Origin of the sequence: Nocardioides sp. Root240 (assembly GCF_001428825.1) — a bacterium.
Taxonomy (GTDB): Bacteria; Actinomycetota; Actinomycetes; order Propionibacteriales; family Nocardioidaceae; genus Nocardioides.
The window spans coordinates 383,488-439,654 of the sequence record NZ_LMIT01000002.1 but is presented as its reverse complement, the minus strand read 5'-3'; the positions used below and the strand labels follow the sequence as shown (position 1 = coordinate 439,654).

General features: G+C 71.1%; 59 protein-coding genes and 1 pseudogene (2 of these 60 running past the window's edge). 4 read left to right on the top strand and 56 right to left on the bottom strand.

Annotation, left to right across the window (positions count from 1 at the left end):
• The 10 genes and pseudogenes from ASE20_RS05120 to efp form a co-directional block, all read right to left on the bottom strand.
• Positions 1-400: the 5' end (the start) of a dihydroorotase gene (locus tag ASE20_RS05120; protein WP_056893437.1), read on the bottom strand. Its footprint begins 884 nt before the window's first position; 400 of the gene's 1,284 nt are visible here — the first part of the coding sequence; the start codon lies at positions 398-400; its stop codon lies beyond the left edge, outside the window.
• The gene (locus ASE20_RS05115) at positions 397-1,347 is read right to left on the bottom strand and encodes an aspartate carbamoyltransferase catalytic subunit (protein WP_056893436.1); all 951 of its coding nucleotides are present in this window, start codon (positions 1,345-1,347) and stop codon (positions 397-399) included. The genes ASE20_RS05120 and ASE20_RS05115 overlap by 4 nt, the downstream gene beginning before the upstream one ends.
• A complete protein-coding gene (gene pyrR / locus ASE20_RS05110) occupies positions 1,344-1,895 on the bottom strand; it encodes a bifunctional pyr operon transcriptional regulator/uracil phosphoribosyltransferase PyrR (RefSeq protein ID WP_056893435.1) in 552 nt (183 codons plus the stop codon). Before pyrR ends, ASE20_RS05115 begins: the two co-directional genes overlap by 4 nt.
• Positions 1,896-2,095: 200 nt before the next feature.
• Positions 2,096-2,194: pseudogene (locus ASE20_RS25990) on the bottom strand (CsbD family protein); the annotation flags it as partial.
• A 135-nt stretch (positions 2,195-2,329) separates the two neighbouring features.
• A complete protein-coding gene (locus ASE20_RS05100; RefSeq protein ID WP_157538664.1) occupies positions 2,330-2,635 on the bottom strand; it encodes a hypothetical protein in 306 nt (101 codons plus the stop codon).
• 35 nt (positions 2,636-2,670) lie between these two features.
• On the bottom strand, positions 2,671-3,216 hold the full coding sequence (locus ASE20_RS05095; protein ID WP_056893432.1) for a phosphoribosyltransferase family protein: 546 nt from the start codon (positions 3,214-3,216) through the stop codon (positions 2,671-2,673).
• A gap of 246 nt (positions 3,217-3,462) precedes the next feature.
• Positions 3,463-4,395 carry a MinD/ParA family protein gene (locus tag ASE20_RS05090; RefSeq protein ID WP_225869217.1) on the bottom strand — a complete coding sequence of 311 codons (933 nt, stop codon included), beginning with the start codon at positions 4,393-4,395 and terminating at the stop codon, positions 3,463-3,465.
• 190 nt (positions 4,396-4,585) lie between these two features.
• Positions 4,586-5,974 (bottom strand): dihydrolipoyl dehydrogenase family protein, encoded by a 1,389-nt coding sequence (locus ASE20_RS05085; RefSeq protein WP_056893431.1) that lies wholly within the window; start codon positions 5,972-5,974, stop codon positions 4,586-4,588.
• Positions 5,975-6,091: 117 nt separating this feature from the next.
• Positions 6,092-6,499: a transcription antitermination factor NusB gene (nusB, locus tag ASE20_RS05080; protein WP_056893430.1), complete on the bottom strand. Its 408-nt coding sequence runs from the start codon at positions 6,497-6,499 to the stop codon at positions 6,092-6,094.
• On the bottom strand, positions 6,499-7,065 hold the full coding sequence (efp, locus tag ASE20_RS05075) for an elongation factor P (protein WP_056893429.1): 567 nt from the start codon (positions 7,063-7,065) through the stop codon (positions 6,499-6,501). The genes nusB and efp overlap by 1 nt, the downstream gene beginning before the upstream one ends.
• Before the next feature lie 185 nt (positions 7,066-7,250).
• On the opposite strand from efp, the gene ASE20_RS05070 reads away from it, so the two are divergent.
• From ASE20_RS05070 to ASE20_RS24975, 3 genes are all read left to right on the top strand, one after another.
• On the top strand, positions 7,251-7,790 hold the full coding sequence (locus ASE20_RS05070; protein ID WP_056893428.1) for a hypothetical protein: 540 nt from the start codon (positions 7,251-7,253) through the stop codon (positions 7,788-7,790).
• A gap of 67 nt (positions 7,791-7,857) precedes the next feature.
• Positions 7,858-8,541: a hypothetical protein gene (locus tag ASE20_RS24980; protein ID WP_056893427.1), complete on the top strand. Its 684-nt coding sequence runs from the start codon at positions 7,858-7,860 to the stop codon at positions 8,539-8,541.
• Positions 8,456-9,124 carry an RNA polymerase sigma factor gene (locus ASE20_RS24975; RefSeq protein WP_082612168.1) on the top strand — a complete coding sequence of 223 codons (669 nt, stop codon included), beginning with the start codon at positions 8,456-8,458 and terminating at the stop codon, positions 9,122-9,124. Before ASE20_RS24980 ends, ASE20_RS24975 begins: the two co-directional genes overlap by 86 nt.
• Here ASE20_RS24975 and ASE20_RS05055 read toward each other — a convergent pair.
• The 20 genes from ASE20_RS05055 to ASE20_RS04960 all read right to left on the bottom strand — a co-directional run bounded on the left by ASE20_RS05055 (position 9,108) and on the right by ASE20_RS04960 (position 31,237).
• Complete coding sequence (locus ASE20_RS05055) at positions 9,108-9,545, bottom strand: type II 3-dehydroquinate dehydratase (RefSeq protein WP_056893425.1); 438 nt, start codon at positions 9,543-9,545, stop codon at positions 9,108-9,110. The genes ASE20_RS24975 and ASE20_RS05055 overlap by 17 nt on opposite strands.
• A gap of 2 nt (positions 9,546-9,547) precedes the next feature.
• The gene (gene aroB, locus ASE20_RS05050) at positions 9,548-10,642 is read right to left on the bottom strand and encodes a 3-dehydroquinate synthase (protein WP_056893424.1); all 1,095 of its coding nucleotides are present in this window, start codon (positions 10,640-10,642) and stop codon (positions 9,548-9,550) included.
• Positions 10,639-11,151 carry a shikimate kinase gene (locus tag ASE20_RS05045; protein WP_225869216.1) on the bottom strand — a complete coding sequence of 171 codons (513 nt, stop codon included), beginning with the start codon at positions 11,149-11,151 and terminating at the stop codon, positions 10,639-10,641. Before ASE20_RS05045 ends, aroB begins: the two co-directional genes overlap by 4 nt.
• Positions 11,148-12,326 (bottom strand): chorismate synthase, encoded by a 1,179-nt coding sequence (gene aroC, locus ASE20_RS05040; protein ID WP_056893423.1) that lies wholly within the window; start codon positions 12,324-12,326, stop codon positions 11,148-11,150. Before aroC ends, ASE20_RS05045 begins: the two co-directional genes overlap by 4 nt.
• A gap of 24 nt (positions 12,327-12,350) precedes the next feature.
• Positions 12,351-13,076, bottom strand: a complete 726-nt coding sequence (locus ASE20_RS05035) for a prepilin peptidase (RefSeq protein ID WP_056893422.1) — start codon at positions 13,074-13,076, stop codon at positions 12,351-12,353.
• 10 nt (positions 13,077-13,086) lie between these two features.
• Positions 13,087-13,908: a shikimate dehydrogenase gene (locus ASE20_RS05030; protein ID WP_056893421.1), complete on the bottom strand. Its 822-nt coding sequence runs from the start codon at positions 13,906-13,908 to the stop codon at positions 13,087-13,089.
• Entirely contained in the window at positions 13,895-15,430 is a 1,536-nt protein-coding gene (gene mltG, locus ASE20_RS05025; RefSeq protein WP_056893420.1) for an endolytic transglycosylase MltG, read from the bottom strand. The genes ASE20_RS05030 and mltG overlap by 14 nt, the downstream gene beginning before the upstream one ends.
• Before the next feature lie 18 nt (positions 15,431-15,448).
• Positions 15,449-15,910 carry a Holliday junction resolvase RuvX gene (gene ruvX, locus ASE20_RS05020; RefSeq protein WP_056893419.1) on the bottom strand — a complete coding sequence of 154 codons (462 nt, stop codon included), beginning with the start codon at positions 15,908-15,910 and terminating at the stop codon, positions 15,449-15,451.
• Positions 15,907-18,603: an alanine--tRNA ligase gene (gene alaS / locus ASE20_RS05015; protein ID WP_225869215.1), complete on the bottom strand. Its 2,697-nt coding sequence runs from the start codon at positions 18,601-18,603 to the stop codon at positions 15,907-15,909. Before alaS ends, ruvX begins: the two co-directional genes overlap by 4 nt.
• Positions 18,600-18,908 (bottom strand): DUF6167 family protein, encoded by a 309-nt coding sequence (locus tag ASE20_RS05010; RefSeq protein WP_082612165.1) that lies wholly within the window; start codon positions 18,906-18,908, stop codon positions 18,600-18,602. The genes alaS and ASE20_RS05010 overlap by 4 nt, the downstream gene beginning before the upstream one ends.
• Positions 18,905-19,447, bottom strand: a complete 543-nt coding sequence (locus ASE20_RS05005; RefSeq protein ID WP_157538661.1) for a hypothetical protein — start codon at positions 19,445-19,447, stop codon at positions 18,905-18,907. Before ASE20_RS05005 ends, ASE20_RS05010 begins: the two co-directional genes overlap by 4 nt.
• Positions 19,448-19,458: 11 nt before the next feature.
• Positions 19,459-20,820 carry a replication-associated recombination protein A gene (locus ASE20_RS05000; protein WP_082612218.1) on the bottom strand — a complete coding sequence of 454 codons (1,362 nt, stop codon included), beginning with the start codon at positions 20,818-20,820 and terminating at the stop codon, positions 19,459-19,461.
• Positions 20,821-20,854: 34 nt separating this feature from the next.
• Positions 20,855-22,042 (bottom strand): ABC transporter ATP-binding protein, encoded by a 1,188-nt coding sequence (locus ASE20_RS04995; protein ID WP_157538675.1) that lies wholly within the window; start codon positions 22,040-22,042, stop codon positions 20,855-20,857.
• Between the two features lie 26 nt (positions 22,043-22,068).
• Positions 22,069-23,199, bottom strand: coding sequence for an ABC transporter ATP-binding protein (locus tag ASE20_RS04990; protein WP_056893416.1), 1,131 nt, complete (start codon positions 23,197-23,199; stop codon positions 22,069-22,071).
• 17 nt (positions 23,200-23,216) lie between these two features.
• Positions 23,217-24,233, bottom strand: coding sequence for an ABC transporter permease (locus ASE20_RS04985; protein WP_056893415.1), 1,017 nt, complete (start codon positions 24,231-24,233; stop codon positions 23,217-23,219).
• A 142-nt stretch (positions 24,234-24,375) separates the two neighbouring features.
• On the bottom strand, positions 24,376-26,106 hold the full coding sequence (locus tag ASE20_RS04980; protein ID WP_056893414.1) for an ABC transporter substrate-binding protein: 1,731 nt from the start codon (positions 26,104-26,106) through the stop codon (positions 24,376-24,378).
• 94 nt (positions 26,107-26,200) lie between these two features.
• The gene (locus ASE20_RS04975; RefSeq protein ID WP_225869227.1) at positions 26,201-27,124 is read right to left on the bottom strand and encodes an ABC transporter permease; all 924 of its coding nucleotides are present in this window, start codon (positions 27,122-27,124) and stop codon (positions 26,201-26,203) included.
• 251 nt (positions 27,125-27,375) lie between these two features.
• Complete coding sequence (aspS, locus tag ASE20_RS04970; protein WP_056893413.1) at positions 27,376-29,142, bottom strand: aspartate--tRNA ligase; 1,767 nt, start codon at positions 29,140-29,142, stop codon at positions 27,376-27,378.
• Positions 29,139-30,491: a histidine--tRNA ligase gene (gene hisS / locus ASE20_RS04965; RefSeq protein ID WP_056893412.1), complete on the bottom strand. Its 1,353-nt coding sequence runs from the start codon at positions 30,489-30,491 to the stop codon at positions 29,139-29,141. Before hisS ends, aspS begins: the two co-directional genes overlap by 4 nt.
• 26 nt (positions 30,492-30,517) lie before the next feature.
• Complete coding sequence (locus tag ASE20_RS04960; RefSeq protein ID WP_056893411.1) at positions 30,518-31,237, bottom strand: MBL fold metallo-hydrolase; 720 nt, start codon at positions 31,235-31,237, stop codon at positions 30,518-30,520.
• A gap of 46 nt (positions 31,238-31,283) precedes the next feature.
• On the opposite strand from ASE20_RS04960, the gene ASE20_RS04955 reads away from it, so the two are divergent.
• Positions 31,284-32,522 carry a DUF349 domain-containing protein gene (locus ASE20_RS04955; protein ID WP_056893410.1) on the top strand — a complete coding sequence of 413 codons (1,239 nt, stop codon included), beginning with the start codon at positions 31,284-31,286 and terminating at the stop codon, positions 32,520-32,522.
• A gap of 94 nt (positions 32,523-32,616) precedes the next feature.
• Here the strand turns inward: ASE20_RS04955 and ASE20_RS04950 are convergent, their stop codons facing one another.
• From ASE20_RS04950 to ASE20_RS04825, 26 genes are all read right to left on the bottom strand, one after another.
• A complete protein-coding gene (locus ASE20_RS04950; protein WP_056917997.1) occupies positions 32,617-33,606 on the bottom strand; it encodes a hypothetical protein in 990 nt (329 codons plus the stop codon).
• Positions 33,607-33,772: 166 nt separating this feature from the next.
• The gene (locus ASE20_RS04945) at positions 33,773-36,094 is read right to left on the bottom strand and encodes a RelA/SpoT family protein (RefSeq protein WP_082612164.1); all 2,322 of its coding nucleotides are present in this window, start codon (positions 36,092-36,094) and stop codon (positions 33,773-33,775) included.
• A gap of 41 nt (positions 36,095-36,135) precedes the next feature.
• On the bottom strand, positions 36,136-36,693 hold the full coding sequence (locus ASE20_RS04940) for an adenine phosphoribosyltransferase (RefSeq protein ID WP_056893856.1): 558 nt from the start codon (positions 36,691-36,693) through the stop codon (positions 36,136-36,138).
• A 5-nt stretch (positions 36,694-36,698) separates the two neighbouring features.
• Positions 36,699-37,949 (bottom strand): protein translocase subunit SecF, encoded by a 1,251-nt coding sequence (gene secF / locus ASE20_RS04935; protein WP_056893408.1) that lies wholly within the window; start codon positions 37,947-37,949, stop codon positions 36,699-36,701.
• Positions 37,949-39,778 carry a protein translocase subunit SecD gene (gene secD / locus ASE20_RS04930; protein WP_056893407.1) on the bottom strand — a complete coding sequence of 610 codons (1,830 nt, stop codon included), beginning with the start codon at positions 39,776-39,778 and terminating at the stop codon, positions 37,949-37,951. The genes secF and secD overlap by 1 nt, the downstream gene beginning before the upstream one ends.
• A 2-nt stretch (positions 39,779-39,780) precedes the next feature.
• The gene (gene yajC / locus ASE20_RS04925; protein ID WP_225869214.1) at positions 39,781-40,110 is read right to left on the bottom strand and encodes a preprotein translocase subunit YajC; all 330 of its coding nucleotides are present in this window, start codon (positions 40,108-40,110) and stop codon (positions 39,781-39,783) included.
• Between the two features lie 131 nt (positions 40,111-40,241).
• Positions 40,242-41,321, bottom strand: coding sequence for a Holliday junction branch migration DNA helicase RuvB (ruvB, locus tag ASE20_RS04920; RefSeq protein ID WP_056893405.1), 1,080 nt, complete (start codon positions 41,319-41,321; stop codon positions 40,242-40,244).
• Between the two features lie 6 nt (positions 41,322-41,327).
• Positions 41,328-41,927 (bottom strand): Holliday junction branch migration protein RuvA, encoded by a 600-nt coding sequence (gene ruvA / locus ASE20_RS04915; RefSeq protein WP_056893404.1) that lies wholly within the window; start codon positions 41,925-41,927, stop codon positions 41,328-41,330.
• A complete protein-coding gene (gene ruvC, locus ASE20_RS04910; protein ID WP_056893403.1) occupies positions 41,924-42,469 on the bottom strand; it encodes a crossover junction endodeoxyribonuclease RuvC in 546 nt (181 codons plus the stop codon). The genes ruvA and ruvC overlap by 4 nt, the downstream gene beginning before the upstream one ends.
• 126 nt (positions 42,470-42,595) lie before the next feature.
• Positions 42,596-43,120, bottom strand: coding sequence for a hypothetical protein (locus ASE20_RS04905; RefSeq protein WP_056893402.1), 525 nt, complete (start codon positions 43,118-43,120; stop codon positions 42,596-42,598).
• A gap of 88 nt (positions 43,121-43,208) precedes the next feature.
• A complete protein-coding gene (locus ASE20_RS04900) occupies positions 43,209-43,976 on the bottom strand; it encodes a YebC/PmpR family DNA-binding transcriptional regulator (protein ID WP_056893401.1) in 768 nt (255 codons plus the stop codon).
• A 56-nt stretch (positions 43,977-44,032) separates the two neighbouring features.
• The gene (pdxT, locus tag ASE20_RS04895) at positions 44,033-44,608 is read right to left on the bottom strand and encodes a pyridoxal 5'-phosphate synthase glutaminase subunit PdxT (protein ID WP_056893400.1); all 576 of its coding nucleotides are present in this window, start codon (positions 44,606-44,608) and stop codon (positions 44,033-44,035) included.
• A gap of 11 nt (positions 44,609-44,619) precedes the next feature.
• Entirely contained in the window at positions 44,620-45,588 is a 969-nt protein-coding gene (locus ASE20_RS04890) for a S26 family signal peptidase (RefSeq protein ID WP_056893399.1), read from the bottom strand.
• Positions 45,585-46,979 (bottom strand): hypothetical protein, encoded by a 1,395-nt coding sequence (locus tag ASE20_RS04885; RefSeq protein ID WP_056893398.1) that lies wholly within the window; start codon positions 46,977-46,979, stop codon positions 45,585-45,587. The genes ASE20_RS04890 and ASE20_RS04885 overlap by 4 nt, the downstream gene beginning before the upstream one ends.
• Complete coding sequence (locus ASE20_RS04880; RefSeq protein WP_056893397.1) at positions 46,976-47,653, bottom strand: hypothetical protein; 678 nt, start codon at positions 47,651-47,653, stop codon at positions 46,976-46,978. The genes ASE20_RS04885 and ASE20_RS04880 overlap by 4 nt, the downstream gene beginning before the upstream one ends.
• A gap of 1 nt (position 47,654) precedes the next feature.
• Positions 47,655-48,290, bottom strand: coding sequence for a hypothetical protein (locus tag ASE20_RS04875; protein ID WP_056893396.1), 636 nt, complete (start codon positions 48,288-48,290; stop codon positions 47,655-47,657).
• A gap of 43 nt (positions 48,291-48,333) precedes the next feature.
• Positions 48,334-49,668, bottom strand: coding sequence for a signal peptidase I (locus ASE20_RS04870; protein WP_056893395.1), 1,335 nt, complete (start codon positions 49,666-49,668; stop codon positions 48,334-48,336).
• Positions 49,665-50,270, bottom strand: coding sequence for a SipW-dependent-type signal peptide-containing protein (locus ASE20_RS24620; protein WP_056893394.1), 606 nt, complete (start codon positions 50,268-50,270; stop codon positions 49,665-49,667). Before ASE20_RS24620 ends, ASE20_RS04870 begins: the two co-directional genes overlap by 4 nt.
• The gene (locus ASE20_RS04860) at positions 50,257-50,934 is read right to left on the bottom strand and encodes an LPXTG cell wall anchor domain-containing protein (RefSeq protein ID WP_056893393.1); all 678 of its coding nucleotides are present in this window, start codon (positions 50,932-50,934) and stop codon (positions 50,257-50,259) included. The genes ASE20_RS24620 and ASE20_RS04860 overlap by 14 nt, the downstream gene beginning before the upstream one ends.
• Positions 50,931-51,695, bottom strand: a complete 765-nt coding sequence (locus ASE20_RS04855) for a signal peptidase I (RefSeq protein WP_082612160.1) — start codon at positions 51,693-51,695, stop codon at positions 50,931-50,933. The genes ASE20_RS04860 and ASE20_RS04855 overlap by 4 nt, the downstream gene beginning before the upstream one ends.
• 25 nt (positions 51,696-51,720) lie before the next feature.
• The gene (locus tag ASE20_RS04850) at positions 51,721-52,254 is read right to left on the bottom strand and encodes an alternate-type signal peptide domain-containing protein (RefSeq protein WP_056893392.1); all 534 of its coding nucleotides are present in this window, start codon (positions 52,252-52,254) and stop codon (positions 51,721-51,723) included.
• Positions 52,255-52,488: 234 nt separating this feature from the next.
• Complete coding sequence (gene pdxS / locus ASE20_RS04845; RefSeq protein WP_056893391.1) at positions 52,489-53,394, bottom strand: pyridoxal 5'-phosphate synthase lyase subunit PdxS; 906 nt, start codon at positions 53,392-53,394, stop codon at positions 52,489-52,491.
• 31 nt (positions 53,395-53,425) lie between these two features.
• The gene (pgsA, locus tag ASE20_RS04840; RefSeq protein ID WP_056893390.1) at positions 53,426-54,085 is read right to left on the bottom strand and encodes a phosphatidylinositol phosphate synthase; all 660 of its coding nucleotides are present in this window, start codon (positions 54,083-54,085) and stop codon (positions 53,426-53,428) included.
• A gap of 14 nt (positions 54,086-54,099) precedes the next feature.
• Complete coding sequence (locus ASE20_RS04835) at positions 54,100-54,627, bottom strand: HIT family protein (RefSeq protein WP_412778605.1); 528 nt, start codon at positions 54,625-54,627, stop codon at positions 54,100-54,102.
• A gap of 8 nt (positions 54,628-54,635) precedes the next feature.
• On the bottom strand, positions 54,636-55,364 hold the full coding sequence (locus ASE20_RS04830; RefSeq protein ID WP_056893388.1) for a TetR/AcrR family transcriptional regulator: 729 nt from the start codon (positions 55,362-55,364) through the stop codon (positions 54,636-54,638).
• A 12-nt stretch (positions 55,365-55,376) separates the two neighbouring features.
• Positions 55,377-56,167, bottom strand: the 3' portion of a protein-coding gene (locus tag ASE20_RS04825; protein WP_056893387.1) for a hypothetical protein. It continues 196 nt past the right edge of the window; only the last 791 of its 987 coding nucleotides appear in the window; its start codon lies beyond the right edge, outside the window; the stop codon is at positions 55,377-55,379.

Sequence of the window (56,167 nt, the reverse complement as noted above, 5' to 3'; positions counted from 1 at the left end):
GGCCGAGCTCCGCGAGCTCCGCGCCCGCGAGGCCCTTGGTGACGGCACCGACCGGCTGGACGTCGACCAGGCCGGCCTGACGGCCCAGGTCGAGGACCCGCTCCGCCGCCTCGGCCGTGTCGGTGACGGGGTTGGTGTTGGCCATGGCCAGGACGGCGGTGTAGCCGCCGACCGCCGCGGCGCGGGAGCCGGTGAGGACGGTCTCCGCGTCCTCACGGCCCGGCTCGCGCAGGTGGGTGTGCAGGTCGACGAGGCCCGGCAGCAGGCGCAGGCCGTCGGCGTCGATCGTGTCGTCAGCCTTCGTGGTGACGGTGCCGACCTCGGCGATGGTGCCGTCGGCGACGAGGACGTCGGCCGTCGTACCGTCGGGCAGGGTGGCGCCCTTGATCAGGGTGGTCATGCAGACTCCCCTCCCATCGACTCAGGCTCGCCGGCGAGCAGGTGGTAGAGCACGGACATCCGGACGGCCACGCCGCTCGAGACCTGGTCGAGGACCAGGCTGTCGGCGGCGTCGGCGGCGTCCGGGGAGATCTCGAGCCCGCGGTTCATCGGACCGGGGTGCAGGATCGGCGTACCCGGCTTCAGCAGGTCCAGCCGGTTGCGGGTGAGGCCGTAGCCGACGGTGTACTCCCGCGCCGTCGGGAAGAAGCCGCCGCTCATCCGCTCGCGCTGGACGCGCAGCATCATCACCGCGTCGACATCGGGCAGGACCGCGTCGAGGTCGTAGGACGTCGCGAAGCCCGCCGCCTTCGACCAGTCCCCCACACCTGACGGCATCAGCGTCGGCGGCGCCACGACCGTGACGCTCGCGCCGAGCTTGACCAGGCTCTTGACGTTGCTGCGGAACACCCGGCTGTGGGTGACGTCGCCGACGATCGCGACGTGCTTGCCCTCGAGCGTGCCGAGCTTGCGGGTCAGGGCGTAGCCGTCGAGCAGCGCCTGCGTGGGGTGCTCGTGGGTGCCGTCGCCGGCGTTGATGACCGGAACGTCGACCCAGCGGCTGATCTGCTCGGCCGCGCCGCTCGCCGAGTGGCGCACGACCAGGCCGTCGATGCCCATCGCGGTCACGGTGAGCGCGGTGTCGCGCAGGGACTCGCCCTTGCTCGCGCTGCTGCCCTTGGCCGAGAGGTTGATGACGTCGGCGGAGAGCCACTTGCCGGCGATCTCGAAGCTCGACCGGGTGCGGGTGGAGTCCTCGAAGAAGAGGTTGATGACCGTCCGACCGCGCAGGGCCGGCAGCTTCTTCACCTCACGCTTCTGGACGTCGTGCATCTCCGCCGCGGTGGCGAAGATGCGGTGGATGTCGGCGACCTCCAGGTCGTCGATGCTCAGCAGGTGCCGGTTCACCGGATCGTCACCTCGTCCTCCCCGTCGATCTCGCTCAGGCGCAGGCTGACGCGCTCGCTGCGCGCGGTGGGCAGGTTCTTGCCGACGTGGTCGGCACGGATGGGCAGCTCGCGGTGCCCGCGGTCCACCAGCACCGCCAGCCGTACGACGGCCGGCCGGCCCAGGTCCGACAGCGCGTCGAGCGCGGCCCGGATGGTGCGGCCGGAGTAGAGCACGTCGTCGACCAGCACGACGGTCTTGCCGTCGATGCCCCCGGCGGGAAGCTCGGTGCGGTGCGGGGCGCGCGTGGGGTGCGAGCGCAGGTCGTCGCGGTACATCGTCACGTCGAGCGACCCGGTCGGCGGCGTCGTACCCTCGACCTTCGCGATGTTGTCGGCCAGCCGGCGCGCCAGCGGGACACCGCGCGTGTGGAGGCCGAGAAGCAGGAGATCCTCGGCGCCCTTGTTGCGCTCGAGGATCTCGTGGGAAATGCGGACAAGAGCCCGGCTGATGTCGCCGGCGTCGAGGACGACGCGCCCTTCGGCGGGGCTCTGCGCGTGGGTAGGCATCAGCGTGCCTGACCTCCTTCTCCGCCTCACGGGACGGCTCCTTAAAGGATGTCTGATCGGGCTCCACCCTACCGGGCGACCAGCCCTCCGGCCGAACCGGGTCCGGTGTGCCGCGGACCACGGCGCGGGCAGTCGCGCCGGACAGGACGAAGGGGCCCCGTGTCCCCGGAGCCCCTTCGCGTCGTACGGCGATCAGACGATCACTTGAAGGCGTCCTTCACCTTCTCGGCCGCCTGCTTGAGGTTGCCCTTGAGCTGGTCGCCCTTGCCCTCCGCCTCGAGGTCCTCGTTGTCCGTGGCCTTGCCGAGTGCTTCCTTGGCCTGGCCCGTCTTCTCCTCGGCGGCGTTGCTGATCTTGTCGTCGAGACCCATGTCGGGACTCCCTTCAGTTTCGCGCGGCGGACCTCGGCTGGCCCGCTCGGCCGTACACCTGCACTACCCCGCCTCCTCCGTCCGATCCGGGCGAGTCCTGTCCGGGAGGGCCAACCTGTTCCTCAGCCACGACACCGTGCCGGCCGCCAGCCCGCGCGCCTTCGGCCGCCACCCCACCGGGGCGACCAGGAGCGGGCAGGCGTCCGGCAGCATCCACTTCACCTCGTGGTAGACCCGCGAGACGGTCTCGTACGTCTCGACCAGGAGGAGCCCGGGCCCTGCCTCGCGCACCTCGCGCCACGGCCCGGGCTCCCCGAGGACGTGCCGCGCTGCCGACGGATCACCGAGCCACACGAGGCAGACGTTCATGGAGGTCTGGTGCCCGCGCGGCACGACTCCACCCGTCAGAGGTCGCGGAGGTGCAGGAGGCCACGCAACCCCAGGGGGCGTCGGTACGACGGCGTCTCGAGCCCGTCGACGATCACGGACGCGCCGAGCCAGGTAGCGCCCGTGTCGTCGACGAGTGCCTTCGCAGTGAGCGCTTGCCCACCCGTTGCGATCCAGTCGTCCACGAACAGGACCCGGTCACCAGAGCGGACCAGCGCCCTGCGAAAGCCCATCACGAGCTGGCGGTCGCGGTAGTCCGGGGGCGTCGTGCGGGTCCGCCACGCGTCGCTGTCCGCCGCGGTCCCCGGCTCCTTCCGGAGCTCGACGAGCCCGACCCCGAGGTGGGCAGCGACGAGTGAGCCCAGCAGCGTGCCACGCGACTGGGGCGCCAGCACGACCGTCGCCTCCGCTGCCGACGGCACGACACCTGCGAGCGCGGGGCCGAGGAGGCTCAGCACGACCGGATCGCGCCACCAGCCCGTCAGGTCGGCACGCCCACCGTCGTCGTACTTGTCGCCGATCCAGCGAAAGCGCGCGCGGAGGTGGTGCTGGACGGCGGACACCAGCCGCAGCCCGGGCAACCCGGCTCGTCAGCTCCATCGGATAACCGCGTGTCCCGTGCCCCGGTTCGTCGTACCGTCGGCCGGTGGGCAAGCGGACTGATCTCTCCGGCGAGGACTTCAGACACCAGAGGCTCGACGACACGCTCGGACCGCAGTGACCCAACCGTCAGGCGCGCGCGCCCGCCAGCGCCCCCATCACCCGCGCGAGCCGGACCCGCAGCCCGAGGACCGCCCGCCGTACGCCGGTCACAACGCCGCCGCCATCCCCGCGCAGGCGCGCAACCACGAGCGTCGCGTGGCGGCGGACAGCTCGGCGTACGGGACGACCGAGCCGGAGACGAGGGCGGGGTCGTAGGGGACGCGGTAGACGCCGCGGGTGCGCTGCTCGTAGACCTGCACGAGGTCGCGGGCGAGGGCCTCGTCGACCTTGGGGCTGGGGTCGGAGAGGACGGTGACGGTCTTGTACTTCAGGTTGTCGTAGCCGGCATCCTGGAGCGCATCGAGCATCCAGAGACCGCTGTAGCCGGTGTCCTCGCGGACCGTGCTGGTGACGACCAGGAGGTCCGCGGCCTCGGCGGCGGCGAGCCAGTTCTCGGCCCGCAGGTTGTTGCCGGTGTCGACCAGGATCAGCCGGTAGAAGCGCTCGAGGAGCGAGTGGACCTCGGCGAAGTCCTTCGCGTGGATCACGCCGGTCACGTCGGGCCGCTCGTCGGAGGCGAGGACGTCGAAGTGCGCGTCGCCCTGGGAGCGGACGAAGGCGCCGAGGTCGCCGATCCGGGACTGGTCGGCGTGACGGAAGCGCTCGACGTCCTCGAGCAGCTCGCGGGTGGTGTTGCGGTGCTGGCTGCGGGCACCGCGGATGCCGAGGGTGCCCCGGGTCTCGTTGTTGTCCCAACCGATCACGCCGCCGCCGCGGACGGTGCCGAAGGTGTAGCCCGCCGCGAGCACGCCGGTCGTCTTGGCGGCGCCGCCCTTCGGGTTCACGAAGGCGATGGTGCGGGGGCCGTCGAACTCCTTCTGCACCTGCGCCCGGTCGGCCTCCCAGGCCCGCTCCTTGGCGCTCATCGCGGGCTTGACCAGGCCACCGGACCAGCGTCGTACGCGGCCCTGCCAGCCCCACGTCGCCGGCCCGGGCTCGCGCTCGGCGTGGCGCCGGTCCAGGAAGTCCGTGGCGGTCATGAAACGACGCGGCTCGACCGGGGCCTGGTACGGCGGCGGAGGCGCCGCCGGCGGAGGTCCCGGGGGCGCCGGGCGAAGGAGCGTGTGCTCCCCCGCTGGCGGGATCGGGTCGGTCAGGGGGTCGGGCGAGGGGTGACTCACGGGTACCTCCGAGATAGGTAGTGGCCGCGGCCAAAACTACCCCGATCTGTCAGGACACCTCGGTCACTGCTCCCAGGGCGGTCTCGACGGCGCGGTGGAAGGTCGGGTACGCGAAGTGCATGCCGCGCAGGGTCGCCAGCGGGACCTCGGCGTGCACGGCGGTCACCAGCATGCCGATGATCTCGCCGCCCGACGGTCCGACGGCGGTGGCGCCGACGAGCACGTCGCGGTCGAGGTCGACGACGACCTTGATCACGCCCTCGTTGCCGACCTTGTGCAACCAGCCGCGGCTCGACTCCTGGAGCTTCGTGGTGCCGACGCCGACACGGAGCCCGGCGTCGCGCGCCTGCTTCTCGGTCATGCCGACCGAGCCGACCTCGGGGTCGGTGAAGGTCGCGCGGGAGACGGCGCGGTAGTCGGCCCACGGACCGGCCTCGCCGGTGAGGTCCCGGATCGCGACATCGGCCTGGTACATCGACATGTGCGTGAAGGCGCCCTTGCCGGTGATGTCACCGATCGCCCAGAGACCGTCGACGCCCGCCACGCGCATCCGCTCGTCGACCTCGATCGTGCGCGCCGACGGGTCGGCGCCCACGGTGTCGAGCCCGATGCCCGCCAGGTTCGTACGACGCCCCGCCGCCACCAGCAGCGTCTGGGCGCCGAGGGAGGTCCCGTCGGCGAGACCGATGCTGAAGGCACCCTCGTGGGACACGGCGGTGACGCCGACGCCGGCCCGGACGGTGATGCCCTCGGCCTCGAGCGCGGCCGCGACGACCGCGCTCGCCTCCGGCTCCTCCGGGCCGAGGATCCGCTCCCCGGCCTCGACGACGGTGACCTCCACGCCGAAGCGCGAGAAGGCCTGGGCGAGCTCGCAACCGATCGCCCCGCCGCCGAGCACCACGAGGCTCGAGGGGAGCTCCCGCAGACGCACGGCGTCGCGGTTGGTCCAGTACGGCGTGCCGGCGAGCCCGTCGATGGGCGGCACCGCGGGCTCGGTGCCGGTGTTGAGGACGACGCCGCGACGGGCCGTCAGCTCGACGGGTCCGTCGGCGGTCTCGACGACCACGCGGCCGGGTCCGTCGAGGCGGCCCTCGCCGCGCACGAACCGGGCGCCGGCCTTCTCCAGCCGCTCGACGGCGACGGCGTCGTCCCAGTCGTCGGTGGCCTCGTCGCGGATCCGGTCGGCGACGGCGGTCCAGTCGGGCGAGACGTCGGCCGAGCCGGCAAGCGCACCGACGCGACGGGCCTCGGCCAGCGCGTCGGCGGCCCGGATCATCATCTTCGACGGGATGCACCCGAAGTAGGGGCACTCACCGCCGACCAGGCGCCGGTCGACCCCGACCACGCTCAGTCCGGCGCGGGCCAGGGAGGCGGCGACGTGCTCACCGCCCGGTCCGAGTCCGATGACGACGACGTCGACCTCTGCAGGCTGCGGCATGACGGCCAGACTGGCACATGCACCAAGCCCCCACCAGCGTCCGCAGGTCCACCGCTTGGGCAGGAACCGCATCCCGGGAGCCGGAATTGTTGCGGTTTGGTCCCAAACCGCAACAACTCAGACCAGCGTCGACTTGCTCCGTTGGATCGCGCCGAGCACGCCGTTGACGAACGCCGGCGACTCATCGGTGGAGAGCTCCTGGACGAGCGCCATCGCCTCGGTCACCGCGACCGTGTCGGGGACGTCGTCGACCCAGAGCATCTCCCAGACGCCGATCCGCAGGACGTTGCGGTCGACGGCGGGCATGCGGGCCAGGCTCCAGCCGGTGGAGAACTCGGAGAGGACCTCGTCGATCCGCTCGCGCCGCTCCGTCACGCCCTCGACGAGGGTGCGCGTGTAGGGGTTGCTCGGCGGCTCACCCTCGGCGATGACGCGGGCGAGGGCCTCGACGCCCGTCTCACCGCGCATGTCGGCGGCGTAGAGGACGTCGAGGGCGCGCTTGCGGGCCTTGGTCCGGGCTCCCATCAGCCCTTCACACGGCTCAGGTAGGAACCACCGTCGCGGGTGTCGACCTTGATCTTCTCGCCCTGCTCGATGAAGAGCGGGACCTGGATCTCGGCACCGGTCTCGAGGGTGGCGGGCTTGGTACGGCCGGTGGCGGAGTCGCCGACGACGCCCGGCTCGGTGTAGGAGACGAGCAGCTCGACCGAGGCCGGCATCTCGATGAAGAGCACGCGGCCCTCGTTGGTGGCGATGACGACGTCCTGGTTCTCCAGGAGGAAGCCGGCGGCCGAGCCGACGATCTCCGGGGCGACCTCGATCTGGTCGTAGTCCTGGACGTCCATGAAGACGAAGTTGGTGCCGTCGTTGTAGAGGTACTGGAACGAGCGGCGGTCGACCGTGGCGGTCTCGACCTTGGTGCCGGCGTTGAAGGTCTTGTCGACGTTCTTGCCCGACTCGACGTGCTTGAGCTTGGTGCGGACGAAGGCCGGGCCCTTGCCGGGCTTCACGTGCTGGAACTCGACCACCTGCCAGAGCTGGTTCTCCAGCTTGAGGACCATGCCGTTCTTGAGGTCGTTCGTCGTAGCCATGCGTCAGCCTTCTTCGATGCAGATGTCAATGGGTGGGGCCACGGCCGTCACGGCGTGGCACAGCCCCCGATCCTATCGACGCTCGTCAACGGCGGAGAAATCTTCGTCACCCGCGTAACACCTGTCGCGCCCGGCGGCATGAACCCGGTGTACGGCGACAACGGGTCGCCACGAGGGAGGACACCATGCGCAAGCTCACCCCGTACCGCACCGCGGCCGCCGCCTTCGCCATCGTGCTCGCCACGCTCGGAGGCGCGTACGCCGTGGGCGCGGCGAACGACTCCGACGACCACGGGCCGAGCGTGGTCGACGACTCCACGAGCGACACCCCGGAGGCCGACGAGACCGACGAGACCGAGGCCCCGGAGGCCGAGGAGACCGACGAGACGGACGCGCCCGAGACCGACGACCCCGAGACCGACGACCCCGAGACGGACGCCCCGGAGACCGACGACGCCGACGACCAGGGCCAGGCCGAGAACGAGGGCCCCGACGACCAGGGCGACCACCGCGGCCGTGACCACGCCGAGGACGACGCCGACGACCAGGGCGAGGACGACGGAGAGCACCACGGCGGTGAGTCCGAGGCTCCCGAGGTCGACGACGACTCCGGTCACGACGGCTCGGGCCACGACGGCTCGGACGACCCGACGGACGACCCGACGGACGAGCCGACCGACGACTCGGGCCACGACGGCTCAGGTCACGGCGGATCCGACGACTGACCCCCGACGCCCGGGACCCGCGACAATGGGTCCCGGGCGATCACTCCCCCTGACGAGAACGATGAGCATGGACCGCACCCCTGACCTCAGCCTGCCGATCCCGGAGACGCCGGCCGACCCGGCTTTCGTCGCGCAGCTGGCCCTGGAGGCGCGCGCCTCCGTCCCCGGGTCCGGTACGGCGCCGGCTGTCGCCCCGCGGGGCTGGATGGCCGCCGTCGCCGCGGCCGCCGCGGTCGCGGTGGTCGCGGGTGGCGCCGTGGCGCTGACCGGGCTGGGCCGCGACGACGAGCCGGAGCCGCTCCCCTCGACGTCGATCACCCCGAGCGACGACGCGTCCAGCACCGACGCCACGACGCCCCGTGACGACCCCGACGGCTCCCGCGGCCCGGAGGACACCTCCAGCGCGCCCGTCGCCGACGATCCGGCCCCGGGTTCGGTGGGCCGCACCGACGACGCCGGCGAGGCCCAGGGCTCGACCGGCGATGACCACGGCGGCCGCGCGGGCGACGAGGCCACCGACGACAGCGGTCACCACGGCTCCGACGACAGCACGGACAGCGGCTCGGGCAGTGACTCGGGCAGTGACTCGGACGGCGGCGGGGGCAGGGACCAGGCGAGCGACACCCCGGACACCCCGGAGACGACCGACGACAGCGGGCACCACGGTGGGGACAGCGGCCGCGACAGCGGCAGTGGCGGCACCAGCGGCAGCACGGACGGCACCGACGCGGCCGCCCCGGCGGGGGCCTGAGACGGCGCCGCGGGTGGAGGACGAGCTCATTGCGCGGGCTCGGGACGGGGACCCTGACGCCTGGCGCGAACTGTACGAGAGCCTGACCGGCCGCTTGTTGGTCTGGCTCCGTGCGCGTCCCTCGGGTGACGTGCTGGCGGCTCCGGACGACCTGGTCGCCGAGACGTGGCTGGTGGCCGCGCGCTCGATCGCGGACTTCGAGGGCGACCGCGACGCCTTCGCGGGCTGGTTGTTCGGCATCGCCCGCAACAACGCCCGCGCCGCCCGCCGTCGTACGTCGCGCCGCGCGACCTCCCCGGTCGAGCCGGCCGACCTGGGGAACGTGGTGCCCTTGCGACGCCACCTCGCCGCGCCCGGGACTGCCGAGCACGTGACCGGGGCGGACTGGGCCCGACGGGTGCTGGCCGAGCTCCCCGAGCGCGAGCGGGAGGTGCTGACCTGCACCGAGGTCGCGGGCCTGAGCAACCAGCAGACCGCCGTGGCGCTGGGCATCAGCGCGACCGCCGTCCGGGTGGCACGCCACCGCGGGCTGACCCGGCTGCGCCGCACGCTGCCGGCGCCCGGGCTCACTGCGCCGCGATGAACTCCAGGGCCTGGCGGTAGCCGTCGATGCCCTCGCCCTCGATCACCTTCGCCGCGTGCGGGGTGACCACCGAGGTGTGCCGGAACTCCTCGGGCCGCTTCGACGGCGCACTGATGTGCACCTCGACCAGGGGCGCGGTGAGCTGCGCGCAGGCGTCGTAGAGGGCGTAGGAGTAATGCGTCCACGCGCCGGCGTTGAGCACCACGGGCCACGACAGGTCGGCCGCGTCGTTGAGCCAGTCGAGCATCTCGCCCTCGTGGTTGGTCTGCTGGAAACGCACGTCGAGGCCGTAGTCCGTGCCCCAGCCGCTGAGCAGCTCGGCGAGGTCGGAGTGCGTGGTGTGACCGTAGATCTCCGGCTGCCGCCGGCCCAGCCGCCTCAGGTTCGGTCCGTTGAGGACGTAGACCTCCTGCTTGCCCATGGTCAGGATCCTTGCAGAGCGGCGTAGGCCGCCCGCAGGTCGTCCTCGGAGGGTCCGGCGAGCACGACCGGCTTCGCCAGGTCCTCCAGCACGACGAACCGGAGCTGGTTGCCCCGCGACTTCTTGTCCACCCGCATCGTGGCGAGCAGGGTGTCGAAGTCGGCGCCGCTCCACGACGTCGGCAGGCCGACCCGCTCGAGCACCGCCCGGTGCCGGGCGACCAGCTCGGGCGCGAGGCCGCCGGCGCGGGCGGCGAGCTCGGCGACGTACACGCAGCCGATCGCGACGGCCTCGCCGTGCCGGATGGAGTAGTCGGTGGCCTTCTCGATGGCGTGGGCGAGCGTGTGCCCGTAGTTCAGCGCCTCGCGGCCGGGGTGGCCGTCGACGCCGCCGCGCTCCTTGAGGTCACCGGCGACGACCGCGGCCTTGACCGCGACCGAGCGCTCGACCAACTCCCGCAGCACGGGTGAGTCCGCCGTCAGCGCCTCCGGCTCGGTGGACTCGACCAGCTCGAGGATCCGCGGGTCGGCGATGAAGCCGCACTTGACGACCTCACCGAGGCCCGCGACGAGCTCCGCGCGGGGCAGTGTCGCGAGCAGGGCCAGGTCGCACAGCACGCCGGCGGGCTCGTGGAAGGAGCCGACGAGGTTCTTGCCGGCGGGCGTGTTGATGCCGGTCTTGCCGCCCACGGCCGCATCGACCATCGCCAGCAGCGTGGTCGGCACGTGGACGACGGCGACGCCGCGCAGCCAGGTCGCGGCAACGAAGCCGCCGAGGTCCGTGGTCGCGCCGCCGCCGAGGGTGACCACCGCGTCGGAGCGGGTGAAGCCGTCCTCGCCGAGCGCCTCCCAGCACGCGGCGGCGACCTCCCAGTTCTTCGCCTCCTCGCCGTCGGGCACCTGGAGCACGACGACGTCGAGGCCGTCGAGCAGGTCCGCGAACGGGTCGAGCAGGTCCTCCAGCGACTCGGGGCAGATGATCGCGACCCGCTGGACCCCGGCGGGCAGCAGCCCGCGCAGGCGGTCCAGGACGCCGTGGCCCACCACGACGTCGTACGGCGACGCGGTGGCCACGCGGAGGACGGACGGGGTGCTCACGGGGACTCCTCCAGGGCGGTGACGATGTCGTCGGCGACGGCACGCGGGCTGCGCTCGTCGGTCTCGACGACGAGCTGGGCGAGGCCCTCGTAGATCGGCGTGCGCTCGTCGAGCAGCAGCTTCACACGGGAGCGGATGTTGCCGAGCAGCAGCGGTCGCCCGACGCCGAGGCCGACCCGCTTGACCGCCTCGGCGAGGCCGACGCGCAGGAAGACGACCCGGTGCGCGGCCAGCAGCTCGCGGGTCTGCGGGTCGAGCACCGCGCCACCACCGAGCGAGAGCACTCCGTCGTGGCCGGCGAGGTGCTCGGCGACGACCGCGCGCTCCAGCGCACGGAAGGCCGGCTCGCCGTCCTCGACGAACATGTCCTGGACGCTCTTGCCGGCCCTCTGCTCGATGACCGCGTCGGTGTCGGCGAAGGGGACCCCGAGCGCCTCGGCCACCAGCCGCCCGACGGTCGTCTTGCCGGCACCCATGGTGCCGATCAGCACCGCGCGGGGAGCGGTCACCGGTAGCGGAGGTTGTCGAGGTAGGTCTGCACGTTGCGACGGGTCTCGCCGACCGAGTCGCCGCCGAACTTCTCCAGCACGGCGTCGGCCAGGACCAGCGCGACCATCGCCTCGGCGACGATGCCGGCCGCGGGGACGGCACACACGTCGGAGCGCTGGTGGTGGGCGACGGCCTCCTCGCCGGTGGCGAGGTCGACGGTGCGCAGCGCCCGCGGGACGGTCGCGATCGGCTTCATGGCCGCCCGCACGCGCAGCACCTCACCGGTCGTCATGCCGCCCTCGGTGCCGCCGGAGCGACCCGAGACACGGCGCAAGCCCTCGTCGGTGGGGACGATCTCGTCGTGGGCCAGCGAGCCGGGCGTCGCGGCGAGCTCGAAGCCGTCACCGACCTCGACGCCCTTGATCGCCTGGATGCCCATCAGCGCGCCGGCGAGGCGCGCGTCGAGGCGACGGTCCCAGTGCACGTGCGAGCCGAGGCCCGGCGGGAGGCCGTGGACGACGACCTCGACGACCCCGCCGAGGGTGTCGCCGTCCTTGTGGGCCTGGTCGATGCGCTCGATCATCTGCTTCGAACCGTCCGGGTCGAGGCAGCGGACCGGGTCCTCGTCGAGGCGGGTCACGTCGTCGGGCAACGGGACGTCGCGGGACGGCGTACGGACGCCGCCGATCTCCAGCACGTGGCTGACGATCCGGGCGCCGGTCGCCTGCTCGAGGAAGTTGCTCGCCACCCGGCCGAGCGCGACCCGGGCCGCGGTCTCCCGGGCGGAGGCGCGCTCCAGGATCGGGCGGGCGTCCTCGAAGTCGTACTTCTGCATGCCGGCCAGGTCGGCGTGACCGGGACGCGGACGGGTGAGCGGGGCGTTGCGGGCCTGCTTCTCCAGCAGCTCGGGCTCGACCGGGTCGGCCGCCATCACGGTCTCCCACTTGGGCCACTCCGTGTTGCCGACCTGGATCGCGACCGGGCCGCCCTGGGTGCGACCGTGCCGGACGCCGCCGGTGACGGTGACCTCGTCGGCCTCGAACTTCATCCGTGCTCCGCGGCCGTAGCCGAGACGGCGACGGGCGAGCGAGTCGGAGATGTCATCGGTCGTGACCTCGACGTGAGCCGGCAGGCCCTCGAGGATCGCGACCAGGGAGGGGCCGTGGGACTCCCCCGCAGTCAGCCAGCGCAACATGGGCACGATTGTCCCACGGGCAACTCAGGTGCTCAGGACCTGTCCCACGACGACGGCGACGAGCGCTCCCAGCACCAGGAACGGACCGTACGGCACCCGGTGCTGCAGCGGCCCGCGCGCATCGGTGGCCTTGATCGCCCGGCCGCGCACCAGCATCGGCAGGTACGCCACCACCGACAGCAGCGACGCGGCCAGCACCGAGACCAGCAGGGCGCCCAGCCCGAGCGGGCCGAGGGCGAGGCCGAGCAGTGCACCGAGCCGGACGTCGCCGCCTGCCATGCCGCGCGGCATCAGCAGGCGCATCAGTCCGTAGTAGCCGCCGAGGGCGAGGAACCCGATGACGCCGGCGAGGACCCAGCCCGGCTCGCGCTCCACGACGGCGACGGCCGCCAACAGCCCGGCGACGGCGGCCCACGACGGCCGGATCAGCCGCGAGGGCAGGTACCAGGTGACGAAGTCGATGACGGTCAGCGCGCAGAGCACGGGGATCAGGGGCAGCAGCCAGAGCAGGCTCCAGCCCCACCCGGTCACCAGTCCGACGAGCGCGCCGGCGACGGCACACGCCGCGGCGGAGCGCCATGCCAGCCCGGGGCGGGCGGCGAGCTCGGCGAAGGGCACGTGGTCCGGGAAGTCGTCCGGGTTCTCGGTCGGGTCGTGCTCGGGTTCGGGGCACCACGCGACCAGCCGCGGCACGGCGAAGCCGCCGACCAGCCCGACGGCGGCGCCGACGAGGGCGGGGAGCACGTCCATGGCCATGACGCTAGCGACTCGCGAGCGCCTGCTCGCCCGCCGCGCGCATGCTGTCGAGTGGCCCGTTGTGACCAGTGAACATCGCGAACTGGAGGACGGCCTGGTGGACCAGCAGGTCGAGCCCGGAGACCAGCGCCTGCCCGCGCTCGACGGCGGCGGCCGCCAGCGGGGAGGGCCAGGGGTCGTAGACCACCTCGAAGACGACCGCGGCACCGCAGGTGGCGGCGACCAGCGCGTCGTCCTGCGCGGCGACCGGGATCGTCGAGACCACGATCTCGCCCACGATCCCGGCGCCGTCGAGCGGCAGGACGTCGATCGCCAGCCGCGGATCGGCTGCCAGCGCGGCCGCCGTCTCCTCCGCGCGCGACGGGTCCCGGGCCAGCAGGCGGATCGTGCGCACGCCGAGGTCGGCGAGTGCCAGTCCGGTCGACGCGGCGGTGGCACCGGCACCCACGATGGTCGCGACGCTGGCGGGGCCGTCGTAGCGCTCCCGGATCGCGGCGACCGCGCCCGGAAGGTCGGTGTTGTCGGCAGCCCAGCCGTCGGCGGTGCGGACCAGGGTGTTCGCTCCCCCGGCCAGCGTGGCCCGCGCGGTGACCGTGGTCGCGAGGGCGAGCGCCTCGCGCTTCAGCGGTGCGGTGACCGACAGCCCGCCCCACTCCGGGCCCAGTGCGGCGACGTGGGCCGCGAGCCCGCCGGCCGGCACCTGCACGGCGTCGTAGCGCGCGTCGATGCCGAGGGCGTCGTACCCGGCCCGGTGGAGGACGGGCGACAGCGAGTGCGCGATCGGGTCGCCCACCACGCCGAAGCGCGGGGCGTCAGCACTCGTCATGGGTCCTGCAGTACTCCCTCAGCCGGTCGACCGCCACGTTGTGCTCGGCGAGGGTCGTCGAGAACACGGTCGTGCTGTTCTCGTAGTCGGGCACGAAGTAGAGCCACGGACCGTTCGCCGGGTGCAGGGCCGCCTCGATGGTCTCCTGGCCGGGCGACCCGATCGGCCCCGGCGGCAGGCCCTCGTGCTGGTAGGTGTTGTAGAGCGAGTCGCTGGCGCGCTCCTCAGCGGTCGTCCAGACGTCGCCCTTGCGCTTGCTGACGTAGGACACCGTCGAGTCGAGCTGCAGGCGCATGCCGTCGTCGAGGCGGTTGTAGATCACCCGGGCGACCTTCGGGTAGTCCGGCCCGCGGTTCGCCTCGTACTCGAGGATGCTCGCGACCGTGATCACCTCGTGCGGGGTGAGGCCGAGCTTGCGCGCGGCCGCCGCGATGCCGAGGTCCTTCTCGGCCGCGGCGGTCTTCGCGACCATCTGGCTGAGCAGGCTCTTCGGGGTGGTGCTCTTGGTGATCTCGTACGTCGCGGGGTACAGGTAGCCCTCGGGGTTGCCACCCGCCTCCGCGGGGAGCCCGATGCTGGCCGGGTTCGCGAGCAGCCGGGTCAGCTGCCTCTTCGTGAAGTCGGTCTTGTCGACGATCGTCGCGACGATGTCGCGCACCCGCGCACCCTCCGGCACGGTCACCGTGTCGCCGGCGCCGGCGTTGGCCGGGTTCGCGAGGTAGGCCACGGCGTCGGAGGCCTTCATCTTGAGCATCATCGTGTACGTCGCGGCCTGGATCCCCTGCGCCGCCGGGTTGCTGCCCGCGGCGTCCACGAAGGCGTCGGCCGAGGCGACGACGTCGAGCTCCTCGAGCTCGTCACCCATCGACGAGATGCTCTGGCCGGGATCGATGACGACGGTCACCTTGCCCGAGCCGGGGCCCGGGTAGTCGTCGGCGCCGGCGAAGAGGTCCTTGACGTCCGAGACCGCCCCGCGGGCGAACCAGCCCACGATCGCGGCGAACAGCAGGATGACCAGCAGGATCGGGAGACAGCCGGAGCGGCGGCGCGGTCGTCGTACCGGGTCGGCGGAGAGGGGCAGCGGGGCGTCCTCGTGCACCTCCTCGTGCACGGGCTCCGGCTCCTGTGCGGGCGCCGGCTCCTCCTTCGCCAGGGCGGGCCGCGGAGTCACCGGGGACGCCGGCGTCCAGGCCGGGACCTCGTCGTCGCGGGTCAGGTCGACCGAGTAGGCCAGCGAGGCGAGCGCCCACTCGGCGGTGGCGACGTCGCCGCCGCGCTGCTGGACGAGCTCGTCGGCGGCCGTCTCGAGGGCTGCCTGGGACTCAGCACCGCCCTGCAACAGCTCGATCATGCGCTCGAAGGCACCGAGGTGGACCGCGTCCACGAGTGCCTGGCGCTGCTCGGTCGTCGCCACCTCGGCGGGGACCTGCTCGAGGGCGGCGACGAGCTCGTGGCCGTCAGCGAGGACGCGTTCACCGTGCTCGGTGACGAGGTCGCGCAGGGCGACGTGGACCGAAGGCATGGGCGGCATGCTAACGAGTCAGTCCTCAGCGGTGGGGACGACCAGCTCACCGGGCGCCGTTCCGGTCGCCCGCTCGGAGTCGAGTGCCTGCTGCAGGATCACGACCGCGGCGACCTGGTCGACGACGGCACGCTGCTTGGCGCCCTTGCGCTGGTCGCGCAGCATCGCGGTCGCGGTAACCGTGGTCAGCCGCTCGTCGACGAGCCGTACGGGGACGGGCGCGACCCGGCGCGCGAGCCGATCCGCGAACGCGCGGGTCTTCACGGCGGCCGGCCCCTCGGAGCCGGACAGCGAGCGGGGCAGGCCGACGACGATCTCGACGGCCTCCTCGGCCGTCGCGAGCTGGTGGATCCGGCGCAGGTCGCCCTTGCCCCGTCGTACCGTCTCGACGGGGGTGGCCAGGACCCCGGACGGGTCGCACCGGGCGACGCCGATCCGGGCGTCCCCCGGGTCGACGCCGAGCCGGACGCCCCTTCTCAAGCCTGCGCCACCGCCGCGGTCACGGCGGCGAGCGCCTCGTCGATGCGGGAGACGTCGGTGCCGCCGCCCTGTGCCAGGTCGGCCTTGCCGCCGCCCTTGCCGTCGAGGAAGGGCGCCGCGGCGCGGACCAGCTCGCCGGCAGCGAGGCCGCGGGCCTGGGCCGCGTCGTTGAGCGCGGCGACGACGGCCGCCTTGCCGTCGGCCGCGCCGATCAGCACCACGGCCGCCGGGGCGTCGCCGGCCAGGCGGGCCCGGACGTCGGTCGCGAGCGTGCGCACGTCGCCCCCGCTGGCGCCGTCGAGGCGCTGGGCGACCAGGCGCACGCCGTTGACGTCAGTCGCGCCCGCGGCGAGCGCCGCACCGCCGGAGAGCAGCTGCGCGAGACGGATCTTCTCGATCTCCTTCTCGGTCTGCTTGAGCCGCTCGACCAGGTCTCCGACCCGGCCGACGAGGTCGCCGGGCTGGGTCTTGAGCAGGGTCGAGAGCTGGCCGACGACGTCGCGCTCACGGGCGAGGTACGAGAAGCCCTCGACGCCGGTGAGCGCCTCGATCCGGCGGTTGCCGGACCCGACGCTGGCCTCGCCGGTGACGACGATGGTGCCGATCTGGCTGGAGTGGTCGACGTGCGTGCCACCGCAGAGCTCGCGCGACCAGGGGCCGCCGATCTCGACGACGCGGACCTTGGTGTCGTCGTAGGTCTCGCCGAAGAGCGCGAGCGCGCCCCAGTCCTTGGCCTCGCCCAGCGTCATGTACTGCCAGCCGACGGGCAGGTCGGCGCGCAGCGCGTTGTTGGCGACCTGCTCGATGTCGTGGACCTGCTCCGGGCTGAGCGCGTTGAGCCAGCCGAAGTCCAGACGCAGGTAGCCGGGCCGGTTGTAGGAGCCGGACTGCAGCGCCGTGGGGCCGAGCACCTCGCGGAGTGCGGCGTGGATGACGTGCGTGCCGGAGTGGGCCTGGCGCGCGCCGATGCGCCACTGCGGGTCGACCTTGGCGTGCAGCAGCGCCGCGTCGGCCGGCAGCTCGCCGTCGACGACGCGAACCTGGTGGACGACGAGGCCGCGCACCGGGCGCTGGACGTCGAGCACCTCGAGCGAGCCGCCCTCGTACTCGATGACGCCGGCGTCGGCCACCTGGCCACCGGACTCGGCGTAGAAGGGCGTGCGGTCGAGCACCAGCTCACCGATCTCGCCGTTGGCGAGCACGTTCACGGCCTTGCCCTCGCGCAGCAGTGCCAGCGGGCGGGACTCGGTCTCGAGCGTCTCGTAGGCCAGCCACTCCGTGGGGCCGTTGGCGTCGAGGATGCCGCGGTAGACACCGGTGTCGGCGTGCTGGCCCTTCTTCGCCCGTGCGTCGGCCTTGGCCCGCTCGCGCTGCTCGGTCATCAGCTGGCGGAAGCCCGGCTCGTCGACGGTCAGGCCGGCCTCGGCCGCCATCTCGAGGGTGAGGTCGATCGGGAAGCCGTAGGTGTCGTGGAGGGCGAAGGCCTTCTCACCGGCGATCGTGCTCGCGCCGGCGTCCTTCACCTCGCCCGCGGCAAGGTCGAAGATCTGGGTCCCGGCCTGGAGCGTCTTGCGGAACGCCTCCTCCTCGGCGTACGCGACCTGGGCGATGCGGTCCCAGCCGGTGACCAGGTCGGGGTAGCTCTCCCCCATCCGGTCGCGCGAGACGGGCAGCAGCTCGGGCAGGGACGGGTCCTGGTAGCCGAGCAGGCGCATGTTGCGCACCGCGCGACGCAGCAGGCGGCGCAGGACGTAGCCGCGGCCCTCGTTGCCAGGGGTCACGCCGTCGCCGATCAGCATCAGCGAGCTGCGGACGTGGTCGGCGACGACGCGGAAGCGCACGTCGTCGACATGGCCATCGGAGCCGGCGGCGCCGTACTTCTTGCCGGACAGCTCCTGCGCGCGCTCGATCACCGGGAAGACGGTGTCGATCTCGTACATGTTCTGCTTGCCCTGGAGCAGGTAGGCGACCCGCTCGAGGCCCATGCCGGTGTCGATGTTCTTGCTCGGCAGCGGGCCGGCGATGTCGAAGTCGTCCTTCGCCCGGACGGCGGAGAGCTCCTCCTGCATGAAGACGAGGTTCCAGATCTCCAGGAACCGGTCCTCGTCGGCCTCGGGGCCGCCGTCGGGGCCGTACTCGGCGCCACGGTCGATGTAGATCTCGCTGCAGGGACCACCGGGACCGGGCACGCCCATGTTCCAGTAGTTGTCCTTGAGGCCGCGCGGCTGGATGCGCTCGTCGGGAAGGCCCGCGATCCGCTTCCACGCGTCGCGCGCCTCCTCGTCCTCCGGCAGGACGGTGACCCAGACCTTCTCGGGGTCGAAGCCGAGGCCACCCGAGGCCTGGTCGCCGGTGATCAGCTCCCAGGCGTACTGGACCGCGCCCTCCTTGAAGTAGTCACCGAAGGAGAAGTTGCCGTTCATCTGGAAGAACGTGCCGTGGCGGGTGGTCTTGCCGACCTCCTCGATGTCGAGGGTCCGCACGCACTTCTGCACGCTGGTCGCCCGCGAGAACGGGGGCGTCTCCTGGCCGAGGAAGTACGGCTTGAAGGGCACCATGCCGGCGTTGACGAAGAGCAGGTTGGGGTCGTCCAGCAGCAGGGATGCCGAGGGCACGACCGTGTGCCCGCGCCCCTCGAAGTGGGCGAGGAACCGGTTGCGGATCTCCGCGCTGCTCAGGTACCGGTCCGTCATCTGTCCTCTTCCTTGTCCTTCAGGGCGGCCATCGGGGCCGTCGTGGCCGTACGGGTGTCGAGCTCCGGGCGGCGGTCCGCCCGGGCTCCAGACTCCAGAGCGCGGTAGCGCTCCCGCAAATGGGTTTCGGCGTCGGCCTGGCCCTGGGCGACCTCGTCGCGGAACATCCGCGCGCCGAGGACCGCGGCACCTATCCGGTCGCGCATGCCGTCGGGCGTGAACGCCTCGGCGACACGACGGACCTTCACCACGCCGTAGACGCCGGCCGCGACGCCGGCGCTGAACACCACGCCGGTCCTGATCACGACGACACCTCGATGCCCGCCCGCTGGCGCGACTCCCAGTCGCGGCGAGCGGCCTTGAGCATCAGCTTGCGCTCCTTGCGCGAGCGCTTGACCTCACGCTTCATCTCGAAGCGGATCCGGTTGCGGATCTCGGGCGACAGCGCGCGCCGCAGGCCGGCCGCCAGCGCGGCGCCCTTGATGACGCTCTCGCGCAGCAGGATGTCGGCGAACTGCGGGGCCGGCACGATCCGCGCCGGGACCTGGGGGCCACGGTCCTTGCCGAGGTCGGTGATGAGGTACTCCCGGTCGTCGACGACCGCGACCGGCACCCGGTCGCGGGTCTCGACGGCCGTCACCTGGGTGCGCAGCCGCACCTCGAGGCCCGCCAGCTGCTCGCGCAGGACGTCGGCATCGCTGGCGGCGGCGGCGAGCAGCTCCTCGGTGTGGCGTCGCGACGCCCGCAGGGAGCGCTCGAGCCAGACGGTGCCGACGGCCAGGGCCGCCACGGCGAGGAGGGTCAGCACAGCCAGCGCGTTGGGTACGACGACGAGGCTGGTCACGACGGACAAGCCTACTTGCCGCGGATGATCCGGCGAACCCGCTCCCACCGCTGCTTGACGCCGGCCTCCGCGCCGAGCTCGGTCGGGCGGTAGTAGGCACGGTCGAGGACCACGTCCGGGGCGTACTGCTGCTCCGCGACGCCGAACGGGGCGTCGTGGCTGTAGACGTAGCCGACGCCGTGGCCCAGCGTCTTCGCGCCGGAGTAGTGGGCATCACGCAGGTGCGGTGGGACGTTGCCGATCTTGCCGGCCCGGACGTCGGCGATCGCCTCGAAGATCGCGGTGGTGACGGCGTTCGACTTCGGGGCCACGGCGAGCGCGATCGTGGCGTGGGCCAGGGTGAGCTGGGCCTCGGGCATGCCGATCAGCTGGACGGTCTGGGCCGCGGCGACCGCGGTGGTCAGTGCGGTGGGGTCGGCGAGACCGACGTCCTCGCTGGCCAGGATCATCAGCCGTCGCGCGATGAACCGGGGGTCCTCCCCCGCCTCGATCATCCGAGCGAGGTAGTGCAGGGCGGCGTCGGCGTCGGAGCCGCGGACCGACTTGATGAAGGCGCTCACCACGTCGTAGTGCTGGTCGCCGTCGCGGTCGTAGCGCACCGCCGCCTGGTCGGCCGCCGTCTCGGCGGTCGCGACGTCGATGGTCGTGCTGCCCTTCGAGCGGGCGGCTCCTGCCGCCGCCTCGAGGTAGGTCAGCGAGCGGCGGGCGTCACCGCCGGCGAGGCGCACGATGTGGGCGCGCGCCTCCTCCTCCAGCTCCAGCTCACCGGCGAGGCCGCGCTCGTCGGTGACCGCACTGTCGAGCACCGCCGCGATGTCGTCGTCGGTGAGCGGCTGCAGGCGCAGCAGCAGGCTGCGTGAGAGCAGCGGCGAGATGACACTGAACGAGGGGTTCTCGGTGGTCGCGGCGACCAGCGTGACCCAGCGGTTCTCCACGCCCGGCAGGAGGGCGTCCTGCTGGGCCTTGCTGAACCGGTGGACCTCGTCGACGAAGAGGACGGTCTCCTCCCCCGTCGCGATCAGGTCGCGCCGGGCCGCGTCGATCGCCGCCCGCACCTCCTTGACGCCCGCCGAGACCGCCGAGACCTCGACGAACCGGCGCCCTGTCTGCTGACTGATGATCGAGGCGATCGTCGTCTTGCCGGTGCCCGGCGGTCCCCACAGAAGCAGGGACAGCGACTGGTCGCCCTCGACCAGCTGGCGCAGGGGGGATCCGGGGGCGCGCAGGTGGCCCTGCCCGACCAGCTCGTCCAGGTCGCGCGGGCGCATCCGGACGGCCAGCGGCGCCGCCACGTGGGCGGCGTCCGCCAGTGAGCCGCCCGACGTCGCCCCGCGGCTCGACGGGGTGTCGAACAGCTGGGGCTCGTCATCCACGACCACGAGCCTAGTCAGGTGCGACGACAGGCGATCAGGCGCGGCCGATCGACTTCGCGTCGAGGTCGAACCACGTGTCGGCGTACCCGGGCTGCTCGACCAGGTCGTTGCTCGGGCTGGCGCCCGGGTCCGGCCGGCCCTCGCCGTCGACACCGAGCAGGCCGGTGGTCAGCGGCTCGCGGGGCGCCTCACCCAGACGGCCCGGGAAGTGACAGGCCACCTTGTGCCGACGACCGATCTGCATCAGCGGCGGCTCGTGCTTCGCGCAGATCTCCTGCGCGATAGGGCACCGCGTGCGGAACCGGCAGCCCGACGGCGGGTCGATCGGGCTCGGCACGTCGCCCTGCAGCCGGATCCGCTCGATGCGCTTGCCCGAGGCCGCCTGGCGCACGTCGGGGACGGCCGACAGCAGCGCCTGCGTGTAGGGGTGGTGGGCGTTGCCGTAGATCGAGTCGCGGTCGCCGATCTCGACGATCTTGCCGAGGTACATCACCGCGACTTCGGGGCAGAAGTGCCGGACGATCGCGAGGTCGTGGGCGATGAACAGGAAGGCCACGCCGAACTCGCGCTGGATGTCCTGGAGCAGGTTGATGACCTGCGCCTGGATCGACACGTCGAGCGCGGAGACCGGCTCGTCGGCCACGAGGACCTTCGGCTGCAGGGTCAGCGCGCGGGCGATGCCGATGCGCTGGCGCTGGCCGCCGGAGAACTCGTGCGGGTAGCGGTTGTAGTGCTCCGGGTTGAGGCCCACGATCTCCAGGAGCTCCTGCACACGCGGCAGCACCTTGTCCTTCGGGACGACCTTGTGGATCTCGAGCGGGGCGCCGACGATCGAGCCGACCGTCTGCCGCGGGTTCAGCGAGGTGTAGGGGTCCTGGAAGATCATCTGGATCTCCCGGCGCAGCGGCTTGAGCTCGCGCGGCTTGGCCTGGGCGATGTCGCGGCCCTCGAACCGGATCGAGCCGCCCGTGGGCTTGTAGAGGCGCGTGATCAACCGACCGGTGGTCGACTTGCCGCAGCCCGACTCACCGACGAGGCCGAGCGACCCGCCCTCGGGGAGCTGGAAGGACACGCCGTCGACGGCCTGCACGTGGCCGACCGTACGACGGACCAGCCCGGACGACTTGACCGGGAAGTACATCCGCAGCCGGTCGACCTCGAGGATCGGCTTCGCCGTCGGGTCGGCTGCGGTGGCACCGTGCCCCTGGGGCACCTCGGGCATGGGGATCTCCGCCATCGTCTCGTTGGTCATCGCTGCTCCTCCGGCGCCTCGCCGACGAGGGGGCCCGCGGGCTCCTCCGCCAGGTCCGGTGCGATCTCCGGCAGCACCTCGGTCTGGTAGATCGAGTCGGAGTCGGCCAGGTGGCACCGCTTCGTGTGGTGGGCGCCGCGCTGGCCGGGCACCAGGTCCGGCATCGTCGTGCGGCACAGGTCGCCGGGGACCTTGTCGCGGTGGAGACAGCGCGGGTGGAAGGCACAGCCCGTCGGCGGGTTGAGCAGGCTCGGCGGGCTCCCCGGGATCGGGATCAGCCGGGCGTCGGTGTCGCCGGTCACGTCAGGCACGCTCGAGAGCAGACCCCAGGTGTAGGGCATCTCGGGGTGCGTGAGGAGCTCGCGGCACGGCCCGTGCTCCACCGCGCGGCCGGCGTACATCACCAGGACGTCGTCGGCCATCTCCGCCACGACGCCGAGGTCGTGGGTGATGATGATGATCGCCGAGTTGAACTCGCGCTGCAGGTCCTGGAGCAGGTCGAGGATCTGCGCCTGGACCGTCACGTCGAGGGCGGTGGTCGGCTCGTCGGCGATCAGCAGGCCCGGGTTGTTGATCAGGCCCATCGCGATCATCGCGCGCTGCCGCATGCCGCCCGAGAACTGGTGCGGGTAGTCGGAGAAGCGGCGGTCCGGGTTCGGGATGCCGACCCGGTCGAGCATCTCGATGGCGCGCTTCTTGGCATCGCCCTTCGAGACGTCGTTGTGGACCTGGTAGGCCTCCATGATCTGGTTGCCGACCGTGAAGTAGGGGTGCATCGCGGACAGCGGGTCCTGGAAGATCATCGCCACGTCCTGGCCGCGCTTGCGGCGCATCTGGTCGGGCGTGAGCTCCAGCAGGTCGGTGCCGTCGAGGACGATCTGGCCGGAGATCTTGGCGCCGGTCCCCCAGTGCAGACCCATGATGGCCATGCTGGAGACCGACTTGCCGGATCCCGACTCACCGACGATGCCGAGCGTCTGGCCGCGCTGCAGGTCGAAGGACAGGCCGTCGACCGACTTGACGAGGCCGTCGCTGGTCGGGAAGTGCACCATCAGGTCGCGGACCGACAAGAAGGTCTCCGCGGCGGTCCCGGCGGACGTCGCGGCAGGGGTGACTGAGGTCGTCATGGTGGTCGTTGTCCCTCTCAGCCCAGGCGGACGCGCGGGTCGATGACGGCGTAGAGCACGTCGACGATGATGTTCATGAGGATCACGAAGGACGCAGCCAGCACGACCAGCCCGATGATCGTCGGCAGGTCGTAGTTCTGGTTGGCGTCAACGGCGAGCTTGCCGAGGCCGTTGAAGTTGAAGACGTACTCGGTGATGATCGCGCCGCCGAGCAGGCCCGCGAAGTCGAGGCCGGCCATCGTCACCAGCGGCGTGAGCGCGGCGCGCAGCGTGTGCTTGCGCAGCACGCGACCACGGGACAGGCCCTTGGAGTGCGCGGTGCGGATGTAGTCCTCGCTCATCGCCTCGAGCACGAAGGCCCGGGTCATCCGGACGTAGGCGGCCATGAACACGACCGCGAGCGTGACGCTCGGCAGGATCAGGTTGTAGAGCCAGGCTCCCACGCCGCCGTCGGCGATCGAGGTGTACTCGGGGATGTCCCAGAGCCCCCACTTGATGGACACGAACTTCAGCAGCAACAAGCCGATGAAGAAGGTCGGGAAGGCGTAGAACACCAGCGAGATGCCGACCAGGCCTCTGTCGAGGAAGCTGCCCTTGGTCAGCGCGGCGATGCAACCGAGGGCGATGCCCACGGTGAGCCAGATGATCAGCGCGACCACGGCGAGCGACACCGTGATCGGGAAGGCCTTGGAGATCTCCTCGTTGACGGTCCTGGAGTTGACCTGCGAGTAGCCGAAGCACGGGGCGTCGCAGCTGGCGACGAGCTGCGGGGCGGCCTCACGGAGCTCGGGATCGTTCGGGTACTCACGTCCCTTCGCGATGCCGACCATGAAGTCCTTCCACTGCACCAGCGTGGGGTCGTCGTAGCCCAGCGCCTTGCGGGTCTGCTCCTTGATCGCCGGTGAGCAGTTCTTGCCGCAGGCGAAGGCCGCGACGTCGACCGGCGAGGCGAAGAAGAGCCCGAAGACGACCAGGCTCATCACGATGAGCATGATCACGCCGGCGAACACGCGGCGGACGAGGAAGGCGAACACCCAGCATCACTCCGATCGGGTGTGGACGAGGTACGGCAGGTTCCCTGCCGAGGTGGACGTGCGTGGCCCGGGTCCGGGCCGGAGTTGGCCGGGTCGTCGTACGACGACCCGGCCAACCCAGGTGGTGCTCAGGCTGCTGAGGTCAGCAGCCGCCGTTCCGAAGGCCGATCAGGCCCAGGTCCGGGAAGGAGTTGGAACCGGGGGTGGTGTGGAAGTCCACGTTCTTCCCCGTGACCCAGTTGAACTTCGCGATCTCGAGCGGCATGTAGACCATGTCGTCGGCGAGGATCTGGTCCGCCTCCTGGAGGAGCGTGATCTGGGTGTCCAGATCGGTCGCGTTCTGGGCCTCCGTGATCTTGTCGTTGAACGCCTTGCCCTCGTACTTGCCGTAGTCCTGGCCGAGCGAGCCGCCCTGGATGTTGGCGCGGGAGTCGAACAGCGGCGGGAGGACGGTCATCGGCGACGGCCAGTCAGCACCCCAGCCGGCCCAGCCCACGTCGTAGTTGTGGTCGGGCTTCTGGATGTTGCTGTAGTAGACGTCACCCTCGGGCGACAGGGTCACCGTGAAGCCGGCCTTGTCCCAGGTGTCCTTGAGCGCGGCAGCCTGCTTGTCGGCGGTCTCCGACTGCGGGTAGCGGATCTCGATCTTGTACGGCGTCTTGATGCCGGCCTCGTCGAGGATCTTCTTCGCAGCGTCGGGGTCACCGGCGAGCGGGATGTCCTTGTAGGTCGGGACCTCCTTGTAGCCGGCAACGGCCGGGTTCACCACGGAGTAGGCCGGGGTGTAGGCGCGCTCGCCACCACCAGCAGCGATCCAGCCCTCACGGTTGGTCGCCATGGCGAGGGCCTGACGGACCTCGAGCGGGAGCTTCTTGGTGTTGAACCAGAGGTAGTCGGCGTACGGCGAGTCGGGGTTCTGGTAGCGGTCCTGGACGTTCGGGATCTCGCTGAACTTCGACGGAGGCAGCCGGTTGTCGCTCACCGTGCACGCGGCGTCGCCCTTGTTGGCGAGGATCGCGTCGTAGGTGGTCTCGAGCTTCGTGCCCATCTTGAAGACGATCTTGTCCGGCAGCGCGTTGCGGCTGTCGGTGTCGTCGGTCGCCTTGTCGTACTCGGGGTTGCGGACGAACGTGCCGCCCGACTCCTTCTCCCACGTGCCCTCGAGCTTGTAGGGGCCGCTGGAGAAGACCGAGTAGTTCGACTTGTCGCCCTGGTCCTTCTCGGCCCGGTACGGCGAGGCGAAGTGCAGGGCGGCGATGGCCAGGTTGAAGTCCGGCCACGGCTTGTTGAAGTTGTAGGTGATCGTCTTGCCGTCGCAGGTGACCGCCTTGTCGAAGAGGTCCTGGCCCTTCTTGGTGTAGGGGCCCTTGTACTGCGGCGTGCCATCGGCGTCAGCCGGGATGTCCAGGTAGGAGAGGATGTAGAAGGCCGGGCCGCCCACGATCACGTCGGTCGCGAAGTTGCGCGACAGGCCGTACTTGAGGTCCTCGCACGTGATGTCCGAGCCGTCTTCCCACTTCACGCCGTCACGCAGCGTGAACTGCCAGACCTTGCCGCCGTCGCTCGCGGTACCGGTGTCGGTCGCGAGGTCGGGCAGCGGCTTCGCCGACTCCACAGCGTCCTCGCTCGTGCCGAAGGTCACCAGCTCGCGGTAGACCAGACGGCTCTGCTTCGAGATGTCGGTGCCGACGTAGGTCCGCTGCGGGTCCCAGTGGTCGATCGGCTTCTCGACGTTGAAGTAGAGGGTGCCGCCCGTCTCGCCGGCGCCCTCGCTCTTTTTGTCGTCGTCGCCACTGCCGCATGCGGCGAGTACCGTCGACGCCAGCAGCGCGCCCGCGGTGACCGCGAGCATCCGCTTCTTCTTACTGGCCATTGCCTCTCCTTCGGTTGCGGGCTGGTGCCCGTCTCTGCTGGTCGCGCCCAGGAATGGCGGACGCGACCATGTCGGTGGGGATGGGCTCAAGGCCTCATCGGTGACCCTTCGGGTCGAGCGCGTCGCGCAGACCGTCGCCCAGCAGGTTGAAGCTGACGACGATGATCATGATCAGGAACGCCGGCATGAAGAAGAACACGAAGTCGGACGTCGAGTAGTCGATCGACCCGCTGAGCACGTTGCCGAGCGTGGGCGTCGGCGGCTTGATGCCGACACCGAGGTAGTTGAGGGCGGCCTCGGCCGAGATGTAGGTCGGCATGGTGATCGTCGCCGAGACCAGGAGCGGCGCCCACAGGTTCGGGAGGATCTCCTTGAAGTAGAGGCGGAAGCGCGACGCACCCATCAGCTTGGCCGCCTCGACGAACTCACGCTCGCGGATCGACAGCACCTGGCCGCGCACGAGGCGGGCGACGTAGGGCCAGCCGAAGAAGCCCAGGACCAGCACGACGTAGGTGCCGTTGGCGACATCGCCCTCGGGCACGTGGATGTCGTGGACGAGGATGTCGATGAAGAGCGACGAGAGCGCCAGCAGCATCAGCGTGCTCGGGAACGAGAGCACCAGGTCGATCAGGCGGCCGATCGCCGAGTCGACGAAACCGCCGGAGACACCGGCGATGATGCCGAAGACCGTGCCGAGGCCGACCGAGATGATCGTGGCCGCGATGGCCATCACCAGCGAGAAGGTTACGCCGTACCAGACCCGGGCGAGGACGTCGCGGCCCGTGCCCGGCTCGACACCGAGCCAGTGGTCGCCGGAGATGCCGCCCCAGCTGCCCTTGGGCAGCGTGAACTCGTCGAGCAGGCTGCCGGCGCCGGTGTTGTGGAAGGTGTACGGGTCGAGGACGCCGAACTTCACCAGGAAGGGCGCGAGGACCGCCGCGAGGAAGTAGAGGACCACGACGCTGAACGCGAACATCGACAGCTTGTCCTTGCGGAAGCGTCGCATCGCCAGCTGCATCGGCGAACGGCCGACGATGGCGGTGCCCGCTTCCGGCTCCGACTCCCCGACGGGGGGTCCGACATGGGTATCCAGGTCAGTCGCCGGGAGAGTCATCATCACCTCGTAGCCGAGAGCAGTCACGGACGGCGCGAAGCCTCCGAGGGGAGGCTCTCGCCGTCCGTGACATTAGGCGCACTCGTGGCGCCAAAGCGATAGCGACGCGGTAACGGTTTGGTCTCGACCGCCGGGAAAACTTCCGGCGTGGCCGTTCAGGCCTTGGTTTCGTCCTCCGGGCGCGCGTCCACACCGGCTTCCTTCCGCTGCTCCGGCGTGATCGCCGCCGGAGCTGCGGTCAGCGGGTCGTAGCCGCCGCCGGTCTTCGGGAACGCGATGACGTCGCGGATCGAGTCCGTGCCGGCGAGCAGGGCGACCACGCGGTCCCAGCCGAACGCGATGCCGCCGTGCGGCGGGGCGCCGTACTTGAACGCCTCCAGCAGGAAGCCGAACTTCTCCTCGGCCTCGTCCTGGCTGATGCCCATCACCTCGAAGACGCGCTTCTGGATGTCCTCGCGGTGGATACGGATCGAGCCGCCACCGATCTCGTTGCCGTTGCAGACGATGTCGTAGGCCCAGGCCAGCGAGCCGCCGGGGTCGCTGTCGAACGTGTCGAGGTCCTGCGGGCTGGTGAAGGCGTGGTGGACGGCCGTCCACGCTCCCCCACCGACAGCCACGTCACCGGCGGCCGTGGCCTCGTCGGCCGGCTCGAAGAGCGGCGCGTCGACGACCCACAGGAAGCTCCACGCGTCCTCGTCCAACAGGCCGGTACGACGGCCGATCTCGAGGCGCGCGGCACCCAGCAGGGCGCGGCTGGACTTCACCGCACCGGCGGCGAAGAAGATGCAGTCGCCCGGCTTCGCGCCCACGTGCGCGGCCAGACCGGCCTTCTCCTCGTCGGTGATGTTCTTGGCGACCGGGCCACCGAGCTCGCCGTCCTCCTGGACCAGGACGTAGGCGAGGCCCTTGGCGCCACGCTGCTTGGCCCACTCCTGCCACGCGTCGAGCTGCTTGCGGGGCTGGCTGGCACCGCCCGGCATGACCACGGCGCCGACGTACGGCGACTGGAACACGCGGAACGGGGTGTCCTTGAAGTAGTCGGTGCACTCCACGAGCTCGAGACCCATCCGCAGGTCCGGCTTGTCGGAGCCGTAGCGGGCCATCGCGTCGGCGTAGGTCATCCGCTGCAGGGGCAGCTCGACGTCGTACCCGATCAGCTTCCAGAGCGCGGCGACGATCTCCTCGCCGAGGGCGATCACGTCGTCCTGGGTCACGAAGCTCATCTCGATGTCGAGCTGGGTGAACTCGGGCTGCCGGTCGGCGCGGAAGTCCTCGTCGCGGTAGCAGCGCGCGATCTGGTAGTAGCGCTCCATGCCGGCGACCATCAGCAGCTGCTTGAACAGCTGCGGGCTCTGCGGCAGGGCGTACCAGCTGCCCGGCTGCAGGCGCGCGGGGACCAGGAAGTCACGGGCGCCCTCGGGCGTGCTGCGGGTCAGCGTCGGGGTCTCGATCTCGACGAAGTCGTGGGCGTCGAGCACGCTGCGCGCCGCCTTGTTGACGTTGCTGCGCAGGCGGATCGCGTTGCCCGGGGCGGTACGACGCAGGTCGAGGTAGCGGTGCTTGAGGCGCACCTCCTCGCCGACGTCGACGTGGTCGCTGATCGGGAACGGCAGCGGAGCCGCGGCGCTGAGCACCTCGACGTCGGCCGCGACGACCTCGATCGCACCGGTCGGCAGGTTGGGGTTCTCGCGACCCTCGCCGCGGCCGACGACCTCGCCGGTGATCTTGAGGCAGTACTCCGAGCGCAGGCTGTGGGCGACGTCCTCGTCGCGGATCACGACCTGGACCACGCCGCTGGCGTCGCGCAGGTCGATGAAGGCCACGCCGCCGTGATCGCGTCGGTTGGCCACCCACCCGGCGAGGGTGACGGTCTGGCCGACGTGCTCGGCGCGGAGAGCGCCGGCGTCCTTGTTGCGGATCACGAGGGGTTCCCTTCGGTGTTGCTGTCTTCGGTGGTGGTGACGACCTGCGGGCGCAGGTCCTGGGTCGGAGGCTGCCACGTCGCCGGATCGGCGGCGACCTGGTTTCCGGAGCGGATGTCCTTGACCTCGCTGCCGAACCAGACGTAGGGGATCCCACGCCGTTCGGCGTGGCGGATCTGCTTGCCGAACTTGGCCGCGGTGGGTGCGACCTCGCACGGGATGCCCTGCGCGCGCAGGGCCGTGGCGATCGCGTCGGCCTCGGCACGGGTCTCCTCGTCGGTGACCGCGACGAGCACGACGCTGGGGACCGAGCGGTCGGCCGTCAGCACGCCGCGCTGCACCAGCGGGACCAGCACCCGGCTGACGCCGAGCGAGATGCCGACGCCGGGGTACGTCGTACGGCCGTCGGAGGCGAGGGCGTCGTAGCGGCCGCCGGAGCAGATCGAGCCGAGCGACTCGTAGCCGTCGAGGCGGGTCTCGAAGACGGTGCCCGTGTAGTAGTCGAGGCCGCGGGCGATCGACAGGTCGGCCTCGATCCGCACGGTGGCGGTCGCGAGCGGGGCGCAGGCGCGCACCAGCGTGGCGAGCTCGTCGAGGCCCTCGTCGAGGAGATCGTGCTTGACGTCGAGTGCGCGCACGCGATCGACGAACGAGTCGTCCTGCGTGCGGATCGTCGCGAGGGCGAGCGCCTTGTCGGCCTGCTCCTCGCTGATGCCGGCCTCGTCGAGCAGCAGCTGGCGCACCCTGGACGGGTCGAGCTTGTCGAGCTTGTCGACCAGGCGCATGACCTCGTCGATCCCCTCGCCCGTGACGCCGAGGCCGGCGTAGAAGCCCTGGATCAGCTTGCGGTTGTTGACCTGCAGGCGGAAGCCCGGCAGGAAGGTGAGCCGGCCGAGCGCCTCGAGCATGACCCGGGCGACCTCGACGTCGTGGTGGAACGGCAGGTCGTCGCGACCGACGATGTCGATGTCGGCCTGCGTGAACTCGCGGAACCGGCCCTCCTGCGGGCGCTCACCGCGCCAGACCTTCTGGACCTGGTAGCGGCGGAACGGGAACTCCAGCTTGCCGGCGTTCTCGAGGACGTAGCGCGCGAACGGCACGGTCAGGTCGAAGTGGAGGCCGATGCCCTTGTCCTTGCCGCCCTCCTCCTGGAGGCGGCGCAGGACGTAGACCTCCTTGGAGGTGTCGCCCTTGCGGAGCAGCTGGTCCATCGGCTCGACGGCGCGGGTCTCGATGTTCGCGAAGCCGTGCAGCTCGAAGGTGCGGGCGAGGGTCGCGATCACCTCCTGCTCGACGTGGCGCTGGGCAGGCAGGAGCTCGGGAAAGCCGCTGAGCGGCCTGATCGGCACAGTCTTGGCCCTTTCGGAAGGCACAGTCAGAGTCCTCGGGTGACCCGGCCGGTGTCGCCGGAGTCGAGCAGGTCGAGCAGGAACGGGTTGGTGGCGCGCTCGCGGCCGATCGACGTCTGCTCCCCGTGGCCGGGGAGGACGACGACGTCGTCGCGCAGCGGCAGCACCTTGGTCGCGAGCGAGCGCAGCATGGTGGCGTGGTCGCCGCCCGGCAGGTCGGTACGGCCGATCGAGCCCTGGAAGAGCAGGTCGCCGGAGAACATCACCTCGGAGATGTCCGGACCGCCGGGCTGGTCCCACGGCGTACGGAAGGTGACCGAGCCGGACGTGTGGCCCGGCGTGTGGTCGACGAGGAACTCCAGGCCGGCCAGCTCGAGCACCGCACCGTCGGTGAGCTCCTGGACGTCGTCGGGCTCGACGAAGGTGTGGTCGCCGCCGAGCAGCATGCTCGCGCTCTCGCGCGAGATGCCGGCCATCGGGTCCGCCAGCAGGTGCCGGTCACCCGGATGGATCCACGCGGTGGCGTCGTAGGCACCGGCCACCGGGGTCACCGACCACATGTGGTCGATGTGGCCGTGGGTCAGCAGCACCGCGACGGGCTTCAGGTTGTGCTCCCGGACGACCTCCGCGACACCCCCGGCAGCGTCCTTGCCGGGGTCGATCACGACGCACTCGGCGCCTGGTGCGGTGGCCGCGACGTAGCAGTTGGTGCCCCACGGTCCGGCGGGGAAGGCGGCGATCAGCACCGACCCAGCCTATCGGTGGCGAGACCTTTGATTAGCATGGGCCACTGTGACTACCTCTGACTGGGGCCGCGTCGACGACGACGGCACCGTCTACGTGAAGACAGCCGACGGCGAGCGAGCGGTCGGGCAGATGCCCGACGCCACACCCGAGGAGGCGCTGGTGTTCTACACCAAGCGCTACGACAACCTCGCCCTGGAGGTGGACCTGCTGCACAAGCGGGTCCTCTCAGGGGTCCTCTCGCCCGAGGAGGCCATCTCCTCGATCAAGCTGGTCCGCGACCAGATTGACGACGTGAACGCGGTGGGCGACATCGCTGCGCTGGGCCGCCGGCTCGACGAGCTGGGCCCCGTGATCGCGACCCAGCGCGACGCACGACGCGCCGCCAAGGCGCAGCGTGTCGCCGACGCGCGCGAGGCCAAGGACAAGCTGGCCGAGGAGGCGGAGAAGATCGCCACCGGCCGCGACTGGCGCAACGGCGCCAACCGCCTGCGCGAGCTGCTCGACCAGTGGAAGCAGCTCCCCCGCATCGACAAGGCGGCCGACGACGAGCTGTGGAAGCGGTTCTCCTCCGCGCGCTCGGCGTACACGAAGGCGCGCAAGGCGCACTTCGCCGAGCAGGACGAGCGCCGCGAGGGCGCCCGCGCGGTCAAGGAGCGCCTGGTCAAGGAGGCCGAGGCGCTCGCGTCGTCCACCGAGTGGGGTCCGACGTCGGGCCGCTACCGCGACCTGATGCGCGACTGGAAGGCCGCCGGCCCCGCCCCGAAGGCCGTCGACGACGCCCTGTGGCAGCGCTTCCGCGGCGCCCAGGACACCTTCTTCGGCGCCCGCGACGCCGCCAACGCGGCGATGGACACCGAGTTCGCCGCGAACGCCGTCGTCAAGGAGGAGCTGCTCGTCGAGGCCGAGGCCATCCTCCCGGAGCTCGCCTCGTCCGGCGACGTCGCCGCCGCCAAGGCCGCCTTCCGCATCGTCGCCGACAAGTGGGACGAGGCCGGCAAGGTTCCGCGCGACCGGATCAAGGACCTCGAGGGTCGGATGCGGACCGTCGAGCAGACCATCCGCCGCGCCGAGGAGGACCAGTGGGCCAAGTCCGACCCCGAGAAGTCCGCCCGCGCCGACGACATGGTCTCCAAGCTGGAGTCCGCGATCGCGGAGGCCGAGGCCAAGCTCGCTGCCGCTCGCGAACGCGGTGACGACAAGCGGGTGCGCGACCTCGAGTCGAGCCTCGAAGGCCAGCGCTCGCTGCTCGACATGGCGAAGAAGGTCTCGGCTGACTTCAGCTGAGGCCACGTGCTTCGCGCTGCTGCAGGGATCCCCGCCTAGGCGGGGATCCCTGCGGTTGATGACGCATGCAACCGTCATCAACCGCGAGAACGCGTCACCCAGCAGCGAGATCGGGCGGCCCGACCAGGCGGCGCGATCGTTCCGCGGCGACAGACCTCATGAATGCGCGGAGCCGGCGCGCCAGACGTTCGGGCTCGGCCAGGTCTGCCCAGGTGATCCGGAAGCAGCGCCAACCGGTGGCTTCCGCGATCTGCTGCTCGCGCCGCTTCTCTCGAAGCACGACATCCACCGGCGTCTCACCTGGACGCAGGTGCGCGTCGTACTTCACCCGGCCGTCGAACTCGACCCAGAAGCCGAGGTCCGGAAAGGCGAAGTCAAGGCGGGCGATCACCCGATCACCATCGCGCACCTCGTATTGCGGTACCGGCTTGGGGAACCCGTGCTGATAGAAGAAGTAAAGGCTTCGTGACTCGCCAACGGACTCGATGCGCGGATCAGCCAGCCGAATCATCACCTCGGTCGGCCCCGATTCGGGCCAGTGGTTCATCGACCGTTCGTAGCGCTCGCGCAGCTCGGCGGAGCTGAACTCCCCCTCATGGAGGAAATGGTTCGCAACGGCCAGCGCCGCCTCCGTGGCCCCGAACATCGACACCTCGAGCGTGGCCCTGAGCGCTGACATCACGCTCAGGCCATGGATCTCGACGACGTCACCGTCGTACAGCGACCCGCGATGGCGACGGATCCCCGCCTCCCGCCGCCCTGAGAGCCCATCGGCCCGGGTCAGGTGAACCTCGTCGGTGGCAAGACCCCAGAGCGGCCCACCGTGGAACGGCAGGGCCGAGACGTGGCTCAGCACCACCCCAGTGCAGGACTGCTGGTACGCCGCCCGACAGCGCACGGCGTACTTCTCCTCATCGGACAACGCCAGCCAGGCCGGCGCGTGGCAATAGGCACCCCGGCGGGGCCGGTCGAGCCGTCCCGCCTTCAGCGCGGCGGCGAGCGTCCGATCCGTCTCCCCCTGCCCAAGCAGCTCGCGACGGAGTTGCACGGGCAACAGGCGGGGATCATCGGGTGGGATCTGCACGCCGACACGACTGCCCTCCCAGGTCGTGCCGTGAACCACCGATCGGGGATCTGTGGACAACGGCGCCGAACACGAGAACTGGATGGCCTCTCCTCGCGCTTGATGACGTGTGCATGCGTCATCAAGCGCGGGAATCCCCGCCTAGGCGGGGATCCCTGCGTTCCGCCTAGTGCGTGACGCGGTAGGCGTCGAAGACGCCGGGGACGGAGCGGACGGCGTTGAGGACGGTGTCGAGGTGCTTGGCGTCGGCCATCTCGAAGGTGAACCGGGACTTCGCGACGCGGTCGCGGGAGGTGGTGAGATTGGCCGAGAGGATGTTCACGTGGGCGTCCGAGAGCATCATCGTGATGTCGGAGAGCAGGCGGGAGCGGTCGAGGGCCTCGACCTGGATGTTGACCAGGAAGGTCGACTGGCCGGTGGGGGCCCACTCGACGTCGACGAGCTTCTCGGGCTGGGCGAGCAGGCTGGCGGCGTTGGTGCAGTCCTTGCGGTGCACCGAGACTCCCCCTCCCTTGGTGACGAAGCCGAGGATCGTGTCGGGCGGCACCGGCGTGCAGCACTTGGCGAGCTTGACCCAGACGTCGGGTGAGCCGGTGACGATGACGCCCGCGTCGCCGCCTGTGGGGCGGTGGGAGCGGCCGCGGCGGCCCGTGATGGTGACGGCCTCGGCGAGGTCCTCCTGGGCGCCCTGGTCGCCGCCGTGCAGCTCGATGACCTTGCGGACGACGGTCTGGGCACCGAGGTTGCCCTCGCCGACAGCGGCGTAGAGCGCGGAGACGTCGGTGAGCCGGAAGGCACCCGCGGCGAGGGTCAGGGAGTCGTGCGAGAGGAGGCGTTTGAGGGGCAGGCCCTCCTTGCGCATGAGGCGGGCGATCTCGTCCTTGCCGCGCTCGATGGCCTCCTCGCGGCGCTCCTTCGTGAACCACTGGCGGATCTTGGACCGGGCCCGCTGGGACTTGGCGAAGTTGAGCCAGTCGCGGGAGGGACCCGCGCCCTCGGCCTTGGACGTGAAGACCTCGACCACGTCGCCGTTCTCGAGCGTCGACTCCAGCGGCACCAGGCGGCCGTTGACGCGGGCGCCGATGGTGCGGTTGCCGACCTCGGTGTGGACGGCGTACGCGAAGTCGACCGGCGTCGAGCCCGAGGGCAGCGCGATCACGTCGCCGCGCGGGGTGAAGACGTAGGTCTCGGTCTGGTTCATCTCGAACCGCAGCGACTCGAGGAACTCGCCCGGGTCCTCGACCTCGCTCTGCCAGTCGAGCAGCTGACGCACCCAGCTCATGTCGTCGAGGTCGCCGCGCTGGTCGGTGTCGTTGCCGGCCCGACCGTCCTCCTTGTACTTCCAGTGCGCCGCGACGCCGTACTCGGCGCGACGGTGCATGGCGAAGGTGCGGATCTGCATCTCGACAGGCTTGCCCTGCGGGCCGATCACCGAGGTGTGCAGCGACTGGTACATGTTGAACTTCGGCATCGCGACGTAGTCCTTGAACCGGCCCAGGACCGGGTTCCACCGCGAGTGCAGGACGCCGAGGACGCCGTAGCAGTCGCGGTCCTCCTCGACGAGGATGCGGATGCCGACCAGGTCGTAGATGTCGGAGAAGTCGCGGCCCCCGACGATCATCTTCTGGTAGATCGAGTAGTAGTGCTTCGGCCGGCCGGTGACGGTCGCCTTGATCTTGGCCTCGCGCAGGTCCTTCTCGACCTGGGAGATCACCTCGGCGAGGAAGGAGTCACGCGAGGGCGCCCGCTCGGCGACCATCCGCACGATCTCGTCGTAGATCTTGGGGTGGAGCGCCGAGAAGGCGAGGTCCTCCAGCTCCCACTTGATGGTGTTCATGCCGAGCCGGTGGGCCAGCGGGGCGTAGATGTCGAGCGTCTCGCGGGCCTTGCGCTCCTGCGTGGACTGCTTGACGAAGCGCAGCGTGCGCATGTTGTGGAGGCGGTCGGCGAGCTTGATCACCAGCACCCGGATGTCGCGCGACATCGCCACGATCATCTTGCGGATCGTCTCGGCGTTGGCGGACTCGCCGTAGACGACCTTGTCGAGCTTGGTCACGCCGTCGACGAGCAGCGCCACCTCGTCACCGAAGTCGCGGCGACACTCCTCCAGCGTGTACGGCGTGTCCTCGACGGTGTCGTGCAGCAGCGCGGCCACCAGGGTCGGCTCGGTCATGCCGATGCCGGCGAGGATCGTGGTCACGGCGAGCGGGTGGGTGATGTAGGGGTCGCCGCTCTTGCGCTTCTGGTCGGCGTGCAGCCGCTCCGCGGTGACGTAGGCACGCTCGATCAGCGCGAGGTCGGCCTTCGGGTGGTTGGCCCGGACCGCGCGGAAGAGCGGCTCGAGGACCGGGTGCGAGGCCTGGCTCCGGTTGCCCATCCGGGCCAACCGGGCGCGCATGCTGCGGCCGGTCGCGCCCTCGGGACTGGCCGGGACCGGAGCAGGCTCCACCCGCGGCTCCACGCGGGCGGGGGTGCGCTCCTCGGTCATTGCGCCAGTCTAGTGACCCCCACGTCCGATCCGACGAGGAGTCAGACCGTCAGCAGCACCGTCGCCGGTACGTCGCCCAGCGCACCGCGTCCGTCGAGGAAGCCGAGCTCCATCAGGAAGGCGAAGGCTGCGGTCGTCGCGCCGCAGGCGGTGACCAGCTCGTGCGTCGCGCGGGCGGTGCCGCCGGTGGCCAGCACGTCGTCGATGACCAGCACCCGCTCCCCCGGCGCCACGGCGTCCTGGTGGAGCTCGAGGACGGCGTCGCCGTACTCGAGGGCGTAGGCGACGCTGTGGGTGTCGTGCGGCAGCTTGCCGGCCTTGCGGACGGGCACGAAGCCCACGCCCAGCGCCAGCGCGACCGGCGCGGCGAGGATGAAGCCGCGCGCCTCCATGCCGACGACCTTGTCGACCACGACGGCACCGGAGGCGTCCCGGCCCGCGTCGGCCAGGCCGTCCACCACGGCGGCGAAGCCGCCGGCGTCGCCGAGCAGCGGGGTGATGTCCTTGAACAGGATCCCCGGCTCCGGGAAGTCGGGAACGTCCCGGACCAGCCGGGTGAGCGCCTCGACCGCCCGATCGGTCGCCGACGCGTCACCCACGGCCACTACTTCTTGCCGCGCTTCGAGCGGGCCTGGCGGCTCGGCTGGGTGCGACCCGAGCTGCCGCTGTCCTTGACGGGGCGGTTCGGCGCAGGCACGTTGCGGCCCTTTCCGACCGCACCCTGCATGGGCAGCCGGGACGAGGTCGGCGCCTCGTCGACGTCGTCTGCTTCGGCCAGCTCGACGGGGTCCTCGAGGTCGAGGCCGCCGTCGCGGACCGGGCCCTCCTCGACACCGGCGGGCACGGAGGCGTAGCGGTCGGCCAGCGCACGCTGCTTGGCCCGGGCCCGGCGGGCCTGGATCTGGACCTCGGTCTCCTGCATCTTCAGGTGCACGAGGACACGGGGCGCCAGCATCACCGACGAGTAGACGCCGACACCCATGCCGACGAACTGCGCGAGGGCGAGATCCTGCAGGGAGCTCGCGCCCAGCTGGACGGCGCTGACGTAGAGGATCGCGCCGATCGGGATGAGCGCGACGATCGAGGTGTTGATCGAGCGGACCAGCGTCTGGTTGACCGCGAGGTTGGCCGCGTCGGCGTACGTCTGGGTGTTCTTGCGCAGCTGGTGGGTGTTCTCCTTGATCTTGTCGAACACGACCACCGTGTCGTAGAGCGAGAAGCCGAGGATCGCGAGCAGGCCGGTGACCGCCGCGGGCGTCACCTGGAAGCCGGAGAGGGCGTAGACGCCGACCGTCAGCATCACGTCGTGGACGAGCGCGATGAAGGCGGCCACGGACATCCGCCACTCGCGGAAGTAGCCCCAGATGAACAGCACGACGAGCACGAGGAAGATGCCGACGCCGATGGCCGCCTTCTTGGCGACCTCCTGGCCCCAGCTCGGTCCGATGTCCTGGATCGTGATGTCGCCGGTGTCGACCTGCGAGAACTCCTCGTGGATCAGCTCGGTCATCGCCTCACGCTGCTGCTGCGTGAGGTTCTCGACCTGGATGGTGAGGGCCTTGTTGCCCTCCGTGGTGACGGTGGGGTTCTCGGCGTTCTCGATGCCCGAGCCGGCCACCGTCTCCTGGAGCTTGTCGGCTGCGTCCTGCGTCGCCTTGCCGTCGCCCACGGGGACCGAGAGGGTCGTACCGCCGGTGAACTCGACGCCCATGTTGAGCGGCTTGGCGAACAGCACGACGACCGCGAGGCCGACGAGCAGGGCCGAGATGCCGTAGAACAGCCACGGCTTCCCGACGAAGTTGACCGACTTGCGACCCTGGTAGAGGTCGTTGCCGAGTCGCGACATCTTGCCCATCAGCGGTTGCCTCCCGTCGTCGCCGTGCGCGGCTTCGCCACGTCCATGCCGAGTGTCTCCTTGCTGAGGCCGGACAGCTTGTGCCCGGAGTTGAAGGCGTGGAACTGGGCGAGCCACGACACCATCGGCTTCGTGAACCAGAACAGCACCGCGAGGTCGATCAGCGTCGTGAGGCCGAGCGCGAAGCCGAAGCCCTTCACCGCGCCGGTCGCGAAGATGTAGAGCACCAGCGCCGACAGGATCTGGACCGTGTTGGCCGCGACCCGCGTGACCCGCGCCCGGGCCCAGCCGGTCTCCACCGCGACCCGCATCGACTTGCCCTCACGCATCTCGTCACGGATGCGTTCGAAGAAGATGACGAAGGAGTCGGCGGTGATGCCGACCGCGATGATCAGGCCGGCGATGCCCGGCAGGGTCAGCGTGAAGCCGGCCGTCTCGCTGAGGAGCAGGACCATCGCGTAGGTGATGGCCGCGGCGACGAACAGCGAGCTGACCACCACCAGGCCGAGGCCGCGGTAGTAGAACAGGCAGTACAGCATCACCAGCGCGAGGCCGATGGCACCCGCGGTCAGGCCGGCCTGAAGCTGGTTGCCGGCCAGGGACGGGCCGATCTCCTCGACCGAGGTCTGGTCGTCGTTGAACTTGATCGGCAGGGCACCGAACTTGAGGCTGTTGGCCAGGTCGAGCGCCTGCTGCTCGGTGAAGTCACCGGTGATGCTCGAGCGGCCGTCGGTGATGACCGCCGTCATGCGCGGGGCGGAGATGATCACGCCGTCGAGGACGATCGCGAACTGCTCCTCGGTGCCGCTGAACGCGCGCGAGACGGTCTCGAAGTCGTCGGCCGCGCCGGTCGAGCCCTTGGGGTTCGCCTTGTCCTTGCTGTTGCCCATCTCCAGGCGGACCTCCCAGCCGACACCGTTCTGCGGCGTGCCGGCCGAGGCGGTGTCGAGCTCCGTGCCCTCGATGACCGAGCGGCTCAGGAGGTACTTCATCGACGGACGGTCCTTCTCCGGCTGGGAGCAGGCGACGAGGGGCTTGTCGGGGTCGTCGGCCAGGTCGGCCGGCTTGCCGTCGGTGGCGTTGAGCAGCACACCGTCGGCGTCGCAGGTGTACTTGCCGTACTCGGTGATCGCGGCCTGGTCGGGGCTGCGCGACCACGCGATGGCGTCGTCGGCGGTGAAGGCCTTGGCGTCACCCTTGTCGTCCGTGCCCGGCGTCGCGCCGCCGGTCGCGGTGCCGGACGGCGACGTGCTGGGGTCGGCGGTCGTCGTGCCCGTCGCCGTGTCGGTCGGCGTCGCGGTCGCCTTGTCGGTGGCGGCGTCGGTCGTGCCGTCGTCGTCAGCGGTGGCACCCAGGTCCAGGCCGGGGCGACCCAGGCCACCCGTGGCGCCGTCGGAGCCGGGCAGGCCGGTGCCGGAGCTCGCGGCGCAGGGACCGGGGTCCTGGTCGTAGCAGGCCACCAGGCGGAAGCGCAGCTGGGCCTGCCGCTTGACGGTCTCCTCCAGCTGGTCGCGGTCGGTCTCCTTGCCCTTGCCGGGCACCTCGACCACGATGTTGCGGCTGCCCTGCGTGGTGACCGCGGCCTCCGCGACACCCGAGCCGTTGACACGCTGGTCGATGATCCGGCGCGCCTCCTCGAGGTTCTCCTTGGACGGCGTGTCCTCCGTCGTCATGGTGATCCGGATGCCGCCCTGGAGGTCCAGGCCCAGGGCCGGCTTCCAAGGGGTGTCGGCGGAGGCCTGCGACAGGGCGGTGAGGCCGTAGATCACGGCCAGCCCGAGGAAGAAGATGATCAGGTTGCGCCCGGGGCGCGGACGGTGCGACGCCATGGTCAGCGGTCCTCTTCGTCGTCGGGGGATGCGGGGGTGTCGGCGGGGTCGACGGGCGTGCCGTCGGCGTCGAGCTCACGTCGTACGGACGCCACGGCGCCACGGACCACGCGGATCACGACGCCCGGCGCCACCTCGACCTGGAGCTCGTCGTCGGTGCTGTCGACGATCGTGCCGAAGATGCCGGAGGTGAGCATGACGTCGTCACCCACGGCCAGGGCCGACTGCAGCTGCGCCGCCTCCTTGCGCTGGCGCGATGCCGGCCGGATGATCAGCAACCAGAAGATGGCCGCGATCGCCACGATCGGCAGGATTTGTGCAGCGGCTTCCACAGACGAACCTCTCCAGCGGGGCAGGGAACAGCGTCGCCCACGTCACAGTGCGGGCACGCCGTCGGGAAGTGTAGCCACGGACCCCAGTTGTCCGTGGATCGACGCCTGATCCGACAGGTCGAGCCCCGGGGTCAGTCCTCGAACAGGGTCGGGCCCGCCACGTCGTCCGGGTACGCCGGCGGCGTGAGCCCGAGGTGGCGCCAGGCCGCCGGCGTGGCGATCCGGCCCCGGGGGGTGCGCGCGAGGAAGCCGTTGCGCACGAGGAACGGCTCGGCGACCTCCTCGACGGTCTCGCGCTCCTCGCCGACGGCGACCGCGAGCGTGGACACCCCGACCGGTCCCCCGCCGAACCGGCGGCAGAGCACGTCGAGCACGGCCCGGTCGAGCCGGTCGAGGCCGAGCTCGTCGACCTCGTAGAGGTCGAGTGCGGACTGCGCGACCTCGCGGGTGACGGTCCCGTCGGCGCGCACCTGGGCGTAGTCGCGGACCCGGCGCAGCAGGCGGTTGGCGATGCGGGGGGTGCCGCGGGAGCGGCCGGCGATCTCGGCCGAGCCCTCGCCGGTGAGGTCGACACCGAGCAGGCCGGCGCTGCGGCGCACGATCAGGTCGAGCTCGGCCGGCTCGTAGAACTCGAGGTGGGCGGTGAACCCGAAGCGGTCGCGCAGCGGGCCGGGCAGGAGCCCCGCCCGGGTGGTCGCGCCGACCAGGGTGAACGGTGGGATCTCCAGCGGGATCGCCGTGGCGCCCGGACCCTTGCCGATCACCACGTCGACCCGGAAGTCCTCCATCGCGAGGTAGAGCATCTCCTCGGCCGGGCGCGACATCCGGTGGATCTCGTCGACGAAGAGGACCTCGCCCTCGTTGAGCCCCGACAGGATCGCCGCCAGGTCACCCGCGTGGGTGATCGCCGGGCCGCTGGTGATGCGCAGCGGGGTGGTCATCTCGTGGGCGATGATCATGGCCAGCGTCGTCTTGCCGAGCCCCGGAGGGCCGGAGAGCAGCACGTGGTCGGGCGCCCTCCCCCGCTGACGGGCCGCCTCCAGCACCAGCCCCAGCTGGTCGCGCACCCGCGCCTGGCCGACGACCTCGTCGAGGCTGCGCGGTCGCAGCGCCGCCTCGACCGCGCGCTCGTCGCCCTCGGCCTCGGCGGCCGTGAGCGAGCGGAGGTGCTGGTCCTCAGCCTCGGCCAGCTCGTCCTCGTGGAAGGGCATGAGTGATCACGCCTTGGAGAGGGTGCGGAGCGCGGCGCGCAGGAGCGCGCCGACGTCGGGGGTGTCGCCGCCCGCCTGCTCGGCAACGGCGTCGACGGCCTTCTCGGCGTCCTTGGCGGCGTACCCGAGACCGACGAGGCCCTGGTGGACCTGGTCGCGCCAGGCGGCGGCCGCGCTCGTCGTACCGGCCGGGGTGGAGCCGGTCGGCGCGCCGATCCGGTCCTTGAGCTCGAGGATGATCCGCTGCGCGCCCTTCTGGCCGATGCCGGGGACCTTGGTCAGCGTCTTGACGTCGTCGCCGGCGATGGCGGTACGGACGCCGTCGGGGCTCAGCACCGCGACGATCGCCTGCGCGAGCTTGGGACCGACCCCGGACGCGGTCTGCACGAGCTCGAAGATGGTCTTCTCCTCCTCGTCGGCGAAGCCGTAGAGGGTCAGCGAGTCCTCGCGCACGATCATGCTCGTCGGCAGCGTCGCCTGGCGACCCGTGCGCAGCTGGGCGAGCGTGCCCGGCGTGCACATCAGCTCGAGGCCGACGCCGCCCACCTCCACCACGGCGCTGGAGAGCGTGACGGCAGCGACGGTGCCGCGGACGAACGCGATCATCGGACTCCTCCGGGGATGCGGGAGCGGGGCGGACGGGCGGCGGCCAGCGCGGCGTCGATCCGCGCCTGGGTGCCGCCTCGCCAGATGTGGGTGATGGCGAGGGCGAGCGCGTCGGCGGCGTCGGCCGGCTTCGGCATCGCGTCGAGACGCAGGATGCGGGTCACCATCGCGCCCACCTGCGCCTTGTCGGCCCGGCCGTTGCCCGACACGGCGGCCTTGACCTCGCTCGGGGTGTGCAGCGCGACGGGCAGGCCGCGTCGGGCGGCGCAGACCATCGCGATCCCGGCCGCCTGGGCGGTGCCCATGATCGTGCTGACGTCGGAGCGCGCGAAGATCCGCTCGATGGCGACCGCGTCCGGCTGGTACTCGTCGAGGCGGGCGTCGATCCCCTGCTCGATCGTGACCAGCCGCTCGGGGACACCGAGGTGCGCCGAGGTGCGGACGACGCCGACGTCGACCAGCGTCAGCGGCCGGCCGATCGATCCGTCGACCACGCCGAGCCCGCAGCGGGTCAGCCCCGGGTCGATCCCGAGCACGCGCACGTCGTCACCTCTCGTCCGAACATGTGTTCGTACGAACGCTAGCCGGTCGTCCCGCGAGACGCGAACAGGACACGCGGAACCCGGAGGTTCCGCATGTCCTGCTCGTCGCGCGGCGTACCGCCGGGCTCAGCCCTTCCAGGAGTAGGCGCCGCCGAGGAAGCCGAGCTGGACCTTGGCTCGGACCTTCGGCGTGGCCGCCACGCCCAGGTAGTACGTCTTGCCGTTGAGGGTGCGCTTCGGCCCGTACCACGGGACCTTGCCGCCGCCGCTGGTGCCGCAGCCCAGGGACACCCACGTGGAGACGGTCTTCTTCTTGGTCGCGCTCCACTTGTAGCCAAGGCCCTGCACGCAGATGCGGCCGTTGCTGTAGGGCGGGATCTGCCAGGTGTAGCCCCACTGGTAGGGCTTGGCCGGCGTCGAGGAGCTGCCGAAGACGTTGCACTCGGACTTCGAGGTCGCCCATCCCGTGTAGCCCGCGACGGCGCCCTTCCAGTTGCCGCAGATGCCGCGCGCCGCCACCGGGCCATCAGGTACGACGACCGTCGCGGTGCTCGTGGCGGCCTTGGACGGTGCCTGCGGCAGCGCGGCGAGGCCGGCGATGCTCAGGGAGATCGCCACGACGGCGAGGCGGATCAGGGAACGCAGGTGCATGGGGGGTTCCTTTCGCTTCGGGCGTCCCGATGACGCCCGCCACGCGAAGGCCTCCCCTGGTGCCGGCCGCCCAAACGGGCGGCGCGGCTCACTCCTCGACCTGGTCGAGGACCTCGTCGGGGATGTCGGCGTTGCTGAAGACGTTCTGCACGTCGTCGAGGTCGTCGACCGCGTCGACGAGCTTGAACACCTTGCCCGCGGCGACCGGGTCGGCGACGGGGATGTCCATCGATGCGACGAACTGGACCTCGGCGGACTCGTAGTCGATGCCGGCGTCCTGGAGGGCGCTGCGGACCGCGACGACGTCGGTGGCCTCCGACTGGATCTCGAAGGCCTCGCCGTGGTCGGCGACGTCCTCGGCACCGGCATCGAGGGTGGCCTCGAGGAGGTCGTCCTCGGAGACCTCCTTGCCCTCCTGCTGCTTCGCGACGACGACCACGCCCTTGCGGGTGAACAGGCGGGAGACCGAGCCGGGGTCGGCCATGGTGCCGCCGTTGCGGGTCACCGCGGTGCGGACCTCCATCGCGGCCCGGTTGCGGTTGTCGGTGAGGCACTCCACCAGCAGGGCGACGCCCTGGGGGCCGTAGACCTCGTACATGATCGTCTCGTAGTCGACGCCGCCACCCTCGAGACCGCCACCGCGCTTCACCGCGGAGTCGATGTTCTTGTTGGGGACCGACTGCTTCTTCGCCTTCTGGATGGCGTCGAAGAGCGTGGGGTTGCCGGTGGGGTCGGGACCGCCCATCTTCGCCGCGATCTCGATGTTCTTGATCAGCTTCGCGAAGAGCTTGCCGCGCTTGGCATCGATCGCGGCCTTCTTGTGCTTCGTGGTCGCCCACTTGGAGTGGCCAGACATTTCCCGTCCCTCTATCTACCTCGACGACATGCGGCTGCCGAAACAGCCCTGCAACCTTATCCGGCGACCAGCTCGAGGAAGAGCCGGTGCACCCGGCCGTCCCCGTCGACCTCCGGGTGGAAGGACGTCGCGAGCAGGTGCCCCTGCCGTACGGCGACCGGATGACCGTGCGCCTCGGCGAGCACCTCGACCTCCGGACCGGTCTGCTCGACCCACGGTGCGCGGATGAAGACGGCGTGCACCGGCGCATCGAGCCCGGTCAGCTCGAGGTCGGCCTCGAAGGAGTCGACCTGGCGGCCGAAGGCGTTGCGGCGCACGGTGGCGTCGAGGCCGCCGATGGTCTCCTGGTCCGACGTGCCGCCCTCGATCCGGTCGGCGAGCAGGATCATGCCGGCGCAGGTGCCGAAGGTGGGCATGCCGCCGTGGATCCGCTCGCGCAGCGGGTCGAGCAACTCGAAGGTGCGCGCCAGCTTGGCCATGGTGGTGGACTCACCGCCGGGCAGCACCAGTCCGTCGCAACGCTCGAGCTCCGACGGGCGGCGTACCGGGAAGGCGTCGACGCCCAGGGCGGTGAGGGTCTGCAGGTGCTCGCGGACGTCGCCCTGCAGGGCGAAGACTCCGATGGACGGCATGGGCACTGATCCTAGGGGTCACCCCCGGACGTTCTGCGTGGTGTCCTGTGCTCCGGGTGCGTGCCTCGCAAGGCGCCGGCGCGCAGCCATACCGCGTCGTCTCGCAAGCGTCGGCAACGCCGCGAGGTGCGTGCCCGGTGTGCAGGGCACCCGGAGAACGTCCGGGGGTGACCGCTAGGTGCGCCGCCGGAGGCGAACGCGCCGAGGGCAGGCAGGAAGCAGACGGCCACCAGGACCACCCACCACCAGAACGGGATCCGCGGGTGCATCGAGATGCCGTAGCGGCCGTCGGCGTCCTTGTGGGTGATCAGGACCGAGCCGACCTCGCCGTCGTGGAGATCGACGTGGGGGCCGCGGTGCGCCTCGAGCCGGACGGGGGCCAGCCCCGTCGAGACGTACGTCGCCCGGGCACCGCCCGCCACCTCGCCGAACCCGAGCTCTTGGGCCCGGACCAGCGGGCGGTGCACGACGATCGCGACGCTGAGCAGCAGCGCTCCCCCGACGATCGCGACCGGCAGCCGCCAGTCCCGGCGCCGGATCATCGCGACCGCGGCGGCCAGCAGCAGGCCGCCAAGCAGCAGCACCGGTGCGGCGACGACGAGCCACCCGGCGCCCGGCCAGGTCCACACCACCGCGCCGACGAGGTCGCCCTCCGTGACCCGCCACGGGTCGCGCGCGGTGATGTCACCCTGCGTCTCGACCGTGCCGTCGCCGTGGACTGCCGCGACGCGGTGGCTGTAGCTGACCGACGAGTCGCCCGGCGGGTGGAAGGTGATGAAGTCGCCGACCTGCAGGGCGTCGAAGTCGGTGGGCTCGACCCACAGCAGGGAGTTCACCGGCGCCGCGGTGCCCATCGACGCGGTCTCGACGCGCTCCCACCGTCCGCCGCCGAGCCGCCACGCACCGGCGGCCGTGACCGCGACGACCACGGCCGCGAGCAGCAGCCACTGTGCGACCACCGCGATCCGTCGAGCGTTCATGCCACGAACACCGCGGCGGGATCGCCGCCCCACTGCATCGTCATGGTCCAGCTCGTCGCCGGGCTGGTGCCGTAGCCGAAGGTCAGCGGCACGAGCAGCCGCAGGCCCGTGATCTCGGTGCTGTACGACGCACCGCGGGTGGTGCTGACCGCCAGGGTCTGCGACTGACCCGCCGCCGGTGCGGCGACCGTGCGCGGGTTGCTGGCCGGGAGCGCCAGCGCGTTGAGGGTCATCGGCCCGAAGGTGGCGGCCGGCGCGGCGAAGGTGAGTGTGACGTTGACCTGGCCGCAGGGGTCGGCCATGGCCCCGGGCAGGGTGCCGGCGTACGTCGTGAGCCCGTCGTCACCGAGCATCCACACCGAGGCGGTGCCGGAGAGGCCCGCCACCGTCGTCCGGTACGACGTCGCACTCCCCGCGGCGAAGAGCGACGACACCGTGCCCGCCGACAGTGCGCTCGACTGGTTGACGAAGGCGCCGGTGAGACGGCCGTGGAAGGACGACGACGTGGGTGCGGTGAGGCCGGTGAAGTCGGACCAGCCCAGGTGCCAGTACCCGCTCGTGCCGGTGAGCAGGGCGAGCACCGTCGTCGAGGCCACCGAGCCCCCGTCGACGTACAGGGTGACGGTCATGGTGACGCCGAGGACCGCCTTGGAGACGGTGACGACGGCGTGGTGCCACCCCGACGAGTACGACGACGCGCTGGCGAGCTGCGAGGTGCCGAGCGTGCTGGAGACCGCCACCCGCACCTTCCCGGCGGTGTCGAGCCAGAGCGCGGGGTTCGCCACACCGGCACCGTTGGACAGGCTGCCGCTGAGGCTGAGCAGTCCCCCGCCCTGGGCGTCGGCCGCGTTGAACCACACGCCGAGCGAGTAGTTGTTGGAGAGCAGGCCGAGCAGGCCGGAGCCGTTGGTGCCGACGATGTCCGTGGCGTAGCCGGCACCGCTGAACGTCGCGGCCGACGTCGTCCCCCACGGGTCGGGCTGCTGGAAGGCGACCGCCTGGCGCGGCAGCATCGGGTCCGCGGCCTGCTGGGTGTTGAGGAGGCGGACCGGTGCGCAGGACGCGGCGGTCAGGCTCTGCGTCAGCGCACGGTCGCTGTCGTTGGCGATGGTGTCGTTGGTGCTGGCGGGCGCACCGGCCACCGGCGCGAGCGAGCCCGTGCAGGTCACGGCCGCCGTCCGCGGGCCGCCGGCGCAGGAGCCCGCACCGTAGGTGTGCGTGACCGCGAGCCTGCCGACGGCGGCCGTGCCGGTCGCGTTGGTGACCGTCGCGCCGGTCCAGCCCGACAGCGTCCCGGACGTGCCGGCGACCAGGCCGAGCAGGGACACGAAGGCGACGGCGGCGAACCAGCGGCCCCGCGGTCGAGGCCGGCGGTGCCGCGCGCCGGTCACTTGTTCAGGGTCCAGCTCAGGGGCTGGCTCAGCGTGAGGCCCTGGTCGAGGACCGACGCGCCGGCCGGCAGCGCGACCGTGATCCTGCAGGTCGCCGACGCCCCGGACGCCATGCCCGGCGTGTGGGTGAGGGTCGGGATGCTGGTGGCCGCGCCCGCGGCGTAGACCAGGTCGGTCCACGCCGACCCGGCCGAGTACGTCGACCCGCCCGAGCAGCTGATCGCCACCGTGAGGTCGGTGGTGCACAGGTTGTTCGGGGTCGGCGTACCGGTCGACGGGGTGGAGCTGCAGGTGCCCGGCGTCAGCACGAAGCTGGTCGCGTTCGCCGCGCCGAGGTTGGTGAACACGACGTCCGTCGCCTGGTTGGACCCCGGACCGAGCGGCGAGCTGGTGCCGCCGTACTTGTTGATCGTGTTGCAGGTCGCGGCGTTGGCTGCGGCGTCACTGGAACGGCAGGTCTGCGTCGCGTGGCCAGCCGTGCCGTCGGGCCCGACCTCCTGGAGGATCACGGCCGTCGAGCTCGCGACGGTGTTCGTGCTGTTGGTGAGGACCGCGCTGGTCCAGTCGGCCAGCGTGCCGTTGACGCTGAGCGTCAGCAGGGTTGCGGCGACGGCGCAGGCACCGAGCAGCAGCGCGCGGGGGTCGGCGTACCGGCGGCGCGCGTGGCGGGCCATCTCAACCCAGCGTCCAGACGAGCGGCTGGGTCGCGGTCTGACCCGCGACCTGCGGCGAGGCCGACACCGGCAGCGCGACGTCGAAGGTGCAGTCCGTCGACGCACCGGCGGCGAGCGTGACGACGACGGCCTGGTCGCCGAAGGCCGACAGGACGACCGGGCTGCCCGTGGTGTCGACGGCGCTCGGCGCGGTGCACACCAGGGTGACCTCGGCGGTGTCGCAGATGCTCGCGGTCGCGGTCGGGCTGCCACCGCTGGTCGCGCACACGCCCGGTGCGAGCGCGAGCGGACCGCTCGTCGTACCCGTGTTCTTGAGCGTGACCGTCACGCTCTGGTGGTCACCCGGTCCGAGCGGGGACGCGGTGCCGCCGTACTTGTCGATGGTCGAGCAGGTGAAGGCGTTGCCCGATCCCCCGCCGTCGGTCGACGTGCAGACCACGGCGCCCGGACCGGTCTCCTCGAGGATCAGCGACTGCGCTGCCTCGAGCGTGTTGGTGTCGTTGGTCAGGATCGCCCGTGTCCAGCTGGACAGGGTGCCGCTGACGCCCAGGACCAGGAGCGCGGCCGCGAGAGCACCGGCCGCGGCCAGCACGAGGCTACGGCGGCGGCGCGGGTCGCGCGGACGGGCGGTGGTCATGCCTGTTCATCGGCGAAGGCTCAGGCGGTCTGAGGACTCCTTGTCAGGGCACGTTGCACGTCTTGCCGCCGCCGTTGCCCTGGTAGTTCGCCTGGTTCGAGACCACGGACTGCACGCCGCCGACAACGGCCACGAGCTTGAAGTTGCCTGCCTCGTTGTTGATGTCCACGGTGTCCCCTGTCCGCAGGTTGCCCGCGAAGGTCGTCACCCGCGTGCCGCCCGGGTTGACGCTGTAGACCACCGCGAACGAGTCGGGGTTGCCCGGGCCGGGCCAGGTCCAGGTGAGGCGATAGGGGGCACTGCCGTTGGCGGTGTTCACGCAGGCGGTGATGGTCGGCTTGGCCGGGGCCGGCACAGCCACCGTGAACGACGTGACGAGCGGCGTAGCGGAGTTGCCCGCGACGTCGGACGCCGTGTACGTCGTCTGGTAGGTACCGTTGACCATCAGCGCCGACGTCAGGCCCGAGCTCCGGTACTGGTTGCCCGAGACGAGCGTCATCGGCTGCGCGGCGCAGGCCGTGCCGTTGACGAAGGCCGAGCCGTCCCAGCACTGCGTCGTGCCACTGGTGCGGACCAGCTTGACGAAGACCGTGCTGACCCCCGACCCGCTCGTGTCCGTCGCCGTCACGCAGACCTGGTTGGCGCTCGACGAGCAGGACATCGTCGTCCAAGCGGTTCCGGACGCCGCGTTGGCGGGCAGCGGGTTCGACAGCACCGGCGGCGTCGTGTCCGGAGTGGTGATCGTGGCGGTCGCCGTCGCGGAGTCGGTCCAGACGGCGGACGTGAACGCCCACGGCGCGCCACCGCCGAGCCCGAGGACGCCGCCGAGCGCGAGCACCGAGGCGAGACCGGCAGGGGCGAGCACACGTGTGCCCTTCCCGGTACGACTGGGGCCGTCACCGTCGCGACGCGAGAAGCCCAGCGCCAGCGCAGCCAGGACCAGCAGGCCGGCCGCAAGGAGGCCGACCGGCGTCGTCGCGGCGGCCAGCGCGTAGCCGGCGTACGGGAGGCCGAGGACCACACGGTCGGCAGCGCCGACGTAGTAGGTCTCGGCGTCGGGCGTGTCGTTGGTGTCGCCCCGGAGGGTGAGGCCGACGAGGTCGCCCGAGGGCGCGGCACCGACGACCCGGTGGGTCACCCGGTCACCCCCCGCGTTGACGACGCTCACGACATCACCGACGGCGATGTCCGAGGCAGGGACCTGGTGCGCGATGCCCAGGGCTCCGGCCTCGTAGTCCGGGCTCATCGACCCCGAGACGAAGACCAGCGGCGTCACGTGGAACAGCCAGCCGGCGACGAAGCTGGCCAGGCAGAGGGCGCCGAGGACGCTGCCCGTCCAGAGCACGGCCTCGCGGGCCCACCGTGCGAGCCTGGTCACGCGATCACCTGCGTGGCGTTGAACGTCAGGACGACGTTGGAGGACTGGAGCTGGCCGACGCCCGAGCTCGGCGGGAGCGTCACCTGGACGCACAGGTCGTGGTACGGCGTGGCCGCGGTGGCGGCCAGGTTGCCGCCGGAGGCGCTGAACCCGTTCAGGCTCACACCCGCCGTACCGACAGCGGTACCGCCGGTGCAGGTCGAGCTGCTCACGGATCCCCCCTTGAGCACGGTCACCTTGAGCGCGGCTCCGAGCGAGCCGGACGCGGTTGCCGAGACGGTGTAGCCGAAGGTCAGCCGGCCGTTGCTGTTGTTGCGGACCCGGAGCACCTTGGCGACGGAGCCACCCGTCGCCGGGATGCTCCCGGACAGGTCGCTCCACACGTAGGTCTCGGGCTTCACCTTGTTGTTGGTGGCGAGGTCGATGTGGATCGCGCCGGCCTGCACCGACGCACCGTCCACGGTGGCCTCGTCGTGCCAGTACGCCGAGGTCGCGACGGCGCCGGCGCCGAGCAGCAGGCCTACGGACAGCAGCGCGCGCGTTCGGCCGCGCCCGAACCAGCGGCTGCGCTCGTGGCGGTGGCGGGATTCATGCCTGGACATGGTTGCTGGCCTCCTCGCGGCGGTCGCGGCGGCGCAGCAGTGCGAGTCCCGAGCCGATCAGGCCGGCGGCCAGCCACAGCAGGCCCGGTGCCACCGCGGCACCCGTGCTCGGAAGCGCGTCGTCCTCGCCGCCGACGTCGCCGTCTCCCCCGTCGCCGTCACCGTTGCCGTTGTCGACACCGCCGACGTCGCCGTCCTCGGCCAGGTTGAGGTGGACCCGGAAGGGGACCGACTGGACCTGACGAGTGGAGTCCCAGTCGAAGGTAGCCCGCACCGAGACACGGGTCTGTGCGCCTTCGGCGACCTTCAGCTCGGTGACGGCGCGCGTGGTGCCGGCGCCGACGGAGAGCCACGGCCCGTTGCCGATGCGCGCCTCGAGGGTGAAGTCGTCGTCGGCCAGCAGGAGGTCGGGATCGCTCGCGATGACGTCGACGGTCAGCACACCGGCCGACGGTCCGTCGTTGCGCACGCGGAAGGAGCGCACCTCCTGGTCCCCCGGCACAAACCTGAAGTCCGGGTCGAACAGGGGCGCGGTCAGCTCCGTCGACCAGGTGACACCGTCGCGACTGAGGCCGATCTCGTCGTCCGCGTGTGCGGGCGCAGCGACCAGCGTGACCACCGCAGCAGCGATGGCCCCGATCGGTACGGCGAGGCGGCGGATCACGACGATGCCCTTCCTGTCTGTTCTCTCCCGTGATGGTGTCGCGACCTGATGAGGACCAGGCCGAACACCAGGCCGGCTGTTCCGACCATGACCGGCGCGAGCCGGCGGTTGCTGCGCGTTCCCGTTCGCGGCGGTGGCGGTGCTGCCGACGAGTGGGTGCCCTGCTCCTCGGACAGCTCCTCCATCGGCATCCCCAGCGCCTCCGCGACCGGTTCCGGCGACTCCCTCTTCGCCCGCCGGCGGTCGCGGAGGGCACTGACGAACATGAACGCCGCGTAGCCGATCAGGAGGGCCGACACCGCGATGACGGCCCACTGCCGCTCCTGACCGGACAACGCATTGTTGACGTAGCCCAGGTACGGGACGGCGTACCAGAGCTTTCCCTTGACCTGAACAGCGAGAACCGGGTTCCGATCGGGATCCTGGTTGGCGTCCCCCCGGGTGGTGACGGTCCTGGTCCCGTCGAAGCGGGTCCCCGTCCCCACCACCCGGTGAGTGACCACTGTGGACTTGCCCGACTCCCGCTGGTAGGTGACCACGTCACCGATGGCGAGCTCGTCGAAGTCCGTCGGCTTGACGACCACCAGGGTCCCGGGCGGGTACGTCGGCTGCATCGACCCGGTGAGCACGGTGTAGGGCGTCGCACCTGCCAGCCGCGGGATGATCACCGCGACTGCCAGGGCGAGCGCCACACCGAGGATCACCAGCCAGGAGACGACCTGGCCGATCCAGCCGAAGGTCGCTCGGACCGAGGGAACCACCGTTCAGCTACGACTGATCAGAGGATCAGTCGTGGTCCTGGGTCAGCGAGAGCGTGAAGTCCGACAGGGCGCCGGCCAGCGTCTGGGTCGCGTTGGTGGAGCTGCCGTTGAACGTCACCGAGATGTTCGCGGTGACCACGTCGCCGTCGTTGTCCTCGGTGATGTCGCCGTCGACGAGGTCCACGCCACCGACCTGGTAGGTGTCGACGAGGGTCAGGTTCGGGGCGAGCGCACCGGAGAGGCTCGGCTCGGTGACGTCGAGGTTGGCCCGGAGGTGCTCACCCGTCGCCTGGATCTCGAAGGTGCAGGTCTTGGTCAGCTCGTCACCCGGGACGATCAGGTCGCCGGCCGCGTAGACCTTGTCCGCCTCGTCCTCACCACTGTCGAACACCCAGTCGGCGTCGACGCAGTTGTCGTTGATGATCTTGAGCTCACCGGCGGTGACGGCGACGCCGTCGACATCGGTGTTGGCGTTCCAGAAGGCCAGGGTGCCCGCACCACCCATGAGCAGCACTGCGGCGGAGCCCGCAGCGAGCGCGCCCTTCGTCGTCTTCTTCATTCCGTGTCTCCAGTCCCCATGCCTGTTTGTCCCCAGGTCTGGCTGTCTGATGTGATGGTTGACTTCCAGCGCGGGAGCGCTCTGGTGTCAGAACGAAGGCAAACATGCGGGGTCATGATCCCGTGGGAAAACCGGGACATTGGCCCGGTAAAAACACCGAACCATGGTCCTGATGTGTCAAGACCATGGTTCCGATGGGTCATGCAGGGGGTGCGGGCGCGTCGGCCCGCCGGCTCACCAGCCGCGCTCGGCCAGGCGGTGGGGCTGCGGCAGCTCGTCGACGTTGATGCCGACCATGGCCTCGCCCAGGCCGCGCGAGACCTTCGCGACCACGTCCGGGTCGTCGAAGAAGGTCGTGGCCTTCACGATCGCCTCGGCACGCTGGGCCGGGTTGCCGGACTTGAAGATGCCCGAGCCCACGAAGACACCCTCGGCGCCCAGCTGCATCATCATCGCCGCGTCGGCCGGGGTCGCGATGCCACCCGCCGTGAACAGCACGACCGGCAGCTTGCCGCTGCGGGCCACCTCCACGACCAGGTCGTACGGCGCCTGCAGCTCCTTGGCCGCGACGTACAGCTCGTCGTCGGACAGCACCGTGAGCCGGCGCAGCTCCGCACGGATCGTGCGCATGTGGGTCACCGCGTTGGACACGTCACCGGTGCCGGCCTCGCCCTTGGAGCGGATCATGGCCGCACCCTCGGTGATCCGCCGCAGCGCCTCGCCCAGGTTGGTCGCACCACACACGAAGGGAACCGTGAAGGCCCACTTGTCGATGTGGTTGGCGTAGTCGGCCGGGGTCAGCACCTCGGACTCGTCGATGTAGTCCACACCCAGGGACTGCAGCACCTGGGCCTCGGCGAAGTGGCCGATCCGGGCCTTGGCCATCACCGGGATCGAGACCGCCTCGATGATGCCGTCGATCATGTCGGGGTCGCTCATCCGCGACACCCCACCCTGGGCGCGGATGTCGGCCGGAACGCGCTCCAGCGCCATCACCGCCACCGCGCCGGCGTCCTCGGCGATCTTCGCCTGCTCCGGGGTGACGACGTCCATGATGACGCCACCCTTGAGCATCTCGGCCATGCCGCGCTTGACCCGGGTGGTGCCCTGCCCAGAAGTGGGCTCTGCCTGCTCGCTCATGCCCCCAATCGTACGGCGGGGGCCGGCGTGGCTACGCCTCGGGTTCCCCTGCGGACGCGGCCGCCTCCGCCTCGGCCGCGAGGGCCTGGCGTCGTACCTTCAGCACCCGGAAGATCACCGTGTAGGTGCTCGCGACGGCCAGCGCCCAGAGCGTGACCTCCATCAGGATCGGGAGGTCGAAGATGGCGCTCAGGCCCGTCATGACGAGGATCGAGACCAGGCGGTCGGCGCGCTCGGCGATGCCGCCCCTGGCGTCCATGCCGAGCGACTCGGCGCGGGCCCGCGCGTAGGAGGTGACCGAGCCCATCACCAGGCACCACAGGGTCACGCAGAGGTAGAGGTAGCTGTCGCCCTGGTCGGCCCCGGTGCCGGCGTAGTAGAGCGCGAGGCCGCCGAAGATCGCGCCGTCGCCGATCCGGTCGAGGGTGGAGTCCCAGAAGGCGCCGAACTTCGAGACCCGGCCCATCTCGCGGGCCATCCGGCCGTCGATCAGGTCGCTGAACACGAAGGCGGTGATGAACAGGACGCCGATCAGCAACTCGCCCTGCGGGAAGAAGATCAGCGCGCCCGCGCTGACGCCGAGGGTGCCGACGAGGGTCACCGCGTCCGGGCTGATGCCCATCCGGATGAACAACCGCACGAACGGGTGCAGCACGGTCCCGGCCCAGAACTCCTTGAAGCGCTCCAACACGGGTCGAGAACCTACTACTGCCAGGCCGCGGCGAGCAGATCGCGGGTGTCGCCCAGCAGCTGCGGGAGCGTCTTGGTGCCGGCGACGACGGTCATGAAGTTCGAGTCGCCCGACCAGCGCGGGACGACGTGCTGGTGCAGGTGGCCCGACAGCGAGCCGCCGGCCGCTCCCCCGAGGTTCAGCCCGACGTTGAACGCATGCGGCTGCGAGACCGTCCGGATCGCGCGCAGCGCGGCCTTGGTCAGCGCGGCGACCTCGTCGGTCTCCTTGTCGTCGAGCTCGGTGTAGTCGGCGACGTGGCGGTACGGCAGCACCATCAGGTGGCCCGGGTTGTAGGGGTAGAGGTTGAGCACGGCGTACGCCGTCTCGCCGCGCGCCACGACCAGCTCGTCGTCGGTCGACGTCGCCGGGTCGGGCCTGATCCGGCAGAACGGGCAGGCCGGACGCGGGTCGGCGTGCGTGGGATCGGTGTCCTCCTCGCCGCGCACGTAGGACATCCGGTGCGGCGTCCAGAGCCGCTCGAGCCCGTCGGGGTCGGTCACGGAAGGAGTCACTCCTCGTCGCTGCCGGACGGCGACAGCGTCTGCAGCAGGTCGGACACGGGAAGGTCGGGCAGGTTGAGGCCGCGGGAGAGGGCCATGCCGTTGATCTGCAGCCAGATCGACTCGGAGAGGATGTCGATGCAGGTCTCGATGCTGGGCTCGCGGACATCGCGCTCCAGCCACCGGCGTACGGCGGCGAAGACCGCGCCGATCATGCCGAACACCCACGGGTCGAGCGCCGCGCGGTCGTCGTCGCTGAGCTCGACGCCGAGCGCGGCGACCACGACGGCCATGATCCCCTCGATGCCCTCGGCCACCTGCTGGACCGCCAGGCTCAGGGGGCTGGGGCCCCAGTCGGACAGGTCGCGGTCGGCGAACCAGTAGAGCGCGGGGTGTGCCTCGGCCCAGCGGATGAAGTTGCCGACGATCCGGTGGATGATCTGGTCCGGCGTGCCGTCGTAGGACAGCGCGGGCAGCAGCTGGTCGCCGACGTCGTCGCAGATCTGGCGCTGGACGGCACGGTCGAGGTCGGAGCGGTCCTCGAAGTGGCGGTAGATCACGGTGCGGCTCATGCTCGCCTCGTCGGCGACGGCCTGCACCTGGAACTCCTCGCCCGGAGCCTGACGCTCGAGCACGGCGATCGCGGCGTCGATGATGACCTGCCGGCGGACCTGGTTGTGCTCCTGCCAGCGTCGACGACGTCCGTCCAGGAGCTCGCCGCTGTCGTCAACACCCATTGGCAAACCCTCTCACGTGAACCGGTGGAACCACTGGCCGAGGTCGGCGGCGATGCCCGGGCAGGTGACGTTGAGGTCGCGGCGCTGCTCGACCCACTGGCCCATCACGGCCCTGCCGCCCTGGATCGACCAGTCGTCGCCGCACCGGTGGAGCGCCTCGGCCTTCGACGTCTGGCCGGCGGCGCGCCACTCCGGGACGCCGCCGAGGTCGAAGTCGCCGACCACGCGCTGGTAGAGGCTGGGCGTGGAGTAGACGCCGATCCGGAAGCCGGCGTCGACGTACCCCCGGGCGACGCCCTCGATGACGGCCGCGTTGGCGCGCAGGTCCTTGCTCCACTCGAAGACCGGGACCGGCTCGACGTCGATCCACACGATCGGGCTGAGCAGGCCGACGACGGCCATGGTGCCGATGTTGAAGCGGGCCTGCGCGTAGCCGACGTTCTTGAGCTGGCCGAGCTTCGTCGAGGCGTCGTAGGGGCCGTTGGCGCCCTCGTCGGCCAGCGTCGCCGCGTCCGGGTACGACGACACGGCGTAGACCGCAACCAGCACGTCGTTGTCCTTGGCCCATTGGACCTGGTCGGCCAGGCACGGGTTGGGCGTGAACCCGGGGCCGTTGGTCAGCCCGAGCACGACGTACTCCGCCGAGGGCAGCGGCATCGGCAGGCCGAGCCCCTTCTTCTCGGGGATGCCCATCCCCTTCGGGCACTGCGGCCAGCTCACGTCGCCGCCGAGCACGTCGCCGTCACGCGGGGCGATATTGCTCGTCGCCGTCTCGCTCGCCGCGCGGGCAGCCTCCTCGGCCA

What these genes read in the sequence shown, in the direction of transcription:
- pyrR (WP_056893435.1), bottom strand. Translation starts at nt 1,895, where the DNA reads ATGCCTACCCACGCGCAGAGCCCCGCCGAAGGGCGCGTCGTCCTCGAC.
- ASE20_RS05100 (WP_157538664.1), bottom strand. Translation starts at nt 2,635, where the DNA reads ATGAACGTCTGCCTCGTGTGGCTCGGTGATCCGTCGGCAGCGCGGCAC.
- ASE20_RS05090 (WP_225869217.1), bottom strand. Translation starts at nt 4,395, where the DNA reads ATGACCGCCACGGACTTCCTGGACCGGCGCCACGCCGAGCGCGAGCCC.
- ASE20_RS05085 (WP_056893431.1), bottom strand. Translation starts at nt 5,974, where the DNA reads ATGCCGCAGCCTGCAGAGGTCGACGTCGTCGTCATCGGACTCGGACCG.
- nusB (WP_056893430.1), bottom strand. Translation starts at nt 6,499, where the DNA reads ATGGGAGCCCGGACCAAGGCCCGCAAGCGCGCCCTCGACGTCCTCTAC.
- efp (WP_056893429.1), bottom strand. Translation starts at nt 7,065, where the DNA reads ATGGCTACGACGAACGACCTCAAGAACGGCATGGTCCTCAAGCTGGAG.
- ASE20_RS05070 (WP_056893428.1), top strand. Translation starts at nt 7,251, where the DNA reads ATGCGCAAGCTCACCCCGTACCGCACCGCGGCCGCCGCCTTCGCCATC.
- ASE20_RS24980 (WP_056893427.1), top strand. Translation starts at nt 7,858, where the DNA reads ATGGACCGCACCCCTGACCTCAGCCTGCCGATCCCGGAGACGCCGGCC.
- ASE20_RS05055 (WP_056893425.1), bottom strand. Translation starts at nt 9,545, where the DNA reads ATGGGCAAGCAGGAGGTCTACGTCCTCAACGGACCGAACCTGAGGCGG.
- aroC (WP_056893423.1), bottom strand. Translation starts at nt 12,326, where the DNA reads ATGTTGCGCTGGCTGACTGCGGGGGAGTCCCACGGCCCCTCCCTGGTC.
- ASE20_RS05035 (WP_056893422.1), bottom strand. Translation starts at nt 13,076, where the DNA reads ATGGACGTGCTCCCCGCCCTCGTCGGCGCCGCCGTCGGGCTGGTCGGC.
- ASE20_RS05030 (WP_056893421.1), bottom strand. Translation starts at nt 13,908, where the DNA reads ATGACGAGTGCTGACGCCCCGCGCTTCGGCGTGGTGGGCGACCCGATC.
- mltG (WP_056893420.1), bottom strand. Translation starts at nt 15,430, where the DNA reads ATGCCTTCGGTCCACGTCGCCCTGCGCGACCTCGTCACCGAGCACGGT.
- alaS (WP_225869215.1), bottom strand. Translation starts at nt 18,603, where the DNA reads ATGACGGACCGGTACCTGAGCAGCGCGGAGATCCGCAACCGGTTCCTC.
- ASE20_RS04995 (WP_157538675.1), bottom strand. Translation starts at nt 22,042, where the DNA reads ATGCCCGAGGTGCCCCAGGGGCACGGTGCCACCGCAGCCGACCCGACG.
- ASE20_RS04990 (WP_056893416.1), bottom strand. Translation starts at nt 23,199, where the DNA reads ATGACGACCTCAGTCACCCCTGCCGCGACGTCCGCCGGGACCGCCGCG.
- ASE20_RS04980 (WP_056893414.1), bottom strand. Translation starts at nt 26,106, where the DNA reads ATGGCCAGTAAGAAGAAGCGGATGCTCGCGGTCACCGCGGGCGCGCTG.
- ASE20_RS04975 (WP_225869227.1), bottom strand. Translation starts at nt 27,124, where the DNA reads ATGCAGCTGGCGATGCGACGCTTCCGCAAGGACAAGCTGTCGATGTTC.
- ASE20_RS04945 (WP_082612164.1), bottom strand. Translation starts at nt 36,094, where the DNA reads ATGACCGAGGAGCGCACCCCCGCCCGCGTGGAGCCGCGGGTGGAGCCT.
- secF (WP_056893408.1), bottom strand. Translation starts at nt 37,949, where the DNA reads ATGGGCAAGATGTCGCGACTCGGCAACGACCTCTACCAGGGTCGCAAG.
- secD (WP_056893407.1), bottom strand. Translation starts at nt 39,778, where the DNA reads ATGGCGTCGCACCGTCCGCGCCCCGGGCGCAACCTGATCATCTTCTTC.
- ruvB (WP_056893405.1), bottom strand. Translation starts at nt 41,321, where the DNA reads ATGCCCTTCCACGAGGACGAGCTGGCCGAGGCTGAGGACCAGCACCTC.
- ruvA (WP_056893404.1), bottom strand. Translation starts at nt 41,927, where the DNA reads ATGATCGCGTTCGTCCGCGGCACCGTCGCTGCCGTCACGCTCTCCAGC.
- ASE20_RS04905 (WP_056893402.1), bottom strand. Translation starts at nt 43,120, where the DNA reads ATGCACCTGCGTTCCCTGATCCGCCTCGCCGTCGTGGCGATCTCCCTG.
- ASE20_RS04900 (WP_056893401.1), bottom strand. Translation starts at nt 43,976, where the DNA reads ATGTCTGGCCACTCCAAGTGGGCGACCACGAAGCACAAGAAGGCCGCG.
- pdxT (WP_056893400.1), bottom strand. Translation starts at nt 44,608, where the DNA reads ATGCCGTCCATCGGAGTCTTCGCCCTGCAGGGCGACGTCCGCGAGCAC.
- ASE20_RS04890 (WP_056893399.1), bottom strand. Translation starts at nt 45,588, where the DNA reads ATGAACGCTCGACGGATCGCGGTGGTCGCACAGTGGCTGCTGCTCGCG.
- ASE20_RS04880 (WP_056893397.1), bottom strand. Translation starts at nt 47,653, where the DNA reads ATGGCCCGCCACGCGCGCCGCCGGTACGCCGACCCCCGCGCGCTGCTG.
- ASE20_RS04875 (WP_056893396.1), bottom strand. Translation starts at nt 48,290, where the DNA reads ATGACCACCGCCCGTCCGCGCGACCCGCGCCGCCGCCGTAGCCTCGTG.
- ASE20_RS24620 (WP_056893394.1), bottom strand. Translation starts at nt 50,270, where the DNA reads ATGTCCAGGCATGAATCCCGCCACCGCCACGAGCGCAGCCGCTGGTTC.
- ASE20_RS04850 (WP_056893392.1), bottom strand. Translation starts at nt 52,254, where the DNA reads ATGAAGAAGACGACGAAGGGCGCGCTCGCTGCGGGCTCCGCCGCAGTG.
- pdxS (WP_056893391.1), bottom strand. Translation starts at nt 53,394, where the DNA reads ATGAGCGAGCAGGCAGAGCCCACTTCTGGGCAGGGCACCACCCGGGTC.
- ASE20_RS04830 (WP_056893388.1), bottom strand. Translation starts at nt 55,364, where the DNA reads ATGGGTGTTGACGACAGCGGCGAGCTCCTGGACGGACGTCGTCGACGC.